This is a genomic window from Wenzhouxiangella sediminis, from assembly GCF_003410055.1.
In the GTDB taxonomy this organism is placed as follows: Bacteria; Pseudomonadota; Gammaproteobacteria; order Xanthomonadales; family Wenzhouxiangellaceae; genus Wenzhouxiangella; species Wenzhouxiangella sediminis.
Genome location: NZ_QUZK01000051.1, coordinates 57,672 through 112,996, shown reverse-complemented (window position 1 = coordinate 112,996; position 55,325 = coordinate 57,672). Strand labels below are relative to the sequence as shown.

General features: G+C 64.0%; 56 protein-coding genes, 2 tRNA genes and 1 other RNA gene (2 of these 59 cut by a window edge). 25 read left to right on the top strand and 34 right to left on the bottom strand.

Translation table 11 applies throughout. The features are described from left to right. Positions 1–1,904: the 3' portion of an ATP-dependent zinc metalloprotease FtsH gene (ftsH, locus tag DZC52_RS14290; protein ID WP_116651820.1), read on the top strand. Its footprint begins 10 nt before the window's first position; 1,904 of the gene's 1,914 nt are visible here — the last part of the coding sequence; its start codon lies beyond the left edge, outside the window; it ends in the stop codon at positions 1,902–1,904. Positions 1,905–2,035: 131 nt separating this feature from the next. Here the strand turns inward: ftsH and DZC52_RS15875 are convergent, their stop codons facing one another. Next, entirely contained in the window at positions 2,036–2,872 is an 837-nt protein-coding gene (locus DZC52_RS15875; protein WP_181918966.1) for a methylated-DNA--[protein]-cysteine S-methyltransferase, read from the bottom strand. A gap of 129 nt (positions 2,873–3,001) precedes the next feature. On the opposite strand from DZC52_RS15875, the gene folP reads away from it, so the two are divergent. From folP to DZC52_RS14270, 3 genes are read left to right on the top strand one after another with little or no spacing between them, the layout of a single operon-like run. Further along, positions 3,002–3,853 carry a dihydropteroate synthase gene (gene folP, locus DZC52_RS14280; protein WP_220338399.1) on the top strand — a complete coding sequence of 284 codons (852 nt, stop codon included), beginning with the start codon at positions 3,002–3,004 and terminating at the stop codon, positions 3,851–3,853. Positions 3,854–3,885: 32 nt separating this feature from the next. Beyond that, positions 3,886–5,232: a phosphoglucosamine mutase gene (gene glmM / locus DZC52_RS14275; protein WP_245960836.1), complete on the top strand. Its 1,347-nt coding sequence runs from the start codon at positions 3,886–3,888 to the stop codon at positions 5,230–5,232. After that, on the top strand, positions 5,229–6,179 hold the full coding sequence (locus DZC52_RS14270; protein ID WP_116651816.1) for an isopenicillin N synthase family dioxygenase: 951 nt from the start codon (positions 5,229–5,231) through the stop codon (positions 6,177–6,179). The genes glmM and DZC52_RS14270 overlap by 4 nt, the downstream gene beginning before the upstream one ends. 3 nt (positions 6,180–6,182) lie before the next feature. Here the strand turns inward: DZC52_RS14270 and DZC52_RS14265 are convergent, their stop codons facing one another. The 5 genes from DZC52_RS14265 to DZC52_RS14245 form a co-directional block, all read right to left on the bottom strand. After that, positions 6,183–7,661 carry a flavin-containing monooxygenase gene (locus tag DZC52_RS14265; protein ID WP_116651815.1) on the bottom strand — a complete coding sequence of 493 codons (1,479 nt, stop codon included), beginning with the start codon at positions 7,659–7,661 and terminating at the stop codon, positions 6,183–6,185. Between the two features lie 119 nt (positions 7,662–7,780). Continuing rightward, on the bottom strand, positions 7,781–8,365 hold the full coding sequence (locus DZC52_RS14260) for an IMPACT family protein (protein ID WP_116651814.1): 585 nt from the start codon (positions 8,363–8,365) through the stop codon (positions 7,781–7,783). Beyond that, a complete protein-coding gene (gene xseA, locus DZC52_RS14255) occupies positions 8,362–9,729 on the bottom strand; it encodes an exodeoxyribonuclease VII large subunit (protein WP_116651813.1) in 1,368 nt (455 codons plus the stop codon). Before xseA ends, DZC52_RS14260 begins: the two co-directional genes overlap by 4 nt. Then, the gene (locus DZC52_RS14250) at positions 9,675–10,757 is read right to left on the bottom strand and encodes a glycosyltransferase family 4 protein (protein WP_116651812.1); all 1,083 of its coding nucleotides are present in this window, start codon (positions 10,755–10,757) and stop codon (positions 9,675–9,677) included. Before DZC52_RS14250 ends, xseA begins: the two co-directional genes overlap by 55 nt. Further along, positions 10,754–11,584 carry a UDP-2,3-diacylglucosamine diphosphatase gene (locus DZC52_RS14245; RefSeq protein ID WP_116651811.1) on the bottom strand — a complete coding sequence of 277 codons (831 nt, stop codon included), beginning with the start codon at positions 11,582–11,584 and terminating at the stop codon, positions 10,754–10,756. The genes DZC52_RS14250 and DZC52_RS14245 overlap by 4 nt, the downstream gene beginning before the upstream one ends. 132 nt (positions 11,585–11,716) lie before the next feature. Between DZC52_RS14245 and DZC52_RS14240 the strand changes: the two genes are divergently transcribed. The 3 genes from DZC52_RS14240 (at position 11,717) to DZC52_RS14230 (ending at position 15,459) form a co-directional block, all read left to right on the top strand. Further along, positions 11,717–13,372: an amidohydrolase gene (locus tag DZC52_RS14240; RefSeq protein ID WP_116651810.1), complete on the top strand. Its 1,656-nt coding sequence runs from the start codon at positions 11,717–11,719 to the stop codon at positions 13,370–13,372. A 48-nt stretch (positions 13,373–13,420) separates the two neighbouring features. Beyond that, positions 13,421–14,971, top strand: a complete 1,551-nt coding sequence (locus DZC52_RS14235) for a bifunctional GNAT family N-acetyltransferase/carbon-nitrogen hydrolase family protein (protein ID WP_245960835.1) — start codon at positions 13,421–13,423, stop codon at positions 14,969–14,971. 68 nt (positions 14,972–15,039) lie between these two features. Continuing rightward, positions 15,040–15,459 carry a Z-ring associated ZapG family protein gene (locus DZC52_RS14230; protein WP_116651809.1) on the top strand — a complete coding sequence of 140 codons (420 nt, stop codon included), beginning with the start codon at positions 15,040–15,042 and terminating at the stop codon, positions 15,457–15,459. A 7-nt stretch (positions 15,460–15,466) separates the two neighbouring features. Here DZC52_RS14230 and DZC52_RS14225 read toward each other — a convergent pair whose 3' ends face one another. Then, complete coding sequence (locus tag DZC52_RS14225; RefSeq protein WP_220338398.1) at positions 15,467–16,003, bottom strand: acyloxyacyl hydrolase; 537 nt, start codon at positions 16,001–16,003, stop codon at positions 15,467–15,469. A 124-nt stretch (positions 16,004–16,127) separates the two neighbouring features. Between DZC52_RS14225 and DZC52_RS14220 the strand changes: the two genes are divergently transcribed. Further along, positions 16,128–17,123, top strand: coding sequence for a hypothetical protein (locus DZC52_RS14220; protein ID WP_147307720.1), 996 nt, complete (start codon positions 16,128–16,130; stop codon positions 17,121–17,123). A gap of 20 nt (positions 17,124–17,143) precedes the next feature. On the opposite strand, the gene DZC52_RS14215 is transcribed toward DZC52_RS14220, so the two are convergent. The 3 genes from DZC52_RS14215 to DZC52_RS14205 form a co-directional block, all read right to left on the bottom strand. Further along, positions 17,144–17,677 (bottom strand): arsenate reductase ArsC, encoded by a 534-nt coding sequence (locus DZC52_RS14215; RefSeq protein WP_220338397.1) that lies wholly within the window; start codon positions 17,675–17,677, stop codon positions 17,144–17,146. A 104-nt stretch (positions 17,678–17,781) separates the two neighbouring features. Then, on the bottom strand, positions 17,782–18,843 hold the full coding sequence (gene arsB / locus DZC52_RS14210; RefSeq protein ID WP_116651806.1) for an ACR3 family arsenite efflux transporter: 1,062 nt from the start codon (positions 18,841–18,843) through the stop codon (positions 17,782–17,784). Between the two features lie 24 nt (positions 18,844–18,867). Next, positions 18,868–19,164 (bottom strand): ArsR/SmtB family transcription factor, encoded by a 297-nt coding sequence (locus tag DZC52_RS14205; RefSeq protein WP_116651805.1) that lies wholly within the window; start codon positions 19,162–19,164, stop codon positions 18,868–18,870. Between the two features lie 109 nt (positions 19,165–19,273). Here DZC52_RS14205 and rlmKL point away from each other — a divergent pair, with 109 nt between their 5' ends. From rlmKL to DZC52_RS14175, 6 genes are all read left to right on the top strand, one after another. After that, a complete protein-coding gene (rlmKL, locus tag DZC52_RS14200; RefSeq protein WP_116651804.1) occupies positions 19,274–21,394 on the top strand; it encodes a bifunctional 23S rRNA (guanine(2069)-N(7))-methyltransferase RlmK/23S rRNA (guanine(2445)-N(2))-methyltransferase RlmL in 2,121 nt (706 codons plus the stop codon). A 102-nt stretch (positions 21,395–21,496) separates the two neighbouring features. Then, complete coding sequence (locus tag DZC52_RS14195) at positions 21,497–22,711, top strand: hypothetical protein (protein ID WP_147307719.1); 1,215 nt, start codon at positions 21,497–21,499, stop codon at positions 22,709–22,711. Between the two features lie 2 nt (positions 22,712–22,713). Continuing rightward, complete coding sequence (locus tag DZC52_RS14190; protein WP_116651802.1) at positions 22,714–24,144, top strand: hypothetical protein; 1,431 nt, start codon at positions 22,714–22,716, stop codon at positions 24,142–24,144. Beyond that, the gene (locus DZC52_RS14185; protein WP_116651801.1) at positions 24,141–25,517 is read left to right on the top strand and encodes an undecaprenyl-phosphate glucose phosphotransferase; all 1,377 of its coding nucleotides are present in this window, start codon (positions 24,141–24,143) and stop codon (positions 25,515–25,517) included. The genes DZC52_RS14190 and DZC52_RS14185 overlap by 4 nt, the downstream gene beginning before the upstream one ends. Beyond that, complete coding sequence (locus DZC52_RS14180; protein ID WP_116651800.1) at positions 25,507–26,427, top strand: sulfotransferase family protein; 921 nt, start codon at positions 25,507–25,509, stop codon at positions 26,425–26,427. Before DZC52_RS14185 ends, DZC52_RS14180 begins: the two co-directional genes overlap by 11 nt. A gap of 120 nt (positions 26,428–26,547) precedes the next feature. Then, entirely contained in the window at positions 26,548–27,303 is a 756-nt protein-coding gene (locus DZC52_RS14175) for a WecB/TagA/CpsF family glycosyltransferase (RefSeq protein ID WP_116651799.1), read from the top strand. A 105-nt stretch (positions 27,304–27,408) separates the two neighbouring features. On the opposite strand, the gene DZC52_RS14170 is transcribed toward DZC52_RS14175, so the two are convergent. From DZC52_RS14170 to smpB, 6 genes are all read right to left on the bottom strand, one after another. Further along, positions 27,409–28,452, bottom strand: coding sequence for a glycosyltransferase family 2 protein (locus DZC52_RS14170; protein ID WP_147307718.1), 1,044 nt, complete (start codon positions 28,450–28,452; stop codon positions 27,409–27,411). A 215-nt stretch (positions 28,453–28,667) separates the two neighbouring features. Continuing rightward, on the bottom strand, positions 28,668–29,483 hold the full coding sequence (locus DZC52_RS14165) for a sulfotransferase family protein (protein WP_181918965.1): 816 nt from the start codon (positions 29,481–29,483) through the stop codon (positions 28,668–28,670). Between the two features lie 61 nt (positions 29,484–29,544). Beyond that, entirely contained in the window at positions 29,545–30,954 is a 1,410-nt protein-coding gene (locus tag DZC52_RS14160) for a lipopolysaccharide biosynthesis protein (protein ID WP_116651796.1), read from the bottom strand. Between the two features lie 42 nt (positions 30,955–30,996). After that, positions 30,997–32,781 (bottom strand): cation:proton antiporter, encoded by a 1,785-nt coding sequence (locus DZC52_RS14155; RefSeq protein WP_116651795.1) that lies wholly within the window; start codon positions 32,779–32,781, stop codon positions 30,997–30,999. A gap of 97 nt (positions 32,782–32,878) precedes the next feature. Continuing rightward, positions 32,879–33,235, bottom strand: a transfer-messenger RNA (tmRNA) gene (ssrA, locus tag DZC52_RS14150). A gap of 52 nt (positions 33,236–33,287) precedes the next feature. Then, complete coding sequence (gene smpB / locus DZC52_RS14145) at positions 33,288–33,749, bottom strand: SsrA-binding protein SmpB (RefSeq protein ID WP_116651794.1); 462 nt, start codon at positions 33,747–33,749, stop codon at positions 33,288–33,290. 238 nt (positions 33,750–33,987) lie between these two features. Between smpB and DZC52_RS14140 the strand changes: the two genes are divergently transcribed. Further along, complete coding sequence (locus tag DZC52_RS14140) at positions 33,988–34,419, top strand: type II toxin-antitoxin system RatA family toxin (RefSeq protein WP_116651793.1); 432 nt, start codon at positions 33,988–33,990, stop codon at positions 34,417–34,419. Further along, positions 34,409–34,714: an RnfH family protein gene (locus DZC52_RS14135; protein WP_116651792.1), complete on the top strand. Its 306-nt coding sequence runs from the start codon at positions 34,409–34,411 to the stop codon at positions 34,712–34,714. The genes DZC52_RS14140 and DZC52_RS14135 overlap by 11 nt, the downstream gene beginning before the upstream one ends. A 33-nt stretch (positions 34,715–34,747) precedes the next feature. On the opposite strand, the gene DZC52_RS14130 is transcribed toward DZC52_RS14135, so the two are convergent. Next, positions 34,748–35,170 carry an outer membrane protein assembly factor BamE gene (locus DZC52_RS14130; RefSeq protein WP_116651791.1) on the bottom strand — a complete coding sequence of 141 codons (423 nt, stop codon included), beginning with the start codon at positions 35,168–35,170 and terminating at the stop codon, positions 34,748–34,750. A gap of 78 nt (positions 35,171–35,248) precedes the next feature. Between DZC52_RS14130 and fur the strand changes: the two genes are divergently transcribed. Then, entirely contained in the window at positions 35,249–35,674 is a 426-nt protein-coding gene (gene fur, locus DZC52_RS14125; protein ID WP_116651790.1) for a ferric iron uptake transcriptional regulator, read from the top strand. A 10-nt stretch (positions 35,675–35,684) separates the two neighbouring features. On the opposite strand, the gene recN is transcribed toward fur, so the two are convergent. Then, on the bottom strand, positions 35,685–37,346 hold the full coding sequence (gene recN, locus DZC52_RS14120) for a DNA repair protein RecN (RefSeq protein WP_116651789.1): 1,662 nt from the start codon (positions 37,344–37,346) through the stop codon (positions 35,685–35,687). 134 nt (positions 37,347–37,480) lie between these two features. Between recN and grpE the strand changes: the two genes are divergently transcribed. From grpE to DZC52_RS14080, 8 genes are all read left to right on the top strand, one after another. Continuing rightward, positions 37,481–38,029: a nucleotide exchange factor GrpE gene (gene grpE, locus DZC52_RS14115; RefSeq protein WP_116651788.1), complete on the top strand. Its 549-nt coding sequence runs from the start codon at positions 37,481–37,483 to the stop codon at positions 38,027–38,029. A gap of 123 nt (positions 38,030–38,152) precedes the next feature. After that, positions 38,153–40,087: a molecular chaperone DnaK gene (gene dnaK, locus DZC52_RS14110; protein WP_116651787.1), complete on the top strand. Its 1,935-nt coding sequence runs from the start codon at positions 38,153–38,155 to the stop codon at positions 40,085–40,087. A 150-nt stretch (positions 40,088–40,237) separates the two neighbouring features. Continuing rightward, positions 40,238–41,362 carry a molecular chaperone DnaJ gene (dnaJ, locus tag DZC52_RS14105; RefSeq protein WP_116651786.1) on the top strand — a complete coding sequence of 375 codons (1,125 nt, stop codon included), beginning with the start codon at positions 40,238–40,240 and terminating at the stop codon, positions 41,360–41,362. A 32-nt stretch (positions 41,363–41,394) separates the two neighbouring features. Continuing rightward, positions 41,395–42,132: a 4-hydroxy-tetrahydrodipicolinate reductase gene (dapB, locus tag DZC52_RS14100; protein WP_116651785.1), complete on the top strand. Its 738-nt coding sequence runs from the start codon at positions 41,395–41,397 to the stop codon at positions 42,130–42,132. A 59-nt stretch (positions 42,133–42,191) separates the two neighbouring features. Then, positions 42,192–42,267 (top strand) — tRNA-Ala (locus DZC52_RS14095). Between the two features lie 36 nt (positions 42,268–42,303). Next, positions 42,304–42,379, top strand: a tRNA-Glu gene (locus tag DZC52_RS14090). A 323-nt stretch (positions 42,380–42,702) separates the two neighbouring features. Next, on the top strand, positions 42,703–43,110 hold the full coding sequence (locus DZC52_RS14085) for a hypothetical protein (protein ID WP_116651784.1): 408 nt from the start codon (positions 42,703–42,705) through the stop codon (positions 43,108–43,110). A gap of 24 nt (positions 43,111–43,134) precedes the next feature. After that, on the top strand, positions 43,135–43,542 hold the full coding sequence (locus tag DZC52_RS14080) for a hypothetical protein (protein WP_116651783.1): 408 nt from the start codon (positions 43,135–43,137) through the stop codon (positions 43,540–43,542). Between the two features lie 28 nt (positions 43,543–43,570). On the opposite strand, the gene DZC52_RS14075 is transcribed toward DZC52_RS14080, so the two are convergent. The 16 genes from DZC52_RS14075 to DZC52_RS14000 form a co-directional block, all read right to left on the bottom strand. Next, positions 43,571–43,807 carry a hypothetical protein gene (locus tag DZC52_RS14075; protein WP_147307717.1) on the bottom strand — a complete coding sequence of 79 codons (237 nt, stop codon included), beginning with the start codon at positions 43,805–43,807 and terminating at the stop codon, positions 43,571–43,573. A gap of 105 nt (positions 43,808–43,912) precedes the next feature. Then, entirely contained in the window at positions 43,913–44,392 is a 480-nt protein-coding gene (locus tag DZC52_RS14070; protein WP_116651781.1) for a hypothetical protein, read from the bottom strand. A 635-nt stretch (positions 44,393–45,027) separates the two neighbouring features. Beyond that, on the bottom strand, positions 45,028–45,297 hold the full coding sequence (locus tag DZC52_RS14065) for a hypothetical protein (RefSeq protein ID WP_147307716.1): 270 nt from the start codon (positions 45,295–45,297) through the stop codon (positions 45,028–45,030). Positions 45,298–45,302: 5 nt separating this feature from the next. Next, positions 45,303–45,617: a P27 family phage terminase small subunit gene (locus DZC52_RS14060; RefSeq protein ID WP_116651779.1), complete on the bottom strand. Its 315-nt coding sequence runs from the start codon at positions 45,615–45,617 to the stop codon at positions 45,303–45,305. A gap of 264 nt (positions 45,618–45,881) precedes the next feature. Further along, a complete protein-coding gene (locus DZC52_RS14050) occupies positions 45,882–46,295 on the bottom strand; it encodes a hypothetical protein (protein ID WP_116651777.1) in 414 nt (137 codons plus the stop codon). A 14-nt stretch (positions 46,296–46,309) separates the two neighbouring features. Continuing rightward, complete coding sequence (locus tag DZC52_RS14045; RefSeq protein ID WP_116651776.1) at positions 46,310–47,761, bottom strand: phage major capsid protein; 1,452 nt, start codon at positions 47,759–47,761, stop codon at positions 46,310–46,312. A gap of 189 nt (positions 47,762–47,950) precedes the next feature. Continuing rightward, positions 47,951–48,205, bottom strand: coding sequence for a hypothetical protein (locus tag DZC52_RS14040; RefSeq protein ID WP_116651775.1), 255 nt, complete (start codon positions 48,203–48,205; stop codon positions 47,951–47,953). Continuing rightward, positions 48,202–48,471: a hypothetical protein gene (locus DZC52_RS14035; RefSeq protein ID WP_116651774.1), complete on the bottom strand. Its 270-nt coding sequence runs from the start codon at positions 48,469–48,471 to the stop codon at positions 48,202–48,204. The genes DZC52_RS14040 and DZC52_RS14035 overlap by 4 nt, the downstream gene beginning before the upstream one ends. A gap of 193 nt (positions 48,472–48,664) precedes the next feature. Continuing rightward, positions 48,665–49,861 carry an AAA family ATPase gene (locus DZC52_RS14030; RefSeq protein ID WP_116651773.1) on the bottom strand — a complete coding sequence of 399 codons (1,197 nt, stop codon included), beginning with the start codon at positions 49,859–49,861 and terminating at the stop codon, positions 48,665–48,667. After that, the gene (locus DZC52_RS15570; protein ID WP_181918964.1) at positions 49,858–50,034 is read right to left on the bottom strand and encodes a hypothetical protein; all 177 of its coding nucleotides are present in this window, start codon (positions 50,032–50,034) and stop codon (positions 49,858–49,860) included. Before DZC52_RS15570 ends, DZC52_RS14030 begins: the two co-directional genes overlap by 4 nt. A gap of 98 nt (positions 50,035–50,132) precedes the next feature. Then, the gene (locus DZC52_RS14025) at positions 50,133–50,345 is read right to left on the bottom strand and encodes a helix-turn-helix domain-containing protein (protein WP_116651772.1); all 213 of its coding nucleotides are present in this window, start codon (positions 50,343–50,345) and stop codon (positions 50,133–50,135) included. A 93-nt stretch (positions 50,346–50,438) separates the two neighbouring features. Then, on the bottom strand, positions 50,439–50,972 hold the full coding sequence (locus DZC52_RS14020; protein WP_116651771.1) for a hypothetical protein: 534 nt from the start codon (positions 50,970–50,972) through the stop codon (positions 50,439–50,441). Further along, a complete protein-coding gene (locus DZC52_RS14015) occupies positions 50,969–52,156 on the bottom strand; it encodes a tyrosine-type recombinase/integrase (protein WP_181918963.1) in 1,188 nt (395 codons plus the stop codon). Before DZC52_RS14015 ends, DZC52_RS14020 begins: the two co-directional genes overlap by 4 nt. A gap of 324 nt (positions 52,157–52,480) precedes the next feature. Continuing rightward, the gene (locus DZC52_RS14010) at positions 52,481–53,689 is read right to left on the bottom strand and encodes an ABC transporter permease (RefSeq protein ID WP_245960834.1); all 1,209 of its coding nucleotides are present in this window, start codon (positions 53,687–53,689) and stop codon (positions 52,481–52,483) included. Beyond that, positions 53,686–54,369, bottom strand: a complete 684-nt coding sequence (locus tag DZC52_RS14005; RefSeq protein ID WP_116651828.1) for an ABC transporter ATP-binding protein — start codon at positions 54,367–54,369, stop codon at positions 53,686–53,688. Before DZC52_RS14005 ends, DZC52_RS14010 begins: the two co-directional genes overlap by 4 nt. A 63-nt stretch (positions 54,370–54,432) precedes the next feature. Then, positions 54,433–55,325: the 3' portion of an efflux RND transporter periplasmic adaptor subunit gene (locus DZC52_RS14000; protein ID WP_116651769.1), read on the bottom strand. 352 nt of this gene lie beyond the right edge of the window; the window shows 893 of its 1,245 coding nt (coding positions 353–1,245); the start codon falls outside the window, past its right edge; its stop codon occupies positions 54,433–54,435.

Sequence of the window (55,325 nt, the reverse complement as noted above, 5' to 3'; positions counted from 1 at the left end):
TTGCCAAGAACCTGGTGATGTGGATCATCATCGCCGTCGTGTTGATGAGTGTGTTTCAGCACTACTCCCAGCCTGACGCGCAGCCGCAGGAAATGAACTACTCGCTGTTCCTTGAAAGAGTGCAGAACGGCGAGGTCGACAGCGTCGTCATCCAGGAAGGCGCGGGCGGCAAGACCATCACGGGCCGGACCAGCAGCGGCCAGGAATTTCGGGTCATGGCACCGCGCGACGACGGCCTGATCAAGGACTTGCTCGACAACGACGTCCAGATCGACGCGAAACCGCCCGAAGGCCGGTCCATCATCGTCGACATCCTGATCAGTCTCCTGCCGGTGCTGGTCCTGGTCGGCCTGTGGGTCTACTTCATGCGCCAGATGCAGGGCGGCGCGGGCGGCCGCGGCGGCGCGATGAGTTTCGGCAAGTCGCGCGCCAAGCTGCAAGGCGAGGACCAGGTCAAGGTGACCTTCGGCGACGTGGCCGGCTGCGAGGAAGCAAAGGACGAAGTGACCGAGCTGGTCGATTTCCTGCGCGATCCGGGCAAGTTCCAGCGCCTGGGCGGCCATATTCCCAAGGGTATCCTGATGGTCGGCCCGCCGGGTACAGGCAAGACCCTGCTCGCCCGCGCCATCGCGGGTGAGGCCAAAGTGCCGTTCTTCTCGATCTCCGGCTCCGACTTTGTCGAGATGTTCGTCGGCGTCGGCGCCTCGCGCGTGCGCGACATGTTCGAGACTGCCAAGAAGCACGCTCCCTGCATCATTTTCATCGACGAGCTGGATGCCGTCGGACGGCAGCGTGGCGCCGGTCTCGGCGGTGGTCACGACGAACGCGAGCAGACGCTCAACCAGCTCCTGGTCGAAATGGACGGTTTCGAAGGCAACGAAGGCATCATCATGATTGCCGCCACCAACCGTCCGGATGTGCTCGACAAGGCACTCCTGCGCCCGGGCCGCTTCGACCGGCAGGTCGTCGTGCCGTTGCCCGATCTCAAGGGCCGCGAGCAGATCATCAAGGTGCACATGCGCAAGGTGCCGCTGGGCGACAGTGTCGATGCGCGTGTCATCGCCCGCGGTACACCGGGCTTCTCGGGCGCCGACCTGGCCAACCTGGTCAACGAAGCGGCCCTGTTTGCCGCCCGCGAAGACTGCAAGTCGGTCGAACAGCGCCACTTCGAGCTGGCCAAGGACAAGATCATGATGGGCGCCGAGCGCAAGTCGATGGTGATGTCCGAGGACGACAAGCGCCTGACGGCCTATCACGAGGCGGGTCACGCCATCGTCGGCCGGATCGTGCCCGAGCACGACCCGGTCTACAAGGTGACCATCATTCCGCGCGGCCGGGCGCTGGGCGTGACGATGTTCCTTCCCGAGGAAGACAAGTACAGTCTGAACAAGACGCAGCTGGAATCGCAGTTGGCCAGTCTTTTCGGTGGGCGCGTGGCCGAAGAACTGATCTACGGCAAGCAGAAGGTCACGACCGGCGCCTCGAACGATATCGAGCGCGCCACCGACATCGCCCGGAGCATGGTGTCCAAGTGGGGGCTTTCCGACGAGTTGGGGCCGCTGTCCTACGATGAGAACGAAGACGAGGTCTTCCTCGGCCGATCAGTGACGCAGCACAAGAACGTGTCGGACGAGACGCACCGCAAGATCGACAAGGAAATCCGCCGGATTATCGACTCGGCCTACGACCGGGCGAAGCAGATCCTGACCGAATACGACAAGCAGCTTCACCTGATGGCCGACGCCCTGATGCGCTACGAAACCATCGATTCGAAGCAGATCGATCAGATCATGAACGGTGAAGAGCCCGATCCACCCGAAGGCTGGCACGACAGCGAGCCGCCGAGCGGCGGCGACGGCGACGACAAGGGCGAACAGCCGTCGGGACACCCAGCGCTCGGGTAACTACTGGTTTTTTGGTTCTTTGGTTCTTTGGTTTTTTGGTTGCTCGAGGGCATTAGGCTTTCGGCTTGAACAAGGCGGCTAAGGCGTCGCCCTCAAGCACCAAAACACCAAAACACAAAAAGACCAAAACACTAAGCGTCAGCTTGTTCGCCGTCCAGTAGCGCCCGCTTCCGCTCGATCCCCCACCGATAACCCCCGAGCCCGCCGTCCGCGGCGATGACGCGGTGGCAGGGCACGATCACCGCGGCCGGGTTGGCCCCGCAGGCCTGGGCCACGGCCCGGGCGCCGCCGGGCAGTCCGACCTGGCGGGCGAGTTCCCCGTAGGTCATGGTCCGGCCGGCCGGAATCTGCTGGAGCGCCGCCCAGACCTTGCGCTGGAATACGGTGCCGTGAAGATCCAGGGGCAGTGTCCCGGCCGGTTGCCGCCCCCGATCGATCAGGGAGACTACGGACTCCAGCGTTGCCGCGAAGTCGCGACCGGCCCGGAACCGCTCGGCGCGGGGGAAGCGCTTGGCCAGTTCGGTCGTCAGCGCTTCGTCGGAATTGCCCAGCAGAACCGCGCACAGCCCCTTGGCGGTCGAAGCCACCAGGATCCTCCCCAGCCGGCACTCGGCCGAGCCGAAGCGGATGGTTTCGCCGTCCGCGCCGCGCGCCAGCTTCGACGGCGCCATGCCCAGGCCGTCACGAGCGGCCTGGTGTGCGCGGCTCGACGATCCCAGTCCCGCCTCGAAGGCGGCCTCGGTCACGCTCGATCCGCCGCGCAGGAGCTCGCCGAAGCGCTCGATCCGGGCGTGGCGCAGAAAGCGGCCCGGGCTCATGCCGAGGCAGCGGCGGAAGACGCGCTGGAAATGGCCGGGGCTGCAGCCCGCCAGTGCGGCCAGGTCGGCCACGGAGACGTCGAAGTGCCGGTCGGCGGCGGCTCTCAGGGCGGTGGCCAGGTTCTGCGCTTGGCGGTCTGCGTCTGTCATGGACGGAAGCATATCGCCGCTGGCGCGATCGCGCATTCCGTTTCGTGACACTTTCGCGTTGCGGGAGCGGAAGACGGAGGCAACGCCGACGCGATAAAATGCCGGGCTGGATTTCAAGCTTCCGAGATGATGGCCGAATCGCTCGAACATCGCCTGCAAGAGGCGCACGCGACGGGAAGACCGCTGGTGATGGGCGTGGTGAACGTCACGCCCGACTCCTTTTCCGACGGCGGAGAATTCCTGGCGCCGGACCGGGCCGTTCGGCACGCGCTGGAGCTCGTTGCCTCCGGTGCCGATATTCTCGACGTCGGCGGCGAATCCACCCGCCCGGGCGCCGAACCGGTCGGAGAGTTGGAAGAACTGGAGCGCGTGCTGCCGGTGATCGAGGGCATCGTCGCGGCGACGGACGTCCCGGTCTCGATCGACACGGCCAAGCCCGGGGTGATGCGCCGTGCCGTGGCGGCGGGCGCTTCGATGATCAACGACGTCAATGGCCTGCGCGGCGAGGGGGCGATCGAAGCGGTGGCCGAGCTTGAAGTGCCGGTCTGCATCATGCACATGCTCGGCGAGCCGCGCACGATGCAGAAGAATCCCCGCTACGATTCCGTCGTCGACGACATTCGGGACTTCCTGCGCGAGCGCGTGCTGGCCTGCGAGGCCGCGGGTATCCCGGGGTCGCGAATCGTGCTCGATCCCGGATTCGGTTTCGGCAAGACGCTCGAGCACAATCTGGAGCTGCTGGCCCGCCTCGACGAGGTCGTCGCCCTTGGCAAGCCCGTGCTCGTGGGCATGTCGCGAAAGTCCATGCTCGGTAAGCTTGCCGGGCGCGAACGTCCGGCCGACCGCGTTGCGGCTTCGGTGGCCTCTCATCTGATCGCCGCGCAGAAGGGCGCCGCCGTGGTGCGCGTGCACGATGTCGCCGAAACGGTGGATGCGCTCAAGGTCCTGCAGGCCGTCGGAAGTGCGGTCAAAACCAGATAGAATCGAAGGGGGTTTGTGACCAGATGGCAGCAATGAAGTATTTCGGAACCGACGGCATCCGCGGGCGCGTCGGCGAGCCGCCCATCACGGCCGATTTCGTGCTCAAGCTGGGTTGGGCGGCCGGGAGCGTGCTGGTCGAGGCGTTCGGCGAGGATGCCACCGTCGTGATCGGCAAGGACACCCGGATTTCGGGCTACCTTTTCGAGTCGGCCCTGGAGGCGGGTTTCTCCGCCGCCGGCGTGGACATTCTCCTGCTTGGCCCGATGCCCACACCGGCCGTCGCGCACCTGACGCGAAGCATGCACGCAGCTGCCGGCATCGTGATCTCGGCCTCGCACAACCCGTTCGAGGACAACGGCATCAAGTTCTTCTCGCGCGAGGGACAGAAGCTCGGCGACGACCTCCAGTCCGCCATCGAGGCGCGGCTCGATGAGCCCTTCGACCAGGTCGGCCCGGAGCGTCTGGGTAAGGCCCGGCGCATCGACGATGCCGTCGGCCGCTACGTCGAGTACTGCAAGGGCACCGTCACCTGGGGAACGCGTTTCGACGATTTGAAGATCGTCGTCGACTGCGCCAACGGTGCGACTTATCGCATTGCGCCTGAAGTCTTCCGTGAACTGGGTGCGGAGGTGATCAGCATCTTCGACCGGCCCGACGGGCTCAACATCAACCGCGAGTGCGGCTCGACGCATCCGGGCAACCTGGCACGCATGGTCACGGCCGAGCGCGCGGACCTGGGCGTGGCCTTCGACGGCGACGGGGATCGCGTCGTCATGGTCGATCATCGCGGTGAGCTGGTCGACGGCGACCAGATTCTCTACGTCCTCGCTGACGCGCGTCACGCCGAGGGTGGCGTCCAGGGCGGCGTGGTCGGCACGGTGATGAGCAATTTCGGTCTCGAACAAGCCCTGGCCGAGCGCGGCATCGATTTCGTGCGCAGCGCCGTCGGTGACCGCCACGTCCACGAAGCGCTCGTCGAGCGCGGCTGGGTGCTCGGCGGGGAGGCTTCCGGGCATATCCTCTGCCTCGATCGCGCGACCACCGGCTGCGGCATCGTCAGCGCCCTTCAGGTGCTCGAGGTCGTCGCCCGCAGCGGTCGCCGGCTGGCCGACCTGACCGCCGGCATGACCAAGTGCCCGCAGGTGATGATCAACGTGCCCAGCGGCGGCAACGGCCGTGCGGTTCTCGACGGTAACGCGGACATCGACTCGGCGGTTCGCCGCGCTGAAGAGGCGCTCGGCGGCAAGGGCCGCGTCATCCTGCGCCCCTCCGGCACCGAGCCGGTGGTTCGGGTAACGGTCGAAGGCTTCGACTCGCAACAGGTTCAACGGCTGGCCGAGGAACTGGCCGGCTCCGTCCAACAGGTACTCGCTCCATGACCACACACGACACCGGCATTCCCGTTCTTTCCCTGGCCGACTTCGACGGCCGAAAAGGCGACTTCAGCGATCGGCTCGGCCGCGCCTGGCGCGAGTTCGGTTTCGTCGGCATCACCGATCACGGCATCGACCAGCAGGTGATCGACGATGCCTACGACGCGTTCCGCGAATTCTTTGCGCTGCCCGAAGAAACCAAGCTGCAATACCACCAGCCCGGCAAGGGCGGCGCCCGCGGCTACACCGGCTTCGGCGTCGAGCATGCCAAGGGGCGCGACGTGCCCGACCTCAAGGAGTTCTGGCACGTCGGACGCGAAATCTCCGACGAAGCCAATCCGCACCCCGACATCCTGATGCCCAACCTCTGGCCCGACGAGGTGTCGGGATTTCGCGAGCGAGCGCTCGGGATCTACGAAGCGCTCGAGAGCGTCGGCGACCGTGTGCTGTCGGCCGCGGCCTGCGATCTCGGCCTGGAGCCCGACTGGTTCGCCGACAAGACCAACTACGGCAATTCCATCCTGCGCCCGCTGCACTATCCGCCGATCGACAATGCGCCGGAAGGCGCAGTGCGCGCGGCCAGCCACGAAGACATCAACCTGATCACGCTGCTGGTCGGTTCACGCGAGCAGGGTCTGGAGATCCTCACCCGGGACGGCCGCTGGATCGCCGTGACGACCCTGCCGGGCACCATCGTGGTCAACGTCGGCGACATGCTGCAGCGCTTGACCAACCACGTCTATCCGTCGACCACGCACCGGGTGGTCAACCCGCCCGGCGAGGCGGCCAAGCGCTCGCGCTACTCGATTCCCTTTTTCCTGCACCCCAACCCGGATTTCGTCATCGAGACCTTGCCTGGCTGCGCCACGGAAGACAATCCGGATCGCTATGAGCCAATCGCCTCGCACGATTACCTGCTCGAGCGACTGCGCGAGATCGGTCTCCTGAAATAGGGGTCAATTGTCGCGGCCGCAGTAGGCTTCGGGGTCGAAGCGCCGAAGGCGGCGCCTGAAATCAAAGGTGAAGCCCGGCCAGATCGTGGTGTTGCGCCCGCTTGCCGGATGCAGGTACCAGCTGCTGCAGCCGCCCGCGTTCCAAACCGATCGCGACAGTCGCCGCTCGATCCAGTCGTTCCAGGCTTGCTCGGCCTCCTGTTTCACCTCGAGCGGCTCGCCGCCGGCTGCTTGCAGGCGGTCCAGGGCCGAGAGCAGATAGCGGATCTGCGATTCGATCATCAGCAGCACCGAGCTGTGGCCCAGGGCCGTGTTCGGGCCGAGCAGGATGAACAGGTTGGGGAAGCCGTGCACCGTGGTGCCCTTGTAGGCGGCCGGACCCGTGCGCCATTGCCGTGCCAGGTCGCGGCCGCCGCGGCCGGTGATCATGCCCTTGGGCACGGGCTCGGTGGCCCGGAAGCCGGTCGCCAGGATCAGGACGTCGACCGGGTGCGCCTTCCCGTCCGCATCGACCACGGCACTTTCCGTCACGCGTTCGACGGCCCGGTCGACCAGGGTGACGTTGTCGCGGTTGAAGGTGGGGTAGAAATCGTCGGAGAGAATGACGCGTTTGCAGCCGATATCGTAATCGGGCCTGAGCTTGTCTCGCAGCAGCGGATCGCGGACCTGGCGCCGGCGGTGGCGGTTGGCCAGCCAGCGATGACCCGCCGCCATCCAGTGCCAGCGCATCAGGGCCGGTACGCGCAGCTCGTTGCGCGCCCAGATCGCGAAGCGAGCCATTTTCAGCGCCAGGGGAAAGCGTCGGAATAATTTGCGCCTGACGGGTCCGATCGGTCGGTCCCGCCGCGGAATGATCCAGGCCGGTGTTCGCTGGAAGACGGTCAGGTGCCGTGCCTTGCGGGCGACTTCGGGCACCAGTTGCGCCGCCGACGCGCCCGTCCCGACCACGCCGATCCGCCGGTCCTCGAGATTCAAATCTCGAGGCCACTGCTGGGAATGCACCACGCGTCCTTCGAATTCATCGAGGCCGGGCAGGTCGGGCCAGGCGGGCCGCGACAGGCCGCCCAGGGCGCTGACCAGTACGTCGGCGGTGCATTGCAGGCCGCGGCCGTCGGTCAGTCGCCAGCGCTTCGCATCGTCGAGCCATTCGGCCCGCACGATTTCGGTGTCGGTCTGCAGATGCGGTTCGAGTCGATGCTCGAACACCAGGCCTTCGAGGTAGGCCTGAATTTCGGCCCGCGGCGCGAAATGCCGGGTCCAGTCCGGGTTGGGCGCGAACGACAGGGAATACAGCCGCGAGGGCACGTCGCAGGCGCAGCCGGGATAGCGATTGACCCACCAGGTGCCGCCCACGCCGTCGGACTTTTCGAAGATCCGGAAATCGCGCTCGCCGCGCTGTCGCAGGCGAATGGCCGCACCGAGGCCGGCGAAACCGGCGCCGATGATGGCAATGCGGTAGTGGTGGCTGCGCTGGGAGGGCATGGCAGGTTTAAGTGGTCCTGTCGGGCCAAGATGGCGTCAGCCGTTTTCCGCCTGATTTTTCACATGAGGAAAAGGCGGTAACTATTTGTTTAAAAACAATAGAAGACTTCATGTGAATTCTAGATGCGCGCCACGCGGCCCTGACCTTTGGCCGCGTCGCGGATATGTTCGGAGAAAGCCTGGCGGCTGGCGGCGGGGACGGTGACGATCAGGGTGACGCCGTCGGTGTCGTAGTCTTCGGAGAGTTTTTCGCCGCCGAATTCGGACAGGGCGTGGTGGGCGGCGCCGACGAACTCGAAGGGGAGGTTCAGGCGCAGCCGAACCTTGGGCACGATCGGGGTGCTCTCCGCGGTGCGAAGCGCCTCGTTGGCCGTGCCGCCGTAAGCTCTCGCGAGGCCGCCGGTGCCGAGCTTGGTGCCTCCGAAGAAGCGGGTGACGACCACGACGGTGCGGTCGTAGCCCTGGCTCTCGATGGCCTGCAGGATGGGTCGGCCGGCGGTGCCGCCCGGTTCGCCGTCGTCATCGAAGCGGTAGTTGTCGCCAATCAGCCAGGCCCAGCAGTTGTGGTTGGCGGTCGGGTCGCTGACCCGTTCGATGAAGGCTCTGGCCGCGTCCTCGTCGTCGACCGGAGCGGCGTGGGCGATGAAGCGGCTCTTCTTGATTTCGGCCTCGTGCGTGACGGGCCCGATCAGGCGATGACTCATTCGAGGCTGGCGTCCCGGGGCGCCGTCACAACCTCTGCGTCGAGTTCAAATTCATCCATCAATATATTGATTTTCTTGCCTTTGATAAATCGGTTTCTCTCGGTCATGGCCTGGCCTTCCGGGTCCCTGATCACCGCATAGCCACGCTCGAGTACGGCCAGCGGGCTGACGTTGTTGAGCGAGCGGGCGACGGCCGCCACCTGCTGCTCGCGTCGTTCGAGACTCTGGGTGGCGGCCCGGACGAGTCGGGTGCGCAATGTTGAGACCTGGAGATCGAGCTGTTCGAGTTGTCGTCTCGGGTGGCGGGCGAGCAGTCGGCTCTCGAGTCCCTGGAGCTGCCGCTGGCGGGTCTCCAGCCGCCGCTTCAGGGCAAGTTCATTTCGCCGCGACAGTTCTGTTTGACGGCGCGAGAGTTCGTCCAGTCTCCTTTCGGGGTGTTGCTGGCGCAGCCGGCCGTCGGCGTGGTCGAGCCGCTGCGTCTGGCGCTGTACCGTCTGCTCGATGGCCCGAGTCAGGCGTGATTCGCTGCGGCCGAGCTGGACGAGCAGTTCGGGGCCGTCCGGTGTCGCGGCCACGGCGGCGGCCGTCGGCGTCGGCGCGCGGTGGTCCGCGACAAAGTCCGCGATCGTGAAGTCGGTTTCGTGGCCCACGCCGCTGACCACGGGCGTAGCGCATTCGTGGATGGCGCGCGCCAGGCCTTCGTCGTTGAAAGCCCACAGGTCCTCCAGCGAACCGCCGCCCCGAGCGAGCAGGATCACCTGGCCGAATCCTTGCCGGTCGGCGGCGCGCAGCGCCCGGATCAGCTCGGCCGGAGCAGCCTCGCCCTGGACCTGGCTGGGGTAGATGCGCACCCGTGCCCTCGGCCAGCGCCGTTCGAGCGTCTGCAGGATGTCGCGCACGGCTGCGCCCGAGGGCGAGGTCACCACGCTGATGCGCTCGGGCCAGCGTGGCAGGGGGCGCTTGTGCGCTTCGTCGAACAGGCCTTCGGTTTCGAGCTTCTTCTTCAGCGCCTCGAAGGCCTGGGCCAGCGCCCCGGCGCCGGTCTCGAGCATGCCGTCGGCGATGAGCTGGTAGTCGCCCCGGGGTTCGTAAAGGCTGAGGCGCCCGCGCACGAGCACCTGCATGCCGTTTTCCGGCCGGAAGCCCATGCCCATGGCGTTGCCCTTGAACAGGGCGCAGCGGATCTGGGCGCGCTGGTCCTTGAGCGTGAAATAGAGGTGGCCGGAAGGCGGCCGGGCGAGGTTTGAAATTTCGCCCGACAGCCACAGCCGGGGAAAGCCGGCTTCGATGTGAAGCCGGACTTCGCGATTCAGTTCGGCAGGCCGATAGACGCGGGTTTCGGGTCCGGGGGCGGCGAGTGACATGGGGCCGGATTATACCGTCGCTCGGAAGCCGCTTCGTCGACCGGCTTGAGCAGGCCGAGGAAGCGGCGGGTCGAGGCGTCCCAGGAGAATCGCCCCGCGAACTCGGCACAGCTGTCGCCGTCGACCGACAGGGCCCGGAAAACCGCTTCGCGCAGGTCTTCGTCGAGCGCACCGTTGCCGCCGTCGGTGACCAGGTCGGCCGGTCCCGGCACCGGGAACGCCGCCACGGGGACACCGCAGGCCATCGACTCGAGGATGACCAGCCCGAGCGTGTCGGTCCGGCTGGGGAAGACGAACACGTCGGCCGAGCTCATCAGCCCTGCGAGCTCCTCGCCGTGGCGGTATCCCAGGAAGTGGACACCGGGGTAGCGTTCGCGCAGGGCGGCCAGGGCGGGACCGTCGCCGATGACGACCTTGGCGCCCGGCAGGTCGAGTTTCAGGAAGGCCTCGATGTTCTTCTCGACCGCCACGCGGCCCGCATAAAGGCTGATCGGTCGCGGCAGTCGCAAGCGGTCGCGTTCTCGGGGCCTGAACACCTGCGTATCGACGCCGCCGGGCCACACGTGCAGGTTCCGGAAGCCACGCTCGGTCAGCAGGGATTTCTGGGTGGGCGTGCGTACGAAGGTGCGGCTCGCGCGGGAGTGGAACCAGCGCATGTAGGCGTAACTCAGGCCGAGCGGCACAGGCGCACGCATGCGCAGGTATTCCGGGAAGCGCGTGTGATACGAAGTCGTGAAGGGCAGGCCGTGGCGGCGGCACCAGCGGCTGGCGGCCAGGCCGAGCGGGCCCTCGGTGGCGATGTGGATGGCGTCGAAGGGGCCGCCGGTCATGGCTTCGCGAATCAGCTTGCGCGGGCGCAGCGCCAGGCGGATTTCCGGATAGCCCGGGCAGGGCAGGGTCCGGCCGGCCGGCGAGAGCACCGTCACCCGATGGCCCAGCTCGGCCAGTGCATCGCGGGTGCGCTCGAGCGTGCGCACGACGCCGTTGACCTGGGGTGCCCAGGCGTCGGTGACGAGCAGGATGTTCATGCGGCTTTGACGGCGTCGGGCGTCGGAGAGGTCTGACGGCGCGGCGGCAGGCGCTTGACCACTTCCTGCACGTCGCTGGAGCGGATCAGTTCGATCGTGCCGTCGTGGTGCTCGATCAGGGCTGTGCAGCTTTCCACCCAGTCGCCGCAGTTGAGATAGATGACGTCCTCGCCCACGGCGATCTCCGGGCGATGGATGTGACCGCAGACCAGACCGTCGACTTCGTTCTTCTCGGCCGAGCGCCGGACGGCCTCCTCGAAGTTGGACATGAACTTGACGGCCTTTTTCACGCGCTGCTTGAGGTAGGCCGCCAGCGACCAGTGATCGCGGCCCATCTTCGTGCGCACCCAGTTGACCAGGCGGTTGAGCTTGAGCAGGCCGTCGTAGAGCCTGGAGCCGATCAGGCCCAGCAGCGGTGAACTGACAACGGCCGCGTCGAACTGATCGCCGTGCAGCACCAGCAGTCGCCGACCGTCGGCGGTTTCGTGAACGATTTCGTTGATGAGCTCTATATTGCCGATGGTCATGCCGTCGTAGTGGCGCATGGCCTCGTCGTGGTTGCCGGGCACGAAGACCACGCGGGTGTCGTGCTTGGCCTTGCCGAGCAGGGAGCGGATGACGTTGTTGTGACTCTGCGGCCAGTAGCGCTTCTTCTTGAGATACCAGAAATCGACGATGTCGCCGACCAGGTAGAGCGTCTCGCAACGCATCTCGCGAATGAAGTCGAGCAGGTAATCCGCGCTGCACCCCGGGAACCCCAGGTGCACGTCGGAAATCCAGATCGTGCGCACGTTGCGCTTGAACGGAAACGGGTTGCGCTGTGTCATGTCGCCACCTCGGCAAGGATGTGACTGCAGGCTAGGGTCGGCCCGTGGCAGCCCGGTGACAGGCGCTTGACGAAACCGTGACGGCGTTGGAGACTGGCCGGCGTTCCCCAGACTGTCCGGTACGATTCTGCCATGTCACGCCGCTTCCTGCTTCTGCCCCTCCTGCTGCTGTCTTCATCTGCGCTTGCCGGTCAACCCGGCGCCATCGTCAACGCGCGCATTCATACCCTCGACCCGGAGCAATCCCTCGCCGGCGCGATGGCCTGGAACGCCGAGGGAAGCATCGTCTACCTGGGCGATGCCGAAGGTCTCGCGGCCGAGCACCCGGAACTGGCGGCGGTCGATGCGGGCGGGCGCACGATCCTGCCGGGCCTGATCGACGCGCACGGTCACGTCATGGGGCTGGGTTTTGCCCGCCTCCAGGCCGACCTGACCGGCGCCGACAGCATCGACGAGGTGATCGGGCGACTGCGCGAGCACGCCCGGCAGCTGCCGGAAGGCGCCTGGCTGACGGGGCGTGGTTGGGACCAGACGCTGTGGCCCGGGCAGGCTTTTCCGACCGCGGCCGACCTGGACGCGGCCTTTCCGGAGCGTCCGGTTTGGCTGGTGCGCGTCGACGGACACGCCGGTTGGGCCAATTCTGCGGCGCTGGAGGCCGCCACGCGCGAACTCTCGGGCGATTGGCAGCCGCAGGGTGGCGACATCCGCCGCGACGAGGGCGGCGAGCCCGAGGGCGTGCTGATCGACACCGCCATGCGTTTCGTCGAGGAGACCGTTCCGGCGCCCAACCGGGCCGTGCGCGAACGGGCCTTCGACCTGGCCCTGGCCGAGATGAGCCGTTTCGGCGTCACCGGTGTCCACGACATGGGCGTGAGCCTGGAGAACTTCCGCATGTTCCGCGAGCGGGACCGGGCCGGTAGATTGCCGGTTCGCATCACGGCCTTCGCCGACGGCGACGAAGCGATGCTGGACTGGCTGTGCGAGAACGGCCGCCATTCGGGAGAAAGGCTGAAGGCGCGCTCGGTGAAATTCTATGCAGACGGAGCCCTGGGCAGCCGGGGCGCAGCGTTGCTCGCGGACTACAGCGACGATCCGGGCAACAGCGGCTTGCTGTTCCTCTCCGACGAGGACATGCAGGCGCAGGTCGACCGCGCCCTGGGTTGCGGCCTGCAGCTGGGCATCCACGCCATCGGCGATGCCGCCAACCGGCAGGTCATCGACGCCGTCGCGTCGGGGCAGGAAAGGCATGCCGGAAATCCGGGCCGTCATCGCATCGAGCACGTCCAGATCATCCACCCCGACGACATTCCGCGTCTGGCCGAGAACGACATCGTCGCCAGCATGCAGCCCATCCACGCCACATCGGACATGCGCTGGGCCGGCGAGCGCCTGGGAGAGGAGCGCCTCGAAGGCGCCTACGCCTGGGCGACGATGCTCGAGCACGGCATCCACCTGGCGTTGGGCTCGGACTTTCCGGTCGAGCCGGTCAACCCGTGGCTGGGTATCCACGCGGCCGTGACGCGCCAGCGCGACGGCCTGCCGCCCGGCGGCTGGCGTCCCCAGGAGGCCCTGCCCCTCGAGCAGGCCCTGCGCGGCTTCACCGTCGACGCGGCCCGTGCCGGTTTCGCCGAGAGGGAGGTCGGCAGCCTGGCCATCGGCAAGCAGGCCGACTTCATCGTGGTCGACGCCGACCCCTTCGAGGCCGAAGCCTCCGAGCTGGCCGACATCGAGGTGCTTCGAACCGTCGTTGGCGGGGAGACCGTTTTCGAGCTCTCCGATCTGCGTTAATCTGCGAGATCTGCGTTTTCATCCTTCCCACAAAGCGGGAGTGCACGAGTGAGCACGACTGACGCCAGTTCCGAGTCGCATCGCCTGATCCTTCGGCAGTCGCGCAAGGAAGATTACGACGACATCGCCGAGATCATGGAGCGCGTCTACCAGGGCCTCGACGGCGCCTGGGAGCGCGAGCAGTTCGAGTCCCAGGTCACGCGCTTTCCGGAAGGGCAGATCTGCATCGAGGACAACGGCAAGGTGGTGGCCGCGGCGATCTCGCTGATCGTCAAGTACAGCCGCTGGGGCCAGAGCCACCGCTACTGGGACATCGTCGGCAACGGCTATCTCACGACTCACGACCCCAAGGGCGACGTGCTCTACGGCGTGGATGTCTTCGTGCACCCCGACTACCGCGATTTGCGCCTGGGTCGCCGGCTCTACGACGCGCGCAAGGAACTCTGCGAGAACCTCAACCTGCGCGGCATCGTCGTGGGCGGCCGCATCCCGGGTTATCGGCACCATGCCGACGAGATGACGCCCCAGCAGTACGTGGCCAAGGTGCGTGCCAGAGAGCTCGTCGATCCCATCCTGACCTTCCAGCTGGCCAACGATTTCCAGGTGCGGCGCATCGTGCGCAACTACCTGCCCGACGACCGTGATTCCGCCGGCCATGCCGTTCTGCTCGAGTGGGTGAACATCTACTACGACGAGGGCGCACAGAAGATGATCGGCGGCCGGCCTTCGGACGTGCGCGTCGGCGCCGTGCAGTGGCAGATGCGGCGCACCGATTCGCTGGAAGACCTCTACAACCAGATCGAGTACTTCGTCGACGCGGTGTCCGGGTACCAGGCCGATGTCGTGCTGTTCCCGGAATTCTTCAACGGCCCGATGATGGCGCCCTGGAACGACCAGGGTCCTGCCGAGGCCGTGCGCCAGCTGGCCGGCTACACCGAGGCGATCCGCGACAAGATGCAGCAGTTCGCGGTCTCCTACAACATCAACATCATCGCCGGTTCCATGCCGGAATACGACGGCGAGCGCCTGCGCAACGTCTGTTACCTGCTCAGGCGCGACGGTACCTGGGACCGGCAGTACAAGGTCCACGTCACGCCCGATGAGGTCAGCTACTGGGGCCTGAAGGGCGGCGACAAGGTCAAGGTCTTCGACACCGACTGCGGCCGCATCGGCATCCTGATCTGCTATGACGTGGAATTTCCCGAGCTGCCGAGACTGCTGGCAGACGGCGGCATGAACATCCTGTTCGTGCCCTACTGGGTCGACACCAAGAACGCCTATCTGAGGGTTCGGCGCTGTGCCCAGGCCCGCGCAATCGAGAACGAGTGCTACGTCGTGATCACCGGCTCGGTCGGCAACCTGCCTCGGGTCGAGAACATGGACATGCAGTATTCGCAGGCGGCGGTGTTCACGCCCTCGGACTTCGCCTTTCCGCACGACGCGATCGCCCACGAGGCCACGCCCAACACCGAGACCATGCTGATCGCCGACCTCGATCTCGACAACCTGCGCGAAATCCGCTCGCACGGCTCGGTGCGCAATCTCGCCGATCGGCGCCACGACCTGTACGAACTGCGCTGGAAGGACGGCGAGAAATAACGGGCCGGTAACGGAGAGCTTGTTAAGATGCCGTCAGGCATCAAGGCAGGAGCAGCAACGTGGACAGCATGACCTGGGGCATCATCGGACTTCTCGTCGGCCTCGCCGTGGGCGCCGCCCTCGTGTGGCTGCTCGTGGCTCGCCGGACGCACGCGCCGTCGGTCAACCAGCTCAAGGCCGAGAACGAGCGTTTCCGCGAAGAGGTCAACGCGCACTTCGTCCAGACCGCGCAGCTGATCAACGAACTGACCGACAGCTACAAGAAGGTCTTCGACCACCTCAGCGACGGCGCTGAGCGACTGGTGGACAAGGAAGCGGTGCGCGAGCGCATGCCGCAGGTCGGCCACCGCGAAGTGCGCCTGCGGCATATCGGTGCGCCCAGGGATTATCGTCCCACCGGCTCGCGATCCCGGCCTGAAAAGCCGAAGCAGTCCTCGCCGGATCGCGCTTCGGCCGGGGATGAAGCCGACGACGACAGCTCGTCCTGATCGGGCTTCAGAATCTGCGGCTATAGACCAGAGACCAGCTGTTGATGCCCTCGTTGGGTTCCTTCAGGCTGGCGTTGGAATAGTGGATGATCCGCAGCCGGAGCGCATCGCGCTCGTTCATCTGCACCCCCACCGCAAAACGATCCTCGAAGTGCGCCCGCGAACCGAGCCGCTGGTCTCCGACCCGGTCGTCACTGAAATAGGCCGCGCCCACGCCCAGTTCGACGAACGGCTCCCAGCCCTCGGCATTGAAGCGGTAGACCAGAACGGGCGAGACCGAGATCGAATGCTCGTCGCTGCCGAATCGGCCGGCCTCCCACCAGGTGTAGGCCACGTTCCAGTAGCCGGACAGATGACCGGTCTCGGACTCGAACCAGCGCTTGTTCCAGTCGAAAGCCAGGCTGACGTTGGCCGTCGTCTCGCCGCCGCTGGTCACGCCCGGCGCCAGCATCAGCTCCGTGGCATCGGCGTCGGAGGCCGCCGTTGCGGTGAGGCAGAGACCGAGGGCCAGGGAAAGGGGGGTCTTGATGGTCGAAACGGGCACGACTGTACTCCTCTGAGACGACGGGTGGGCCAAAGACTACCGCAGATCGGTCCGCGCCGGGCGGATGGCCGGCCAGGAACGCATCTGATACGGTTCGTGCATTGGCGTGGCGGAGATGTCGACAATGCACAAGGGTATTTGGTTCGGTCTGTTGGCGCTGGTTTTGCTTGCCGGGACTGCCACCTGGTTCCTGCGCGGCGCGCCAGCGGATCCCGGCTCCACGACCGGGGCGCCCCGCGCGGTGTCGCCGTCGCGCGAATCCGATTTTCCCGAGCCCGGCAGACAAGCGGATGGCCGGGACGGGGTTGCCAGCCCGTCTCCCGATCCGATGCAAGGACAACGTGATGGGCCGGTTCCGTCCTCGAAGCAGCCCGGTAGCCGCCTGATCCTCATGCGCGATGTCGAGAACGCTGCCAATGCCGTAGAGCGGGCGCAGGCCCTTGAACGGCTGGCGGAGATGGAACCCGTGCTGGCGGCGAGGAAGTTGCTCGAGCTGAGCGCATTCTGCGACCCGGAGGCAATTCGCGCCCAGGAAGGTCTGGGCGGCTCACTGGATCTGATCGAACAGAGGCGCCAATGGTGTGCCGGGCTGGACCTCTCCAGGGAGGCCATGAAGTCACGAGTTGAAGAGCTGATGCGGGTCGATGGGGACCTCGAAGGGGAAGCCGCGCGGATCGAACGCATGGCGCGGGACCCGTATGTCGGCAGACGCTACGAACTGGAGGAAAGGCTCGCCAATGCAGCGCAAGAGGATCGCAGCGATTATTTCACCGGTTTGTTGCGACGTTCGCGTGGCTTTGACGACATCCACAGCCTCGTCGCATTGAACATGCAGTACGCCCGGGACCACGGCGGTCGGCCAATGTGGCGGCTGGGATTGGATATTCACGACAGCCTGTATCCCCAGGCCGAATTGTTGCACGCGCAAAGGGTTGCAATGGTTCTTTACGGTTGCAGGCGATTTGGCGGCTGCGGATCAGGCCAGTACGCAACGATGGTTTCCTGCACGCTCGGAGCGTTCGGGCAATGTGGGCCGGGCAGTTCGCTCGGGGAGCATTTGTACCTGACGACCCCGCCCGCCGACTATGGGCTTGCGCGCGATATCCTCGCCAGGCTCTAGGCTGCTGAGCAACGACCGCATTAGCCACTCTGGACCTCGACGAGGCGGTCGTGAATGCGGTCCCTGGCCTGTCGGAATCTCTCCAGCGCGTTTCCGCCGGATCGTTCCGCGTCCCACCCGATTGCCGGGTCCGGAATCGGCCAGTGCAGATGTCGGACGCCTGCGGGCAGAGCAGGGCAGACCTCCTCGGCGCACAGCGTGATTACGAGATCGAGTTCTGCCGGGTCGAATTCGTCGACTGATTTCGAGTGGTGGCCGGAAATGTCGATGCCGACCTCGGCCATGGCCTTCACGGCCCAGGGATTCACGGTTGTCGGCTGCGAACCGGCGCTCATTACTTCGGCACGATCGCCCAGCATCTTCCGGGCCAGGCCTTCAGCCATCTGACTGCGCGCCGAGTTTGCGACGCACAGGAACAGGATTCTTTGCTTTGCCATTAGCTTAAAAGCCTTGGTTGTCCACAGATGAACACAGATGAACACGGATAAAAACAAAAGAGTACAGCTCTTTTTCTTGCAAGGTGCCTGCAAGCGCCATGAATCACCTTTGCTCACCGAAGGCATGGCAACCGTTGATCTGCTCAGTATCTGTGTTTATCTGTGTTCATCTGTGGAAAAAAAGAATGTGGCCCGAAGCGGCACCAGTGATTGGCTATTGTCTAAGACCCAACGGCCTCCCCCCCAAACCACCGACGCTTCAACCACAGCGCAACGGTCACGAGGCTGATCAGTACGGGTACTTCCACCAGCGGTCCGATGACCGTGGCGAAGGCCACCGGCGAGGCCAGGCCAAAGGCGGCGATGGCCACCGCGATGGCCAGCTCGAAGTTGTTGCTTGCAGCGGTGAAGGCGATGGCCGTCGTGCGCGGGTAGTCGGCCTCGATCAACCGGCCCATCCAGAAGCTGACGATGAACATCACGACGAAGTAGATCACCAGGGGCGCGGCAATGCGCAGGGCGTCGAGCGGCAGGCCGAGTACGGCCGAGCCCTTGAGCGCGAACATCACCGCAATGGTGAACAGCAGGGCAAACAGAGTGATCGGCCCGGTGGTGGGCACGAAGACGTTTTCGTACCAGTACGAGCCGCGGCGCCGGATCAGGATGCGGCGGCTGAAGTAGCCGGCGGCAAAGGGAATGCCCAGGTAGACGAACACTGCCTGCGCGATTGTGCCGAAGCCGACGTCGATCACGCTGCCGGCCAGGCCGAACAGGGGTGGCAATACGGTCAGGAAGATCCAGGCGTAGAGGCTGAAGAACAGCAGCTGGAAGATCGAATTGAAGGCGACCAGCGCCGCCACGTACTGGTTGTTGCCGCCGGCGAGCTGGTTCCAGACGATGACCATGGCGATACAGCGCGCCAGGCCGATCAGGATCACGCCGGTCATGTACTCGGGATGGCCGCGCAGGAAGATCACTGCCAGGGCGAACATCAGCACCGGCCCGATCAGCCAGTTCTGCACCAGCGACAGGACCAGCACGCGCTTGTCGCGAAAGACCAGCGGCAGTTGTTCGTATTTCACCCGCGCCAGCGGCGGATACATCATCAGGATCAGCCCGGCGGCGATCAGCAGGTTGGTGTGGCCGATGGCGACCGCATCCAGCGCCGCGGGCAGCCCGGTGAATATCGTGCCGAGCAGGGTGCCCAGGGCCATCGCGGCAAAGATCCAGAGGGTCAGGTAGCGGTCGAGGAAGGATAGGCGCTTGCGCGGAGTATCGGTCATCGGGTCGGTTCCGGGGTTCGGGCTTCAGCAGCAGCTTTCGACTTGCGAAATCAGCTCCGACAGCAGTTTCAGTCGTTTCGAAGAGAGCGAGTAGCACACCCGCGGGCGTTCGATCTCGCCGACCACGATGCCGGCTTGTTTGAGTATGCGAAGGTGCTCGGAGACGGTCGACTGGGCCAGTCCGACATCCTCGACGATGTCGCCGCCGATGCAGCGCTGCCTGTCCAGCAGAAGGCGAACGATCCGCACGCGTGCCGGATGCCCGAGTGCACGGGCGGTTTCCGCAATGGCTTCGTCCTGAAAGCGGGATTCTTCGTCCATATCGGTTACATGGAATCGTATATCGTCGATGAACGATATTCTAGCATGTCATGTCGCTCGCCGCGATCCGCTAGACTCACGGGCCGTCGTCTCGCAAGTCCCGCTTTTTATGTCCGAACGACATTCACTTTTCGCCACCGCGCCCCGAGGACTCCCGGATCTGCTCGCGACCGAGCTGGAATCGCTCGGCCTGGCCGGCGTCCATGCGCAGCGCGGGGGAGTGGCCTTCGAGGGGGCACTTGCCGATGCCTATCGCGCCTGCCTTTGGTCGCGTATCGCCAATCGCGTCCTGCTGCCGATCGCCCGTTTCGAGGCCGATGATGACGAGGGGCTCTACCGGGGAGGGCTGTCGATCGACTGGTCGCAGCACATGGGGCCGGAAAGCACACTCGCTGTCGATTTTACCGGCATCAAGGCGGCGATCTCTCACAGCCGTTTTGCCGCCCAGCGGGTCAAGGACGCCGTCGTCGACCAGTTGCGCGAGTCCACCGGGGCCAGGCCGTCGGTGGACGTGCGCGAGCCCGATGTGCGCATCAACGTGCACATGCACCGGACCAGCGTGACCGTCGCCATCGACCTGTCGGGTGATAGTTTGCACAAGCGCGGCTACCGCGAGACGGGCGTCGCCGCCCCGCTGAAGGAAAACCTGGCTGCGGCGATGCTGTACCGTGCTGACTGGCCTGAAATTGCCGCCGGTGGCGGCGGCTTCGTCGACCCCATGTGCGGGTCGGGCACCCTGGCCATCGAAGCCGCCTGGATGGCGGCCGACTCCGCGCCCGGCCTCCTGCGAACGCGATTCGGTTTCCTGCGCTGGCGGGGGCACGACGATGAGTCCTGGAAGAACCTCGTCGACGAGGCCCTCGATCGCCAGGAGGCCGGTCTCGGGCGGCTGCCGCCTATTGCCGCCTTCGACAACGACCGTCGGGCTGTCCGCCTCGCACGGGCCAACGTTGAACTCGCCGGGCTGAGCGGCCGTATTCACGTCGAGCGGCGAGAGATTTCAGCGGCATCGGCACCGGCCGGCACGGACCGCGGCCTGGTCGCCACGAATCCGCCCTACGGCGAGCGTATCGGCGAGCAGCACGAGCTCCTGCCGCTCTACCTTCGCCTGGGTGAGACCCTGCGTACGCGCTTCCCGGGCTGGCGTGCCATCGTGCTCAACGGCGCAGGCTGCCAGATCGGGCTGAAGCCGGACAAGAGCTGGCAGTGCTTCAACGGGCCGCTGGAGTGCCGGCTCGAACGATTCGAGATCGCAACCGAAAGCGAAGGCAGCCGGGCCACACCGGCCGAGGATCTCGTCAATCGCCTGCACAAGAACGAGCGCCAGCTCAGGAAGTGGCTGAAGCGCGACAATGTGACCTGTTACCGGCTCTACGATGCCGATATCCCCGAGTACGCCCTGGCGGTGGACGTCTACGGCGCCGAGTCGGGACGCTGGCTGCACGTGCAGGAATACGAGCCGCCGGCCAGCGTCGACCCCGGCAAGGCGCAGGGTCGGCTGCGTGCGGCGTTGAGCGCCATTCCGGCGGCCACGGGCGTACCACCCGAGCGCATGGTTTTCAAGGTGCGGCGGCGCCAGCGCGGCGCCGAACAGTACAACCGGATGAGCGAGCAGTCGCGCACCCCGGTCGTGCGCGAAGGTCCCTGCCGGCTGGAGGTCAACCTGACCGATTACCTCGATACCGGCCTGTTCCTCGATCACCGGCCTGTGCGGCACTGGCTGGGCGAGCAGGCGCGAGGCAAGCGGCTGCTCAACCTGTTCTGCTACACCGGGGCGGCCACGGTACATGCGGCCGTGGGCGGCGCGGCTTCGACCACCAGCGTGGACCTGTCGAAGACCTACCTGGCCTGGCTGCGTCGCAACCTGGCGCTCAACGACCGCGACGAGCGGCGCCACAGCACCGTGCACGCCGACGCGCGTGAATGGCTGGCCAATTGCCAAGAGACATTCGACCTGATCTTTCTCGATCCTCCGAGCTTCTCGAACTCCAAGCGCATGGAAGGCAGCCTGGACGTGCAGCGCGACCACGTCGCCATGATCGACGACGCCATGTCATGCCTATCGGAGGAGGGCACCCTGGTGTTTTCCACCAACCTGCGGAGCTTCGACCTGGATTCGACGTTGGAAGAGCGATTTGCTGTGGAGGATCGGTCGCGTTGGTCGATCCCGAAGGACTTCGAGCGCAATCGCCGCATCCACCGGTGCTGGTTCATCCGCCATCCTGCCTGATCCGGCCGTCTAGAGCCGTTTCAGACCGGGTTAACTCTGCTAGACTCGGTGCGTCTTTCCATGTTGGCCGATGGTTTCCCGGGTCGGCCTGATCGTCCTCGAGTGATGCCGAGTTCAAGCAACAATCGCGCATGGCTGATCGCATTGGCGAGTGCAGGAGTCAGCCTCTGTCTCGGCGCGCTTTCTCTATGGCTGATTCTGCCCCTAATCGATGGTCGCCCTGCCGGCGCAGGCGGGTCGATGACAATGGAGGTTTCGAAATTCGAGGCGGTACCCGCTGCGGCGCTGCTACGCGACGTTCCGGCAGCGGATCGGCCCAGCGCCGCGCGGCTGTCCATGATGCTCTCCGCTGCCCCTTCGATCGAGGCGGCGCAATTCCCACTGCTCGAAGTCGATATCTCGATGACCGACTCCGAATCGCGGCTCTACTTGTTCTGGCGGCGCACAGATCGACCTGACACGCTCTTTTCACTGCTTCTAGATGGCGCCGGTGCCGGTACGAGTTGGCACGAACCCGCCTTGCATGCGGAGTGGCGAGGTACGATCGAGCAGCTGGCCATCGGCGGATTCGGGGCTGGCCGTGCTGTTGTTCCCGATCTCGGGGTAGTGAGATTGCACGGTGGTGGTCGTGGCGCCCGCGTCGCCCAACTCTGGTGGCACTGGGCCCGCTTCGAGCCTTGGCAAATGTCGACGATCAACCAGGTGCCGGGTGCCCGCTCCGGGGCACCCTTGAGTCCGACGAGCGCGGCTCTTACCTGGGCGCTGCTATCCATGTTGGTCCTGACACTTTGCTACGGGTATCTGAGAGGGCCGCGCAAACCCTGGCTGGTGGCCGCGCTGGCGATCATCTTCGTTCCCTGGGTCGGCCTTGACCGGCTTTGGCAGGCCCGCCTGGACTGGCAGCTGGAGCTGACCGAATCTCGATTCGGTGGGTTGACCCAGGTGGAGAAACACTCGCGGGAATTAGACCGAGACCTTCAACGCTTCGCCTTGAGTGTGGCCGAACGGGTTCCCGCCGAGCCCGAGCATCGGGTTTTCCTTCTGCACGACTCGAAGGGCCACAACTATTGGCGCCTGCGCCTGCAGTATCACCTGCTGCCACGCAATATCCACAATTTCGGTCGGGGGCTGCCCGTACCCCAACTTGAAGCGGGGGATTTCATCCTGGTGCTTCACGATATCGCTGGGCTGCGCTTCGATCGGAGCGAAGGCACGCTCTCTGATCAGCACGGATCGGTCCCGGTCGAACGGCTGTTGTTGCGGCCCGGCGGTGCGCTCTATCGCGTTCGTTCGGCCTCGGTGCTGGAGGAGGTCTGACCATGGCCTTGTTCGAGGGTATCGATTTGACCGGTCTGATCGTGGCGCTTCTTCTGCCCTGGTTGACCGGGGTGGCGCTAGTCACCGCCGCGCTGCCCGGCACCCGCTGGAGCGTCGTCGTCGGGCAGGGCTACCTGGTTGGGCTCCTGGTGGTGATCGCTGTACTTCTTTCACTCGATGGTCTGGGGACTCACCTGAGCTTTGAGGTCCCTGCGGTGATCCTAGGTCTGGTCGCGCTTCTGGCAGTGATCGCGTGGTGGCGGCAGGGCGGTCGGATACGCCCCGAATGGCCTAAGGGGCGGCAGTTCTGGCACTTGGTCTGGATTCTGCCCCTGTTGGCATTCCTGATCGAACGCGGTGGCGTACTCGCTCAGGAGCTCGTGCTGCGTCCGCTATTCGCCTGGGACGCCTGGATGAACTGGGTGCCGCGGGCGGTGGTCTGGTTTCACCACGAAGGCTTGACCCCCTTTGTATTGCCGAGCGAATGGCTGGAGCAATCTTCGGACTCGGTGGTCTACACCCTGGGCAACCGGCGCGCCTCGGAGTATCCCGTTGGCGTGCCCCTCCTTTTGCTTTGGCACATGCTCGGCGCCGGAACGGCCGATCACACGCTGTTGTATCTGCCGTGGCTGCTGCTTCCCGCAGCGATGGCCTTGGCGTTGTGGGGCCATCTGCGCGAAAGCGGCACGCCCGTGGCGATTGCGGCACTAGCCGTCTATGCCTTACTGAGCCTGCCATTGCTCGAAGTTCACGCCATGCTGGCCGGGTATGCTGATCTCTGGCTCGCCGCGGCCTTTGGGTTGGGCGCCATGGCTTTGTCCACGGCCGCACGGACGGGCTGTCCTCGCTACCTGCTGCTGGTGGGACAGGCGGCTTTGGCCTGTTTTGCCTTCAAGACGCCGGGGCTGTTTTTCGGCAGCTTGCTCGCGCTCGGCATCGTGCTCAATTGGCTGAATGTTTCCGCTCGCTGGGTTTCGGTAGCTGGCATGGTCCTGGCCGGAGGTGTGGTGGCGGCACTGCTTGCTGGATGGCTGCTTCCCGCGGGCTGGCCTCATGGCGGGCTGGTACTGCCGTTGTCCGGCGCGCTGCCTGATCTGGACCTGATGGCGCAGCCGCTGTTGCCGTACCTGCTTGAGAGCGTGCTGATCGACGCCAACTGGCATCTGCTTTGGCCGCTGTTTCTGCTGGTTCTCATCGCCGCGGTGGTTGTTGAGGGGCGCCGAGCATTCGAGGCGCCGGATATGCTGCTCCTGCTGGCGGGGCTCGCCTTTCTGATCGCGGTCTTTGGATTCACGCACTACTTCCGTCAGGCGGTCAATAGCGTGACTTTCAATCGTGCGCTGCTCTACTTGGTCCCGTTGATGGTCTATGTGAGTTTCCACGCACTGGGCAGCTGGATCGGTGGCGGATCACGCCGCGGAGACGGTTCATGAATCGAATTATCGGTCCGGCTGATTGGCTCACCCGCCTGGCACCGTTGTTCGACGGCCTGGCCGTCCTGCTGGCCGGCTACGCAGCCCATTGTCTTCGGTTTTCGCGGCTCCAGCTGCCGGCGGGTTACCAGCTGGCCTTGCTTCTGGGGCTGTTGTTGTCCCTCGTATTGCTGCCGGCGGCCAGGAGCTATCGGGGCGTGCGCTGGCACCGGCCCGTGCGCGGCGTGTTGTCGGCACTGCCCGGGCTGGTCGCGGTCTTCGGCTCCCTGATGGTGCTCGCGACCCTAACCAAGACCACAGCGGAGTTTTCCCGGATCTGGATGGTTACCTGGATAACCGGCACAGTGGTCCTCATGTCAGTCTGGCGCTGGCTGGTCCGCCGGCAGGCAGATCGAGCGGCGCCCCGAATCCTCTTGATCGGTACCGGTGCGCTGGCGTTAGATGCGGCGCGGCGCCTGCAGTCGGTCTACGGTGATCGCGCGCTGGTTGGGTTTGTTCGACTAGAGGATCTGCAGGCGGCGGCCTCGCTTCCCGCACCGGTGCTGGGTGAGATCGATGAGCTCGAAACGATCGTTCAGTCCGATGAGCTGGCTGTGACCGAGCTCTGGCTGGCCCCCGACACGGCTCCCAGCGAAGACGACGACCACCTGCTGCACCAGCTTCGGTTAAGCAGCCTACCGGTTCGCTACGTGCCTGACCTGCGCGTACTTCGCCTGCTGGGACACCGGGCCAGCGAAGTCGCCGGCATGACGGTAATCGAACTCAACGCTACGCCTCTGGATGGGCCTGATGCGCTGGTCAAGGCGGCCCTGGATCGGCTGATCGCAGGGGCTCTGCTGGTGGTTCTGTCGCCTTTCTTGCTGTTGATCGTGGCGGCCATCAAGCTCGATACCCGAGGACCGGTTGTCTTCGGCCAGCCTCGCCATGGCGGCGGCGGGCGAGTGATTCGGGTGCTCAAGTTCCGCAGCATGCGTCCGGGTAACCCCGATGACGCTCGACAAGCACGGCGCGACGACCCCCGCGTCACGCGGGTCGGGCGGTTGCTGCGTCGAACCAGCCTCGACGAACTGCCGCAGTTGTTCAACGTGCTGCGTGGCGAGATGTCATTGGTCGGGCCACGACCGCATCCGCTTGCACTCAATGAAGCCTACAGCGGCCGCCTGGCCGCCTACATGCAGCGCCACAGGGTCAAGCCGGGGATCACGGGCCTGGCCCAGATCAACGGTTACCGGGGCGAGACGGATACTCTGGAGAAAATGCAGAAAAGACTCGAGTACGACCTCTACTACATAGAGAACTGGTCGCTCTGGATGGACTTAAGGATTCTGGTTCGCACGGCGCTCTCGGGATGGACCGATCGCAATGCTTACTGAAGAACGACGGCCCAACCTGTTCCTCGTAGGCGCTCAGAAGAGTGGGACGACTACACTGGCCAGAATGCTGGACAATCATCCAGAAGTGTTCATGTCGTCCCCGAAGGAGCCGGGATACCTGGCATTCGGCGAAAGGGGCTATACCGGGATCGATGGTTACGGGCGCCTGGCGAATCCTGCCAGCTGGGTGATTGATTCGGAAGCCGAATACCTGGCCCTCTACCGTGCGGCTCCAAGAAGTGCTCGGTGGCTCGGAGATGCAAGTACTTGGTACCTTTCGGAGCCGGGATCCGTCGACAGGGTCAAAGCGTTCAATCCCGGTGCCCGGATCATGGTGATTCTGAGAAATCCCGCCGAGCGTGCCTATTCCGCCTGGTGTCATGCCCGTCGGGATAGCGAAGAGTCTTGTGCAAACTTCGCCGATGCCCTTGATTTGGAGCGACAACGAAACAATCCTTCTCATCTGCTTCGCTACCGCGAGATGGGTCAGTATGCGACTCAGGTGAGGCGGTATTTCGAGGCATTCGGGCGAGGTCGAGTCCTCGTCCTCTTTTACGAGGAGCTTCGAGACGAGCCCGAAGTACTCTGGTCTCGCTGCTGTGACTTTCTCGGTCTAGACAGTCGTCACCCGATTCCATCGAGCTATCGCCAGAACCTATCCGGGATGCCACGAAGCAGCGTCATACACCGACTCAAGCGGTCAGAGCGATTGCGTGCTGCGTTGAAGAAAGTGGTGCCCATCGAGCTTGCGCGCCGGGCGAACCGGGCTCTGGACGCTTTGAATTTACGGCGATTTCCACCCTTGCCAGTCGAACAGCGTGAAAGCCTCATGCGCGAATTTGAATCGGAGGTAACCGAATTGATGCGGCTGACAGGACGCGACTTGACTCACTGGCTACCTGATCGATGACAAGTTCACGTAGCAGTCATTCCTATTTGACTGTTAACGTCTGGGGCGGCAGTTTTCTATCGGTAAAACGGATGGATTGGGCTTGCGCCGACTGGAAACAAAGAGATCTGTCTCTCAGCCATGAACAATGAATACGATATTACCGGGTTTAAAATATCCAACCTGACTCTGGACGAGCTCCTAGCTTCAGTGCTCCATCTGGTACGGCGGGAGGGCCGTGTCGCGCCTGCAGTTGTTATGTCTGCCAATGTCCATAGTATCAATTCCGCTCATAAGTATCAGTGGCTATCCAGAATGAATGAGCGTGCAGAACTCGTCCGTAATGATTCTGCGGGCGTACAGTTGGCGGGCCGGATCCTGGGGGTCACTATCAAGCAGCGGATGACCTGGGCTGATTTTGGTTGGGATCTCGCTGAATTTTGTCAGGACAACGATATTTCAATGTACTTTCTTGGCGGCCGGGAAGGCGTTGCGAATCGGGCGCGATCAAGACTGGTGGAGCGCTTTCCTCGCCTGAGGGTTCTCGGAGCCCATCATGGGTTTTTCGACAAAACGGGAGGCGACAGCGACAGGGTGGTCAATGAGATAAACCAGCTCGGGCCCGATATTCTGGTGGTCGGGTTTGGTGTGCCCATTCAGGAGCGCTGGATTCTAGAAAACCAATCACGGCTGGCGACCAGGGTCATCATGACCGGTGGGAATTGCTTTAGTTTCCTAGCTGGCATTGAATCTCGAGCACCCCAGTGGATGCACCAAAATGGCCTCGAATGGTTGTACCGTTTAATGAAGGAGCCTTTTCGAATGTCACGAAGGTACATTCTCGGAAATCCACTCTTTTTAATTCGGGTGATCCGCCAAAGGATGGGGAATGGGTGAGGCTCGCCTTTGATCGATTAGTTGCATAGAGTGTTTCGACGTGTTCTGAAGGTAAATCCCTGCCCTGAACAGCCTGCTGGATGATCGTTGACTGACGGGATGTCCTCACCTCGCCATGGGTGGCGGCAAAAGCAAGAGAGCTATTCTTGGCAACGCAAGGAGGCGACTCAACCAGGAAGAGTGGCTTCTTAGAGCGGCGCGCTGGTAACGTATGGTTAACTTCACTCGACTCTTCATTCCCGAGGGCAAGGAGCGGTTTCTAGCCTCGTTGAGCACATCGCCCAGACCGGGCCTTTTCGATTCACCCAATGCCTGACAGACCATTCGAGTGATCTCTCGGCTGCGTTGTATACCCAGATAGGTTCGCGGCCACTTTGCAAGTCCGGCGTAGGCGTTGCTCCCATGCACTCTGTAAAAGAATGCTGGAGTTGCACAATGATATTTCTCCTTACCTAGCAATGAAGCGGCTCGCACGATAATTCCATCAGCTGACAAACGCTTCGCGGTATGGCTATCGTTGCGAAGACCCAGCAACCGTGCGGTCCTTCTTCCCAATGGCTTATGGTCCGTCAGACGTTCCCGTATTGACAAGATGTCAGCGGTGAGGTTGTTACGCAAGGCCAGTCCTGAAGTGGGCGTTCCGACAAACTCTCCGGTCGCCCATACGCTCCAGCGGGTAGAGCCTGTAGGTCCCTCAGGCAGCAAGGCTGCTTCCGGAGCTTGATGTGTCCGAGCGTTTTGCGGTGGGGGTTGATCCCCAAAGTCCGGATTCGAGAAGAAAAAATCGACTTCGGGATGCCGGTTCGCGATTGATCGCAACCGACTTAGGTAGCCGCTAAGCAAGTAATCATCGCTGTCAAGCAGCACATGCAGGTCTCCACTTGCCGAATCCAGGCCGTTGAGAACCGCGCGCAGTTGGAGTTGGTTCCTTTGGAAAATGACGCGAACCTGGGGGTGTTCGTCATAACGTTGTAAGATCTCTCTTGATTCGTCTGTCGATCCGTCGTCAACCACAACGATCTCATCGTAGTCTTCCAACTGTTTAAGGGCGGAGTCCAGAGCCATAGGAAGAAATGAGGCGTAGTTATAATTGTTGATCACCACTGAGATGGCGAGGTGTTTTAGGTCTGAGGTATCTGGAGCAGTCAAGTCGGCAATTTCCTGTATGGTCGGGACTATACTGAGGCGGTGCTATTGATGCGCTCTCGGTAATTAGACGCTGCAGCCGTCTGATCTGTGATGGGTCAACTCGCTGAAGCCACGAGTCTGATGACTGGCCGAGTCGAGCGCCTTTGAAAGAAGCCGGGGGTCATCATGGCTAATTCACGTCTCCGAAAGGGTAGCCGGCTCTCGAACATTCTTGTTCAGTATGGCCAACCCCAGTCCTCTCCAAGCAGCTTGAACAGTTCTCTGTTTCTGGGTCGAAAATACGTTTCCAGACGCTCGCGGCAGTCAATTGGCATGCTGCTTTTGTGGCCGCCCTGGTTGGCTTTCCTGGCTTCATAGGCATGTTTTGGCAATCCGAGGTGTTGGGTGATGCGGTCGGCCGCCTGTATCGGGTTTTTCTTCCAGTCCTCGAAGTTGAGGATCAGGAACTGCTCTCGGGGAAAGAACGAGAACCAGTGCTTGAGTTGATCGGCATAGTGCCCACGATTCACGTAACCGAACTTATGGAGCAGCGGAGCCATTTGGCGAAAATTTTCTTCGGTCAGTGATGCCCCTTGTTCCAGAAGCGCGAGCTCTCGATCAATCGCCTCAGAGAAAGTCGCGCGTTCGGGTGCCGGCAGGCGCCGCATGTGCTTGTAGTGAGACCAGGCGCGCTCGACGGGATCTCGCAAGGACACGATTAATTTGGCTTGTGGGACCAGCTCAGCAGCCCGACTGGCATAGGGGAAAAAGGACATGCCCGGCGTAGCTTCCCCGGTGACCGGGGAATACCCGAGCGTTCGTCGTCCCGCTGTCAGAGATCTTCGAGTGGGGAAGTGCGCTCGATACCATACTTCTCCCCTGGAATATTTGTGGGGCTGTTCGAAGAATTGCAACTCTTTGGCGACAGGGCTCCAGCATCCCGGGTGCTGGGTCAGCATCTGAAACAGCGTGGTGGTGCCCGACTTCATCGCGCCGATGATCAGAAAGTTGGGTAGTGCACCACCAGGGCGCACGAGACGCCTGACTTGCATTCTCTGGATCCGAACCTGCCGTCTGCCCCACTGCCAACACTCTTTTGCGCGTATTACGGCCTTATTCGCTTTCATCGTGTTTTTGCGATCGCTTTTCAGACGTTACGGATTTGCTCAGAATGGTCGGGTTTAGTCCGAGTCTTGAGCGCACGTGGAAGAGGCAGCCTGTGCTTATGACCATGGTGCTGATTATGCCAGTGAGGGCCGCACCCAGCGCGCCCAGCCAGGGAATCAGAAGGAACAGGGAGACAAGGTGGATAACCCCGGCGAGCGAGGTCGTTTTAAGGACGGCCGACTGGAGCCCGCTCATGATCAGGACTTGCTGTGCCGGCCCGAGCGTGGCGGCGAGTAGGTGGTTGGTCAGCAGGACTGCCAATATTGGAAAAGCCTCAAGGTAGCCAGGGCCGAAGAGTCCGAGAAGCATCGGCCCGGTGAGTAGCAGCCCGATAACAGCCACCAGCGAGGGCCATAGCGTCGCATGTCCAGCCTGACTCACGGTTCGTTGAAGCGCGTCCTGATCCCCCTCGGCGCTGGCGCTGGCCAGCCAGGGCTGAACCACCGATGCGATCACCGTTTGGGGCACCGAAGCTAGCTGAGCGAGGCGTTCGGCGACGAAATAGGCTGCCGCTGCTCGAGGATCGACGAGAACGCCCAGAGCAAGTACGCCACCATGCTTCATCGCCAGGTCTGAAAGACGCACCCCAAAGATCGGCAGGGCGTTGCCAAGCAGGCGCTCGGGAGAAAAAGTGTTGTCTGCCGTTGCTTCTGCAGCGGACCGGGTAACGGCCCGTCGCGGCTTCGCGGATGTGGCATATACGATTTGAACGAAAACGACCAAAGCCAGACTCATGCATAGAGCCAGCATGATCTCCGGCGCGGCGAGAGGCTCGCCGAGGGCGACGAGGACGGTGAACGCGAGTGCTGCGAAAGAAAGAGGGCGCAGCACCTGTAGCGGCAAGAAGGCGGTGACCAGGCGAGAACGGGCGCGCGCCAGAGCCTGGTAAAACAGGCTGAACGTCGCAAGCGGGGCGGACGCCACGGCAATCAACGTCGTTTCGCGCGGCAGCTTCTCGAATACTTCGGCGGGCATTGCGATGATCACGAGAGCGACGGTGCCGCTGACCAACAGAGTAGACAGAACCAGCCACCTGGCGCCGCTGCGAGCGACGGCCGCGACCGATGCCCCGTCCCCGCGACTGGTGTGCACAGCGACGAATCGACTCACGGCGACGGGGATGCCGAGCGTCATCAAGGTGCCAAGCAGGAACAGCAAGTTCTGGGACCAGGCGTATATCCCATACTGTTCGGGGTTGATGACGATCCTGGCGAGAAGCAACTGGAGCGCGAAGGCCGACAGCAGGCCGAGAGCCTTTATCGCACCGGCGATACTCCCGGCACGAAATACGCGGTTTTTCCTGACCTTGGCTAGAAGTTGTGGCAGCGGTTGGCGCTGCTTGCCCGGCTTGTCCATGCTTTGGCTCAGTCGCTCGAGGCTCTTGCCAGCCCGATTGTTTCAAGAGTTGCTTGCAAAATAGACCAGGAGCCAATCCTTGTCGGGATTGAATGAGTGGTCACGCGAATAAAGACTGAACTGGCCCTGTGGCGAAACGCTACCGATCAGGACCCAATCCTCGCCGGGTTGGCCGAGTTCTTCTGCAAGCCGATCCATGTCGAAAATGTCGCTTAATCGGATCGACTGGATGGACCAACCCTCCCGGAGGCGGTGGTTGAGCGAATAGGCGTCGATGGGCGGTTCGAAGGCGAAGTAGCCGCGCTGCTGCAGGGTCAGTCGCCGCTGCTCGTCGCTCGACTCGCGCGGTGGCGCCAGCTGGAAGGTGCGATGATGGCCGAACTCGCCGCCGAGCGCCTTGCAGACCAGGGCGTTGTAGTAATCGTTATCGGTGGCGCACAGGAGATAGCTCAGATGTTCGTCTTCGAGTTCGTGCTCCGCGTGTTCGGACAGGACCTCCCCATAGTAAGTGCGGATGCCGTCCATCCGCACGGGCTTGAGTCGGTACCAGGATCCGTCGGCGACCAGCACGTCGACTTCGAGCTCTTTCAATTCGTTGGCCAGCGCCCGGGTCCAGTCGTTTGCGCCCACGATCAGCAGGCCGTTCTCCTCCCTGGCCGCCAGATCGAGGCGCCTCGCCAGCGGGGCGAGCGTGAGGCCGTGGATGATCACCGTTGCGAGAATCACCAGAAACACCAGGGGCATGAGGATCTGCGCTTCCGGATAGCCGGCCTCGACCAGTGCCGGCCCGAAGATGCTCGCGGTGGCGGCGGCCACGATGCCGCGTGGAGCGATCCACGCCATCAGGACCTTGTCCTGCCAGCGCATCGGCGCCCCGATAGTGGCCGTCAGAATGGTCAGGGGACGCACCGCGACCAGGACGACTGCGACGAACAGCAGCGATGACGGGCTGATGGCCTGCAAGTGCGAGGCATCCAGCTGTGTGGGAATGACGATGAATAGCACCGAGAGCAGCACGACCGTCAGGTTTTCCTTGAAATGCCGCAGGGGTTCGCGTTCGGCCAGCTGCATGTTGCCGAGTACCAGCCCCATCACCGTGACCGTCAGCAGACCGGCTTCGTGCTGGACCTGGTTGCTGGCCCAGTAGGCGGCCAGCACCAGCACCATCAGCATGGGTGGCTTGAGGTGGGTCGGAACGGCGCCCCGTCGATAGAACCAGCCCGTCAGCCAGCCACCCAGCCCCCCGAGCAGGCCGGCGACTGCGATGGCCTTGCCCAGGCTCAGAAACACAGTGCCCCAGTCTTCTCCGGAGACCGTGAAATACTGGAAGGCCAGAACGGCCAGCAGCACGCCGGCCGGATCGTTGACGATGCCTTCCCACTTGAGGAGGGACGCGGATTCCTTGTTGAGGCGCGCCTGGCGCAGCAGGGGCAGGATGACGGTCGGCCCGGTCACGACCAGGATGGCGCCGAGCACGATCGCGACCGGCCAGGTCAGGCCGGCGACGAAGTGGCCTGCGAGCGCACCCAGCAACCAGGCCAGCAGGGGGCCGAGGGTCGTCAGGCGGGTGATGCCGTGCCCGACGCGGCGGAACTCGCCCAGCTTCAGATCCATGCCGCCTTCGAAAAGAATGATCGCCACGCCGAGGCCGATCAGCTCGGTCAGCTCCTCCGGCGGCATCGCGATGTCGATCAGGCCCGTGACCGGTCCGAGCAGCAGGCCGCTGGCAATGAGAATCACGATCGCGGGCAGCCGGATCTGCCAGGCCAGCCACTGGCTGGCCAGCCCGGCCGCGAGGATGATCATCAAGAGCGTGGCGAGATGCATCGCGCGAGTTTAGCAGCACGATCGGGGAGGGTCAGGGGGATATCCGGTGTCCGGGCACGAAAAAGCCGGCACGGTGGCCGGCTTCCTCTCGGGGATCTGGTGGAGGCGGCGGGAGTCGAACCCGCGTCCGCGAACCATCTGATCCTGGTTCTACATGCTTAGCCCGCTCGATTTTTTCTCGCCGTTACGCCGCCCGAGGGGCAGGGCATACGCAACGACCAGTCCCTGTTTGATTTAACGCCATGCCCAGAGACGCGACATGACGCGATCCTGCTAAATGATCTCCGGTCGGAAGCGCAGGCTCAACCGGCGGAGAGCAGGCTGGTTTTTAGGCAGCCAGTGCGTAGTTGTCGTCGTTGGCAACTAACTTTGGTTCAACTTGTTTTACGAGGTGAGTTGAGACCTCGGCATGCCCCAGGGTACGTCCAATCCGCGTCGAAGCCAGAACGCCCCCGAAGTCGTGAAGTAAGACTAGCAGGCATCGCGAAAGTTCCGCAACTACCCGCTCACTTGCTCTTGAGAATTCGAGCCTTCTGCCGCTGCCAGTCCTTCTCCTTCTGCGCCCGGCGCTTGTCGTGCTGCTTCTTGCCGGAGGCCACGGCGATCTCGACCTTGACCTTGCCCTGTTTCCAGTACATGGCGGTGGGCACGATGGTCTGGCCCTTGCGTTCGACCAGGCCGATGAGGCGGTCGATCTCGCGGCGGTGCAGCAGCAGGCGGCGCGTTCGCGTGGGGTCCGGGTTGACGTGGGTGGAGGCCGTGGGCAGCGGCGTGATCAGGCAGCCGAACAGGAAAGCCTCGCCGTTCTTGAGCAGCACGTAGCTGTCGCCGAACTGGATCTTGCCGGCGCGCAATGCCTTGACCTCCCAGCCTTCCAGCGCGATACCCGCCTCCAGCCGCTCTTCGAGGTGAAACTCGAACTTGGCGCGCTTGTTCAGGGCGATGGTCGATGAAGACTGCTTGGTCATGGTTCCTTGGCGATCTCTCGAAGCGGTGCGCCATGATAGCGCAGCATGTTGGGTTCAGGTTTCAGGTTTCAGGTTTCAGGTTTCAGGTTTCAGGTTTCAGGAAAACCACGGGTTTCAGACCAGGTTTGCGTGTCATGCCTCGCCGGACAGTCATGATGCCCCGGCGGTTACAATCTGCCGAGTCGCTTGGGGCAGCCGTCCTGAACCCTGAAACCTGAATCCTGAAACCTGTTTTTCAATGCCCGAAGTCCATCGCTCAGCCCTCGTCCCCTACACACCCGCCCAGATGTACGGGCTTGTCCGGGACGTGGACAGCTATCCGAAGTTCCTGGCCTGGGTGCGTTCGGCTGAAGTGCACCGGGAAGATGAGTCTCATCAGCTGGCGACCCTCGAGGTGCAGCTGGCCGGGCTGGTGCGCCGCTTTACGACCCGAAACACCCTGGTGCCTGACGAAAAGCTGATCATGGAGCTCGATCGCGGACCGTTCGACGACCTGAGCGGAAGCTGGAGTTTCTCGCCGGTCGCGGAGGGGTGCCGTGTCAGCCTGGACTTGCGCTTCCACGTCGGCGGCGGGCTGTTCCTGCGTCCATTCCAGCGAAATTTTTCGCGCATGGCCGACCGGATGGTCGACGATTTCACGCGCCGCGCCCACCAGGTCCATGGCGGCTGAGCGGATTGCCATCGAAGTAGCCGCCGCGCTGCCCGGGCGGCAGGTCGTGGTTCCGCTCGAAGTGCCGAGGGGAACGACGCTGGCCCAGGCGGTGGTGTTGGCCGATCTGCCGGCAAAGCTGCCCGGCCTGGAGGTCGACGAGAACCGTCTCGGGGTTTTCGGCACGCGTCGCCGCCCCGACGAGGCGGTGGCCGAGGGTGACCGGGTGGAGGTCTATCGGCCCCTGACGGCCGACCCGAAGGAGGTCAGGCGACAACTGGCCGAGCTGGCGCGCGCCCGGAAGGGCAAGGGCTGACTCGGAAAGCGCTGGGGCGGAATCCCCGGTCCGTCAGGTGCCCGGGCCGCCGCGTTCCTCCTGGCGGAGGGACTCGAGATCCTGGATCGGTGCTTCTTCCGGATCCTGCAGCTCGTCGAGCGCTTTGCCGGCCATGCTTTTCTCGTCGAGGTAGTTGCCCTCCATCGATGCCAGGGCGCCGTTCTCGAAATACAGCGTCAGCACCCGCTTCTCCGGTTTCCCGCCGCGCGGCGCGTAGGTGTTCATGTAGTCCCAGCGGTCCTGGTGGAACGGGCTGTTGATCGAGGGCGTTCCGAGGAGTACCTGGACCTGGCGTTTTGTCATTCCGGTTTCCAGTTCGGCGACGGCATCCTCGTCGAGGACGTTGCCCTGCTGGATATCCTGCTTGTAGACGAGGCCTCCGCAGGCCGTCAGGAGCAGGGCGGCCGGAAGGATCATCGACCGGGCGAAGTTCATGGCAGTGGAAGTTTTCGACATGAGCGCAATGATACAATACAAGTCTTGCAACGAGTGGCTACCCGAGCAGGTTGGAGCATGTCAGGACAAAGCAGCGAACTCAAGAAAGCTGGCCTGAAGGTCACCCACCCGCGTCGACAGATCCTGCGCTTGCTGGAAACGACCGACCAGAAGCACATGACGGCCGACGATATCTATCGCGCCCTGGTCGACCAGGGCGAGGAAATCGGTCTGGCGACGGTCTACCGCGTGCTGGCCCAGTTCGAAGCCGCCCATCTGGTTCGCAAGCATCTGTTCGACGACGGCACGGGGCGCTCCCAGCAGGCCTGCTACGAGCTCGACGAGGGGGATCACCACGACCACATGGTCTGCCTGGAGACCGGTGAGGTCCTCGAGTTCTTCGACGAGGCGATCGAGAAGCGCCAGGAAGAGATCGCCGCCGAGCACGGCTACGAAATCGTCGATCATTCGATGGTGCTCTACGTACGGCCGCGCAAGCAGTAACGCTTCGCGGCTACTCGTTTCCCTCCAGCATTTCCCGCGCATGCGCCAGGCTTCTCTCGGAGTCGGCGCTGCCCAGCATCCGGGCGATTTCGCGTTCCCGGGCTCCGCCGTCCAGGGTTTCCACTGACAGCGCGGTTGCCTTGCGTCCTTTTTTCTTGCTTACGCGCAGCTGGTGATCGGCCCGGGCGGCCACCTGCGCCAGGTGGGTGACGCACATTGCCTGGCCGGCGCCGGCCGCCTCGCGCAGGAAGCGGCCGACGGCGTGAGCCGTTTCGCCGCCCACGCCGGCGTCCACTTCGTCGAATATTCGCGTCCGGGGGCCCTCGCCGCCGTCGGCAGCAATCATCAGGGCCAGGGCAACGCGCGACAGTTCCCCGCCCGAGGCCACTTTGGACAGCGGCTGGAGCGCCTGCCCGGGGTTGGCATTGAACCCGATTCGCACGCGGTCCATGCCGTGCGGTGACGGTTCCGCGGCCTGGTCGGGGTCGACCTGGAAGGCCAGCTCGGCTGTGTCCATGCCGAGATCCGCGAGGCGTCCGGTAACGAGCCCGGACAGCTTCTTCGCGGCCGCTTCGCGAGCCCGGCTGAGCTCCTCCGCCGCTTCCCGCCAGCGTTGGGCTGCGATATCCAGTGACCTGGCGAGTTCGGCGCGCCGCTCGTCCTGGTTTTCCAGTGCCTCCAGCCGGGCGCCGAGCTTCTCGGTCAGGGCGGGGAGTTCGGCGGGCTGGACGCGGTGCTTTCTTGCCAGGTCCAGGGATTTCTCCAGTCTGCGGTTGACCGCGGCCAGCCGCTCGGGATCGCCCTCGTCCTCGCTGCCGAGACGCTCGAGGTTGGCCATCGCCTCGTCGACGTTGATGCGCGCTTCCTCGAGCATCCGGGCCGTCTCGTCGAGCTCCGGCTCGATTTCCCTTACGGGGTCGAGCGCCTGGATCGCCTGGTGCAGTAGGCTCCGGGCGCCGGGGCCGTTGTCGCTGTCGAGCGCGTTGCCGGCGGAAGCCATTGCGAGTCGGATGTCGTCGCTGCGCGCCAGGCGCTCCTGCTCCTGCTCGAGTGACTCGAACTCGCCCTCGATCAGTGCCAGGTCGGAGAGTTCGCGAGCCTGGAAGCGAAGTAGTTCCAGCTGGTCGGCGTCCCCGACCTCCGATTCGAGCTGGTCGAGGGCGGCGCGAGCGTCCCGCCAGCGTTCGTGGGCGGCCGCGACCGCGTCGAGCGTCTTGCCGCTGACCTGTCGGTCCAGCAGTCGGCGCTGCACGGCCGGCTTCTCGAGTTGCTGGTGTTCGTGTTGCCCGTGAATCTCGACGAGCAGGCCGCCGAGCTCGGCCAGTTGCCCCACCGTGGCCGAGCGCCCGTTGATCCAGGCGCGCGACCCGCTCGGGGACGTCAGTACGCGGCGCAGGATGAGTTCGTCGCCTTCCTCGAGGGCCTGGTCGACCAGCCATTGCCTGGCGGGCTCGGATTTCTCGAGCGAGAAGACGGCTTCGAGTTCGGCCTGCTCGTGCCCTTCGGCGATCAGTCCCGCCTCGGCGCGATCGCCGAGCAGCAGTCCAAGGGCGTCGACCAGGATCGACTTCCCCGCACCGGTTTCGCCGGTTATGGCGGTGAATCCGGGGTCGATGTCGATCTCGACTTCGCTGACGATGGCGAAATGGCGAATGGCGAGGTGGCGGAGCATGCGGGTTCCGGTCGGGCCAGAAGGGCAACAAGCTAGCACCAAGAGCGGCTTCTAACAACTCCGGTTGTATTGGCGCGGGAGGGCCCCCATTGTTGCGCGCAGGATCAATACGTTCACGACCAAGGCGAACCGATATGGGTGACAAGAACGAAGCAGCCAACGCCGAACAGAACGCGGCAGACGAGCAGGCCAGCCAGGCAGAAGCCGCCGACGCAAGCGAGGAAGAGGCCGTGCAGGATTCCGGCTCGGGCGAGCTCGAGCACGAAGTCGATAAGCTGCGCGAGGCCCTGATGCGCATGCGTGCGGACATGGACAACATGCAAAAGCGCGCCGAGCGTGAAATGGACAAGGCCCGTCGCTATCAGCACGAGGCCATCATGCGCGACCTGCTGCCGGTCATCGACGGACTCGAGCAGGGGCTGGAGAACGCCGCCGAGGGCGATTCGGCCCGCGAAGGGCTCGAGCTGACCCGGAAGCTCCTGCTCAAGGCGCTCGAGGATCACGGCCTGGAGGTGCTGAATCCGGAAGGCGAGCGATTCGATCCGCAGTGGCACGAGGCGATGAGCATGCAGCCCAGCGAGGATGCCGAACCCGATACGGTCATCATGGTGCTGCAGAAGGGTTATCGCCTCGACGATCGCCTGCTGCGGGCGGCACGAGTCATCGTCGCCAGCGAGCCCTGAGCGACCTGCGGCCGGGGCGGGGCGATTGAAATGAGCCCTGTCGGGCCCCACTAAACGGCTAGAACGCTTTCTCAGCGAAGTCTCAACCAGTTTCAATACGAAATCGAACAGGATCACAAGACCATGAGCAAGATTATCGGCATCGACCTGGGAACCACCAATTCCTGCGTCGCCGTCATGGAAGGCGGCAAGACACGCGTCATCGAGAACGCCGAGGGCGATCGCACGACGCCGTCGGTCGTCGCCTTCACGAAGGACGACGAGGTACTGGTCGGCCAGCCGGCCAAGCGCCAGGCCGTCACCAATCCCGACCGCACCCTTTACGCGGTCAAGCGCCTGATCGGCCGCAAGTTCAACGAGAAGGTCGTCCAGAAGGACATCAAACTGGTGCCCTACAAGATCATCGAGGCGGACAACGGGGACGCCTGGGTGCAGGTGGGCGACAACAAGATGGCGCCGCCGGAGATTTCCGCGCGCGTGCTCATGAAGATGAAGAAGACCGCCGAGGATTACCTGGGCGAGGAAGTCACTCAGGCGGTCATCACCGTGCCGGCTTACTTCAACGATTCCCAGCGCCAGGCGACCAAGGACGCCGGCAAGATTGCCGGTCTCGAGGTCAAGCGCATCATCAACGAGCCGACCGCCGCTTCCCTGGCCTACGGGCTGGACAAGGAAGGCGGTGACCGCAAGGTCGCCGTCTACGACCTCGGCGGCGGCACCTTCGACATCTCGATCATCGAGATTGCCGACGTCGACGGCGAAAAGCAGTTCGAAGTGCTGGCCACCAACGGCGACACCTTCCTGGGTGGTGAGGACTTCGACCTGCGCCTGATCGACTACCTCGCCGGCGAGTTCAAGAAGGAGCAGGGCATCGACCTGCACAACGACCCGCTGGCGCTGCAGCGCCTGCGCGAAGGTGCCGAACGCGCCAAGATCGAGTTGTCTTCGGCCCAGCAGACCGAGATCAATCTGCCGTACATCACGGCCGACCAGTCCGGTCCGAAGCACCTCAACATCAAGGTCACGCGCTCGAAGCTCGAGTCGCTGGTCGAAGAGCTGGTCAAGCGTTCCATCGAGCCCTGCCGCACGGCGCTCAACGACGCCGGCCTGAAAGTCGGCGACATCGACGAGGTCATCCTGGTCGGCGGCCAGACCCGTATGCCGGCCGTCCAGAAAGCCGTGTCCGACTTCTTCGGCAAGGATCCGCGCAAGGACGTCAACCCGGACGAAGCCGTGGCCGTGGGCGCTGCCATCCAGGGCGGCGTACTGGCCGGCGACGTCAAGGACGTGCTGCTGCTCGACGTCACCCCGCTGTCGCTGGGCATCGAGACCCTGGGCGGGGTGTTCACCAAGCTGATCGAGAAGAACACCACGATCCCGACGCGTGCCTCGCAGGTCTTCTCGACCGCCGAGGACAATCAGTCGGCGGTGACCGTGCATGTCCTGCAGGGCGAGCGCGAGCAGGCTTCCGCCAACAAGTCCCTGGCGCGCTTCGATCTGACCGGCATTCCGGCCGCGCCTCGGGGCGTCCCGCAGATCGAGGTCACCTTCGACATCGACGCCAACGGTATCCTGCACGTGTCGGCCAAGGACCAGGCCACCGGACAGGAGCAGCGCGTCGAGGTCAAGGCCGGCTCCGGTCTCTCGGACGAAGAGATCGAGAAGATGGTCCAGGACGCCGAGGCGCACCGCGAGGAAGACAAGAAGTTCCACGAGCTGGTTTCCGCGCGCAACAACGCCGACCAGGTGGCACACGCCACGCGCAGCAGCCTCGAGGAACACGGCGACCAGCTCGACGAGTCGGTCAAGAAGCAGATCGAGGATGCGCTGGCCAAGGTCGACGAGGCGGTCAAGGGCGATGACAAGGAAGCCATCGATTCGGCCGTCAACGAGCTGCAGCAAGCTGGTGCAGAGCTTTACAAGGCCGCGGCCGAAAAGGCCCAGGCCCAGGAGGGCGGCGCCGAATCGGCCGGTGAGCAGGGCGGCGAGTCTTCCTCGAGCGACGAGGAAGTGGTCGACGCCGAGTTCACCGAAGTCGACGACGACGAGAAGAAGTGACTGGTTAGTTGGTTGATTGGTTTTTTGGTTTTTTGGTTGCTCGAGACGCCGTTGTCATTCGAAAGTCGAAGCGGCAAAGGTGCTCTCGGGCAGCCATCGAAGAACCAAACGAACAAACCAACAAACTAGCGAACCAACAAACGGGCTTTTATGTCTGCTGATTATTACGACACTCTCGGCGTCTCGCGCGACGCCTCGACCGACGAAATCCGCAAGGCGTACCGGCGCATGGCGCGCAAGTATCATCCGGACCGCAATCCGGACGATCCCGATGCCGAGGACAAGTTCAAGGAAGTGCGCGAGGCGCACGACGTGCTCAAGGACGAGCAGAAGCGTGCGGCCTACGATCGTTTCGGCCACGCGGGCGTCAACGGCGGCATGGGCGGCGGTGGCGGCCCCCAGGGCGGCTTTGGCGACATCAACGATATTTTCGGCGACATCTTCGGGGATATCTTCGGCGGCGGACGTCGGCGGCAGAGCCAGTCGCGCCGCGGCCAGGATCTTCGCTACACGCTCGAACTCGACCTGGAAGAAGCCGTCACCGGCGTGGAAAAGGAAGTCAGCCTGCCCACGCTGGGCGAGTGCGAAACCTGCAGCGGCACCGGCTCCAAGGGCGGCCAGCTTCACGTGTGCTCGACCTGCGGCGGTCAGGGTCAGGTTCGCATGCAGCAGGGCTTCTTTTCCGTGCAGCAGACCTGTCCGGCCTGCCGCGGCAGCGGCCGGACGATCAAGGACCCCTGCAATGACTGTAGCGGTACTGGCCAGGTCCGCGAGACCAAGACCCTGCAGATCCGCATTCCGGCCGGTGTCGACACCGGCGATCGTATTCGCCTCAGCGGCGAGGGCGGCGCCGGCGCCCAGGGCGGCGGTGCCGGCGATCTCTACGTTGACATCCAGGTACGCCCGCACCCGCTGTTCCAGCGCGACGGAGACGACCTGTTCTGCGACGTGCCCATCACGATCACGACCGCGGCGCTGGGCGGCCAGCTCAAGGTGCCCACGCTCGACGGCTCGGTGATGCTCAAGATTCCGGCCGAAACGCAGTCCGGCAAGGTCTTCCGCGTTCGCGGCAAGGGCGTGCAGTCGGTCCGCTCACGTTCGGCCGGGGACCTGCTTTGCCGGGTCGAGGTCGAAACGCCGGTCAACCTCAGCCGTGAGCAGAAAGACCTGCTCAAGCAGCTGCAGGATAGCCTGGACGACCAGCCCGACCAGAGTCCCCAGTCATCCGGCTGGACGGACAAGGTGAAGAGCTTCTTCGATCGAATGGGCTTCTGATCGGAGCCCACGATGGGTTAATCTTGCGGGTCATGAGCCTGCAGATTCTCGTCAGCGGCGCCACCGGCGCGGTGGGCCGCACCATCCTCGAAGCCATCGAATCCGATGAGCACCTGGCCGTGGCCGGGGAGGCAACCCGCCGTCAGTTCTTCGAACCCGACGTCGATGCGGACGTCATCATCGATTTCTCGCATCCGGAACTGCTCGAACGGGTTGTCCACTTCGCATCACGCAGGCGCATTCCGCTGGTCACCGGCACGACCGCCCTGGGTGAGCGCCTCCAGGCGCAGATCTACGAGGCCGCCGAGCGTGTCGCCGTGTGCCAGGCGGCGAATTTCAGCATCGGTGTCAACCTGCTGGTGCGCCTGGCCTATCAGGCGACCCGCGCGCTGGGCGAGGACTTCGACATCGAGATTCTCGAGGCGCACCATCGCCGCAAACTGGATGCCCCCTCGGGCACGGCGCTATGGCTCGGCGACGCCGTCGCAAGGGCCCGGGGCCAGAAGTTGACCGAATGCGCTGTCTACGACCGAAGTCAGCACAGGTCGGCCCGAACGCGCGGGGAAATCGGCTTCCAGGCCATTCGGGGCGGAGACGTCGCCGGCGAGCACACCGTGTATTTCCTGGCCGACGGCGAGCGCCTGGAACTGTCTCACCGGGCCAGCGATCGCCGGGTTTTCGCCCGCGGCGCGCTGCTGGCGGCGCGACGGATCATCGACGAATCGGCCGGCTTGATCGACTTTTCCGACCTGGTCCTGAAGTCGGCCTGAAATCTCCGAAAAAGGTTTGACAGCCCTGAAATCCTCGACTAGAATGCTCGGCTTGTTGTGGGGCCATAGCTCAGCTGGGAGAGCGCTACAATGGCATTGTAGAGGTCGGCGGTTCGATCCCGCCTGGCTCCACCAATAAGGTTTCTGAAAGCTTCGTTTTCGACGTTTTCAGTCCCCATCGTCTAGAGGCCTAGGACACCGCCCTTTCACGGCGGCGACCGGGGTTCGAATCCCCGTGGGGACGCCATACAAAACAAGGGTTTAGCAATATGGGCCCTTGAACGTGTCAAACTTCTGTCAAACGTACGCCTCGCCGTTTGATAGGGTTTGACACAAGAAACTAGGCCTCGGGCTTCGGCTCGGGGCCTTTTTCTTTTCCGACACCAGCCCGCGCCGTTTTCCTACAAGCCGCCGCGCTGATCTCTGACCGGCTATGATGCCCACAGCGGGTCCCCATCCCGCGAGTCGCCCGGCCGTCCCCCTACTGCCAACGCCAAGCAAGCCCCAGGCCGGGCGGCGATTCCCTTTGATATTTGACCACCGCCAACGCGCCCGGCTATTCTCGCCGGCATGGGATGGCTGGCAGCACTTCTACTTACCGGGCAGGTCTACTGGTGCGACGTCGACGGGGAACGGCGGATGCAGAATTGGCCGTGTGACGAAGACCAGCCTCGGACCACCGCCGAAGCGCCGGCCGAGCCCCAGCCAGCTCGTGCCACCGCCCCGCGTGAGCGGCCCGCCCTGGTCAATCTCTCCATCCGCTCGCATTGTCGCGAGATTCGCGAGTCTACGGGCAGCTACCAGGTCGAACAGGCATGCGTCGAGGGGGAGCAGGAAGCCCGCTCCGAGTTACGCTCGATGAGCATCCCGCCTGAGATTCTGGCCCATTGCAACGAGATCGGGCAGCGGACGGGGAGCTATCAGGTTTTGCAGGCCTGTGTGGGCGGGGAGATTGAAGCCAAGCGGGCGCTCCCCTGATTCTTCTGCCTGGGCGCGAGAGTTATGTCGGAAACCATCATCTCTGCTGTTTTCAAGTTCATCGGCCGCCTGGGCAGAGCATCTTGGTGGCGCGAGCGCTTGGAGTTGGGCGACATCGTTGGGGTTTTTCCTCACAGCCGGATATCCGTAAAGTTGAAACTTCGAAACAAGGCGGACGTTGCAGCCGCGATTCACGGGGCTGTCGTCGACTTCGAGGGCGATGAAAAACGGCAGGCGCGCGCCTGGGTGCTTTCCAAGGATCAGTCGAAGGACTGGCTGCCGATCGGACGAAGCGAACTGATCGTCGACTGGGAGCCGTCTTCAGGCGATGGCGCTGTGAGCGGAATCAGAGTCACAATCGAAGGTGTCGAGTTGGCAGTCTCAGGCGAAGGGATAGAAAAGATTCGGGCCGAAATTGCCGCTCGAAAATAACGGCTCAAAGTAGCCTGTCACCCGAGCCCTACTGAGTGGATCCGTCGAACGGCATCACCAGCCACCAGCCCGGCACGTCCAGAGCCGTGGCGAGCACGTCCAGGTCGTCAGTGCCGAACCGCGAATCATCGAGCGCGCCGGACAGCAGCGCCTCGATGCGCTCGGGCGTCAGGCCGGAAACCTGGGACAGGTATCGGCCACGGTGGTCGGCCGGGATACCGAGAACGGACAGACGCTCATGGGCTCGGGCTTGAATCAGGGTCATGGTGTCCATGCCCTGAGTATGCGCCGGGTGGTCAGCAATAGGGTGCTGAAACGAGAAAGCCCGGCGCGGGGCCCGGCTCTCGTCATCACATTGATCCTTCGAGCTCTACGCGGCGTCTCTGTCGCGCGCCAACTCGAATGCTTCCTTGGAGCCGCTCTCCAGCACGTCCAGCGCGGCCCGCAGCGTGTGCTCAAGGTCGACCAGATCGTGATCCTCGCTGACAGCCATCAGGACCGTCCTGAGCAACCCCTGGGCACGATATAGGTCGTTGCCAGCGATCACGTAGCTGTGTTCCGGCACGGCAAAGGGGCCGCAGCGTTCCAGGCCGGCCGTTCGCTCCAGCGTTGGGTCGCTGGCCTCGGCAGCGGGCGCCTGGTCCCCGGTCAAAACGGTTGCCAGGTCGTCGCCGGCCTGGTGCAACATGCTCGACAGCGCCCATGCCATCCGGTGAAACGATGGGCCGCTGATCCGGTCGGCTTTCTCGAGGTCGAGCTGCATCAAGGTGTCTGCTAGGCCGGTAGCTTGGGCAATGGCGTCTTCGAGGCGAAGGCGGGCGTCAGATACCCGGTTCTGGTGGTGGTTCATGGTTCGATCTCCTGTAGTTCATCCATGGATGGCCAAGGGTGGCCGGGAACTGGATACCGCTACAGGAACGGCCCGCTTATTCCCGCCGAAGCGGTCTTGTATTCGCGGATTCCCGACCATCGAATCGTCGGGCACAAGAAACCGCGCTGTCGGGCGCGGCGATCCGCCTGTAATGAGGTATCCAGCCTCACGGCCAGCATAGCGCCGGCCGATCACCGCGCGCAAGCGGTCAGGGCTTCGATGGTAGCGGGGGCAGTCCCTCCCAGTCCGTGGTGTCACCGCCTGAGTACCAGCAGACCCACGGAACGCCTTCCTCATCGACCGCCAGCAGGCCGAAGTCTGATTGGCCCTCACCTGACGGTGGTATGGCGGCGATCTGAACGATTCTGCGCTGCTTCTCCTGATCTGTCACTGCTCTACTTCCGTTGCGTGCCTGCCCAGGACTCTACTCGGCCGATGCGGTCATAACTACGGGAAAGTAGGCACACGGGCCGCGTATACGCGTATAGCAGAACCACAGCGGCAGAATCGGGGGTCGGGCAAGGGTCAGCAGGGGAACGGCGGCCACGGCGGCAGGTGAACGGCCACGCGCTGCCAGAGCGACCGGCACCAGGCGGCGAACAGGGGCCAGGGCGTCACGCGGCCTTCAGCTTGATCCCTTCGCGGCGGGCTCGGGCCAGCTCAGCGTCGAGCGCCGGCCTGGCCTTGGCGATCAGGGCGCGGGCATCGAGCGAGTCGGGCTCGGGCAGGCCTGGGATCGGTTCCTGGTGGTACATGAAGCCCATCAGGTCGCCGTAGGCTTCGGAGCCGTACTCGGGCACCTCATGGGCTTGCAAGTATCGCTCTACCCAGGACGGTTCACGGCGGCGGCGCTGGCGGGTCTTTCTGGTGGGCTTGCGGTTCATGTCGATCACTCCAGGGGGTCGAGATTGAGGGCGCGATAGCAGGCGAGCATCTGGCGCCGGCACTCCGACTCGGTCTTGAGAAGCGGATGGGGGCGCGGCTGGCCTCTGTAGCCTTTCACGGTCAGGCCGTCCGCCTTCAGCGCCTTCTGGCACTCCCGCAGTCGATCGAGGGTTTCGCAGAGCTGCCGGAGCATGGCCAGGCCGCCCGCATCGTCAATCTCGTAGTCTGCGAGGATCTCCGACCACAGTTTGCGGGCCTCGCTCGACAGCTCAGACGGCGGCCGGGCCGATTTGAAGGGGACGACCTTGGATTCAGTCATGCGGGGCCTCGTGGGGGATTTCGGGCGGCGTGGGATTCCGAAAAAAGTCGATGATGTTGCGTGCGAGGGAGGGGCGACGTATATCCGGCGTCTGCCTGCAAAAGTTTTTCGATTCGCTCGCCCTCTCGGGCAAGTCAGTGCCCCGCCAGCGTGGGCGGGGCACTGGTGCCGGCACGCACACGGCCGGCTGGTGCGGGGGCTGTGTCACAGCGACTGACGAGGACGCTTTCGCCGCAGCCTGATCCCGCGTTCGGCGAATCACTGTCAGGCAGCCTCGGGACTCACCAGGACCGCGCTGGTCGTCTCGCTGTCTTCGACCGGGTTATCCGTGGCGAGCCGTCGAAGGGCGATCATGCCGTTCGTCTCCGCGTCCTGGTCGGCCCGGTTGACCACTGCCCGGATGTAGCGGGCCATGGGTCGGTGAACCTCCAGGGCGAGGATGCCGGCATCGTCGGTGCTGACCGATCCGGCCAGGGCCGTCCAGTCGCTGGCGTTGTCGGACTGCTCCACGTTCAGGGTCACGGTGCCGCCGGCGGTGACCGCCTCGAGCACGATCACGAAAGTGACGGAGCTGAAGCCGGTCATGTCGACGTGCCCGGTGTTGGTGCTGCCCTGGCCGGCCGCCTGGGGCGCCAGCACGCTGCTGAACGCCGTGTTGGGGGTGAGGTTGTAGCTCATGGGTCTGTTCCTCCTTATGCCGAGCCGTCGAAGCCGGTGAGCTTCACGATGCCCTTGGGGCGAGTGAGTGCGAAGTCGCCTCGCCACCTTGCGGTGATGAGGTACATGTCGCGCTTGGCCAGCGTGTAGGGGTTGACCATGATCGACAGTTGCGACCGGATACCGAGGATCCCTTCGACGAACCGACCGAAAACGCCGCTGGTCGCCGGCAGGTTGGTCGACACCATGGGGGTGAGGTCCGACATGGAAGCAGGCGGCACGATGTAGCGTGAGTCGCTGTCCTTGGCGCCGCGAATCTGCTTTGCCATCGCAGGCGGCAGGACCAGGCGGGGGTCGGTGCCGAGATTGGCCACGTCGAGCAGGTACTGGCTTTCGAGCAGGTCGTCCCAGTTCAGGGACTTGGGCGCGGTGGCCGCGTGTTCCTGAACGTGGGCCGCGTGAAGGATGCCGGTAAAGCTCCCCTTCTTGCCGTCGCCGTTGTAGATGCTCGAGTCGATGCTGGCCGCGATGCTCTCGCCGAGCAGCCGGTCGAGTTCTGCCTGGAGCCCGACCGCATCCTCGAGCAGCTCGGAGCTGATCGGGATCTGAACGGCCAGCTTCTTGGCGACCAGCCGGACCATGCCGAAGGGCGGGGCCGATTCGCTGATCTCCTGGCCTTCGCCGGTGAAGGCGAACTCGGGATCGTCATCGACGCGGACCATGCGGACTTCCGGCGATTCCATCGGCATGGTGCGCACGCCTGCCTGAATGGCGGTCGACCGAGCGCGGGCGTGGTCGATCATCGTGCCGGCCAGGCTGGGATTCACGAAGTACCCGCCGTCCGGGTCGGAGCCGGTCAGCAGCGAAGCATTGAAGCCGCCGGCCTGTACCGCCTGCTCCATTCCGCTGTGATCGCCGGTCACCATGCCCTGGATAGTTCGCGCCAGGGAGTTGCTCGGCAGCCGGGCCGGATGCTGGCCAGTCTTGCGGGCGACTGCGTCGGCGAAGGAATCGCGCGCGCCGAGCAAGGTGATGGCGTTGCCGTGGGCGTCGGTCCATTCGCTGGCCTGGGGGCGGCGGGCGCTCCGGTCGCGACCGTAGGGCAGGCCCGTCGCGTCGCAGTAGGCGGCGGCCGCGTGAGCTTGTTCCTCGGTGGGGTAGACGCTGGTCGGGTCGGACTCGAGCCGATCGATTCGGTGCGTCTGGTACTCGACCGCATCGGCCAGGGCGTCGAACGCCTTCTGTTCGTCGGCGTGAAGGTCGCGGCCGTCCTTCTCGGACTGGTCGAGCATCCGGCGCATGGTCGCGGCGCAATCCTTCCGAAGATCCTTCAGGGTGCCGATTTCCTCGGCGACACTGCCCCGGCCTTCGGATTCGTGCGCCATGGGTAGCGCGCCGCCGGCCAGGTGCGCGGCGTGGTATTGGAGCATCGTCTTTCGGAACGCGCCGGTTCCGCAACGCTCGCGAATATCGAGTTCGGTTTTCATCTCATGTCCTCTCAGTTTCGCGGCCGGCAGATACGCAAAAGGCGCAGACCGCCGGACCGCTGGGTTAGCGATTCGGTAGATTCTGCGCCTTCACTACGATCCGGCCAGGAACTGAGGCCGCCAGGGTCGACGCCGCTTCACGGCTGTCGAGTGACGACAGGGTAACTGTACGCACATACAGTTTCACCGTCAAGCCTCCAGGTCTGTCTGCGTCATCTGCATGACCAGCTCGGGGCCGGCCTGCCACTCGGTGCCGTCCGCCTCGATCGCGACCAGGCGGGCGCGTAGGTCGGAAATGCCGAGCCCGATGCGAACGTCGACGCGGCCGCCGGTTCGGATGGTCTTGTCGAGGGCGTCTCGGTACTCGGGCTTCATCTGGCGTCGGGCTTCGGCCGCGAAGGCGCCGGCGCTGTGCATGAGTTGGTTCCACTGGTTCGCCTTCATGATCTGCCCTCGATCTCTGCCCGACTGCGAACTTTCGCGACCGCGCGCCAACCAGCGCGTAGACGGTGGCCAGAAGGTGACTCGAGGATGAGCAGCGGATCGGCGAGGCCGACCACTCTCAGCGGGCAGTCGACGCTCGGCAACCGGACGTGATCGCCGATGCGGAAGCCGGCCAGGGTGTCGGGTTGCCAGTCCGGCGATGCCGGTGCCTTCTGGTCAGAGTTGATCAGCGTGGAATATCGTTCGATCTGCTCCTTGCCGTTCACTTCTCTACCTCCTGCTGACCATCTGCCAGAGCTGGAACTGGTGCAGACGTACCTGCTGACCGCTCCGAAAAAGTGCGCCACTTTCTCTCCCCCATACCCCCTCCCCGAACTGGCGCACGGGGGTGCGCAGTCCAGGGTTGGTCCAGGGATACTTGCGCACAACTGGCGCAAACTGTCGCAACTGGTGCGGCGCTCATGAGCCCACCTCCATCTGGATGAATCGCAAGCCGTCGTCGGTCACGGTGAACCGCTCTCTGGCCTTTCGGTTGTCGTCGCGGAATGTCTCTCGCGTCAGCCGGCCCGCGTTCTCTGCCTGGTCGATCAGGCGCCAGAATGTGCGGCGGTCGATCTTGGGGAACTCCGAAAGAGGGCTCAGGCGAGTCCAGGCGTTGCCAGCTGTGGCGCTGGTGCTGATGAAGTCCCCGCGCTCGCTTCGGCGTTGGATCATGTCGAGGATCGCGGCGGTATGTGGTAGGTCGGATTCATCGTCCTGGTGGGCGCGTTGTTCGACGTGCCCCGCCATCAGCACGCCGCCTTCGAAGTGCATCAACACGTCATCGGCCAGCGGGCCGAAGTTGGCTTTCTGGTGCTCGAGCGTCAGGTTTCGCCCGTCGCCATGGAGAAACATGCGCGACCGCACCGAGTTGTGCCAGGCGGTCGAGCCGCTGTAGCCCTCAGAGTTGCCGCCATGCTTGGCTGTCGCTTTGTCTACATGGCTCAGCAGCAGCACAGCGCCATCTATGCCCCGTGCTAACTGTGCAAGCGCCCGGATGAATCCGCGAACTCTGGCCCGCTCGTTCTCGTTCGCCTCGAAAACGTCGCTGGCGTTGTCGATGATGATGAGCCGCGCGCCGGTCGCTTCGGCGTGCTCTGCCAGGGCTTGAAAGACTGGCGTGGTCATGCCGCGCCTGGTGCTGCCGAAGGTGTCGTGCTCATGGCGCTCGATGAACAGCGCGGGGTCGATATTAGTGGCGTCGATGATGTGCAGGAACTCGGCCAGCACGGCGGGTGATATGCCCTCGCGCTCGATGATGTTCTTGAGCCGATAACGGCTGATCTCGGCGCCATCTTCGGCACTGAAGATCAACGTCGGCACTTGCTCGACGGGAAGCCCGAAGAAAGGCCGGCCCGTTGCAGTGCTGACAGCCATGTGATCTGCGAGTGTTGTCTTACCCGCCCCGCCGTGACCGGCCAGGCTCGACGCAACGCCGGTCGGAAGCAGCTTGTCGATTATGTGCGGCGGGTCGGGGATCTCCGCCATGTCCAGGTCAGCAAGCTCGACCAGCTCCAGCTCTACGGCGCCAGGTTTTCGGGCTTCGCTTTCGATGCCTGCATCCTGCTCCCAGCCTGAACCACGCAGCGCGCGATCGGCTTCGCTGTCGAGTGTCATTGAAGCACCTCCCCCTCGCGTAGTGCGGCCAGCACGCGGATGGTGTGCTGGTGGGCTTCGTGAACTCGGTCGTAGTCGCTCCAGGCCAGGCCGTGGCCGGCGGCCACTCGATGCGCTGCCATGACGATGATGGACAGCTCGCGCTCAAGGGCTCGGGCGGCTGCGTTGCGCAAGGCGGGGGTGATAGAATTAGCCTTGGATCGCCTGCCCGTGATCTCTGGCCCGTGTCGCTGTTCCCGCAGCGCCGGGCCTTCTCCTTTTGGCCGGGTCATTACGCGGCCTCACCATCGGAAAGGCCGGCAACCCATTCTCGGATTGCCTCCGGGGTGACGTATCGGCGGCGGCCGATCTTGACCGTCTTCAGGCGACCGGAGTTGATCTCACGGTAGAGCGTTGCGCGGCTGGTGCGCGTGCTGCTGATCGCTTCCTCGATGGTCAGCAGGAACGCGCTGTTATCTGACTGCTGCTGTTCGATTGCGTGCATTGTTTCCTCGCGTTTCGGTTTATCGCGGGGAACAATCTACGCCTCTAAATAATTGGAATCTATGCCGTTTTGGGGTCAATAAGTGGGGGTGCTTTATGAACCCAGCCGTTCGATGGCTTGTGCCAGTCCGGGGTGATCCTCTCCATGCTCGGCACGGTAATGCTCGGCCATTTGCTGATAGGTCAGCATCACCGAATCGCGCGCCTCGGGGTGGGCCTTCTTGGCGCGCGTGATCTTCGACTCGCTCGCGTTGGTAGCCGACGCCGCCTGCCTGATCGCTTCGTTGGTCCCGGCACCGTTCGCCCTGGCCATCCAGAAAGCCTCCGCAAGTTGTCGCGGGCCATACCTTCCGCGCAACACGTCGCCTACAGTCGACGGGGCCCCATCGGGGCGACCGCTCGACTTCACCATTCCCAGCTTTCGGGTGAAGGCCTCGCGCCGCTTCGCGATAGGTTCCCGATCTCGGATACTGGCGCGGATCAGTTCGGCGGCATTGATGAGCAAATCCGCGTCGGTTTGGTCGGGCAGCTTGCCGGATTCCAGGGCATCGGCGATCCGCAACAGCGCGCGCTCGCCTTCGGTCGCGTCCTGGATGGCGAATTCGGCAAGATAATCCTCGAGCTTCATCGGCCGCTCCGGATCGGTTCGACGTTGCCGACCTGGATGCCGAACTCGGGGATATGACGGGCCTGCTCTTTGCGCCAGTCGGGCGTCAGGTGGCCGTAATGCTTTTCGACCATCCTGGTGTCGGCATGACCGAGATTCTGCGCTACCGCCATCTGCGACATACCGTTCATCAGCGACAGGCTGGCGTAGGTATGACGCAGCACGTTGAAGCTCGCAGCTGGCTTGATCTTCGCGGCCTTGTTCGCGGCCTTGAGCGGACGCGCAATGTCATCCTCTCGCCAGGATCGACCATCGTCACGCAGAAACATCGGCTCTTGACGGTCACGGCCAGCGGTATGTGCTTCGAAGAATCGCAGGCCTTCGTCGGATAGGTAGCAGAGAAACGGCGGCTTGCCCTTGTAGCGTGATTTCCGATTGCCGATGGTGACGGCTTGTGACTCGGGCACAAAGTCTCCGACGCGCATATGCACCAGATCGCCACGCCTTGCCCCGGTCAGCAGCCCACCATTAACCAGGGCGCGAAGATCCGGCGGGCAGGCGTTCAGCAGGCGGGTGATTTCGTCGAGCGAAAGGAACCGGGGCCGATTCTGACTCACCAGCTTGTAGGGCTTCACATCGCGCCAGGCGCCGGGTGCTACGTGATCTTCTTCGACCGCGAAGTTCAGCGCGGCCTTGAGGTCGTTTAGGTAGCGGTTGGCCGTGTCTTTCCTCCGTCGCTGAACTTGGGGGTCGCTCATGTCGACCTGGGCAAACTTCCCACCGCGAAGCCGGGGCGGACTGTTGGCGATGCTTTCCATCCATGCGCGAATATCGCGCTTCGTCAGCTTGCCGACCTCGAGCTCTCCGATGGCGGCGGCTATGTCTCCGCAGCGCCGGCGCGCTTCGGCGCTGTCCCTGCCTTCGCGTCCGAGCTTGTCACGCAGGTAATCGTCGAGCGCATCGGCCACCGTGTAGGGTCCGAATCGCCGGCCGGTAGCATCGGCCCTGATCTCTGTTTCTCGCTCTCTGGCGCGATCCTGAGCCTGCTGGAAGTCGAGCACGTCGACGCCATCAGGTTGGCGTTCGCCGTCATCGGCATCGGCCAGGGTTTCGACCACATAGTTCTTGTCGCCCGCGTAGGCGCGCATCACCCAGCGGCCGGCGGTCTTCGATTTCCGGTATCCGAGATACAGGCCAGCGTGCACCAGGCGGTAGTAGGGCGCGCCCCTCGACTTGAGTTTCGAGCGCGCGTTCGGGGTAGTGATCTGGGGCTCTTTTCGGGTCGCCATCGCGGTTGCCTCCGTGGGCCGTGTCAAACTTTTGTCAAACTGTCACCGGGGAACGGTTGGATACAGTCTAGAACACGGAAGAATAGAAAGCAAAGGAAACAGCTACTTAGGGGAATATTGGCGAACGTCAAAATACGGTCATCATTCCCTTTCACGGCGGCGACCGGGGTTCGAATCCCCGTGGGGACGCCAACACGAGAAAGGCCCGCCTTCGAGCGGGCCTTTTTCTTTTCCAGGGCATCATTCGTGCCGCAAGGCGTCGATCGGATTGAGGTGTGCTGCTTTGCGCGCCGGGAAGTATCCGAACACGACGCCGATCGTCATCGAGAAAGTGAAGCCGAGCACGATCACGCCGGGCGAGGCGACGAAGGGCATGTTGAATTGCTCGGTCATCAGCCAGGTGCCGGCCATTCCGATCAGGACGCCGATGACGCCACCCAGCGTGGCCAGCACCACCGACTCGACCAGGAATTGCTGGAGAACGTCGCGGGAGCGGGCCCCGATCGCCAGGCGGATGCCGATCTCACGCGTTCTCTCGGTGACCGACACCAGCATGATGTTCATGATGCCGATACCGCCGACCAGCAGGCTCACGGCGGCAATCCCGCCCAGAAGCAGCGTCATGGTCGCGGTGGTTTCAGACAGCGCGTCCATGATGTCCTGCGTGTCGCGGACGTAGAAGTCATCCTCCTCGTCCGGGGCGATCCTCCGGCGCTGGCGCAACAGGGATTCGACCTCGCTTCTCACGCGTGAACTCGTGCCGTCCTGCAGCGCGGAGATGTAGACGGTGTTGACGTCCAGGTTGCCCGCCAGGCGTCGCTGTACGGCCTTGATCGGCATGACGATGACGTCGTCGCGATCCTGCCCCATCGACAAGCCGCGCTGCTCGAGAACGCCGATCACGCGGCAGGCGGTCCGGCCGACGCGCAGGTTGGACCCCAGAGGCTCGGTGTTGAGGTACATTTCCTCGACGACCGTATCGCCGACGACGCAAACGGCGGCTCCGGAACTCAGCTCGGCTTCCTCGAATTCGCGCCCGCGCTCGACCGGGTGGTTGCGTACCGTGAAGTACTCATTGGTGCTCCCCTCCACGCGAATGCTCTGGTTGGCATTGCCGAAGACCACCGTTTCGTTGCGAGAGACCGCGGGTGCGACGAGGATGCCGGGTACTTCGCGGCGAATGGCGGCCACGTCTTCCATTTCGAAGGGCTCGGCCGACACGCGAAGCGCGCTCGGACCGTGCTGGGACACGCCCGGCATCACAAACAGCAGGTTCGAGCCGATGTTGGCGAACTGCTGCTCCACCGATTTCGTGGCTGATTGACCCAGGTGGACCATGGCGATGACGCTGGCCACGCCGATGATGATGCCCAGGGTCGTCAGAAATGAACGAAGCTTGTTGCGGGCAATGGCCTGGCCCGCCATGGCCAGTGTGTCTGCGGTGTTCAAGTCAGCACCTCCGCTGGCGGGCCGTCGCGCTGGATTCTGCCGTCGACGAAGAAGAGCACCCTTTCGGCATACATGGCAATATCGGGTTCGTGCGTGACCATGACGATGGTCAGGTCACGTTCGTTCCGGAGTTCGACCAGGCGGTGCATGATTTCGTCGGCCGTGCGCGTGTCGAGATTGCCGGTCGGCTCGTCGGCCAGCAGGAAGGGTGGTTCGGTGACCAGCGCACGGGCGATGGCCACGCGTTGTTGCTGGCCGCCGGAGAGCTGGTTGGGCCTGGCGTCGGCACGGTCTTCCAGCCCCACGAGCCTCAAGGCGTCGAGCGCCAGGCGCTTTCGGCGCTTGCGTGAGACGTTCTCGTAGATCAGGGGCAGTTCGACGTTCGCCAGGGCGCTGGTTCGCGGCAGCAGGTTGAAGCTCTGGAACACGAAGCCCATAAACTTGCGTCTGAGCAAGGCCAGTTCGTCGCGATCGAGCGAGGCGACATCCACGCCTCGAAACAGGTACTCGCCGGCACTGGGGACATCGAGGCAGCCGAGAATGTTCATGCAGGTCGACTTGCCCGAACCGCTCGGGCCCATGACGGCCACGAACTCGCCGGCGGTGATGTCGAGATCGATGCCGTCGAGTGCACGAACTTCGGCTGCACCCTGGCCGTAGAGCTTGTAGATGCCGCGCATCTGCAGCACGGTGGGGGAAGGCGTCCTGCTGGGGGCGTTCCGGATGGACACGGGCGGCGCGAATCAGCTGTCCGAGCGGACCAGGCCGACGATGACCCGGTCGCCGGCCAATACAGCCTCGCCGAGCACTTCCGTATACAGGCCGTCGGTATGCCCGGTTCGCACCGGGACTCTTTCGGGTTGGCCGTTTCGCAAGAGCCAGACCGCACTCCCGGTCGCGCCTGACCCGCTGCGCATCATCCCGGGTGGCCCCGAAAGCATGCCGCCGCCGACCTGTTCTGCCGGCGGCTGGAAACGAAGCGCGGCGTTGGGAATCCGGACGATGTCCTCGCGTGTTCCCGTCGTGATCGTAGCCGTGGCGGTCATGCCCGGCAGGAGGCTCTCGTCGCTGTTGTCGACATCCAGCACCGTGGTGTAGGTGACCACGTTGCTTTCGATGTTCGGGTACAGGAAGACCCGCAGCACGTGAGCCTCGAACTCGCGGCCCGGCCAGGCGTCGACGGTGAAGCTTGCCGGTTGGCCTGCCTCGATCAGGCCCACGTCCGCCTCGTCGACCGAGACGTGCAGCTCCATTTCGCGCAGGTCCTCGGCCAGGACGAAGAGTTCGGGCGCCTGGAAACTGGCCGCCACCGTGTTGCCGGGTTCGACATCGCGCTTGAGCACGACGCCGTTGATCGGGGAGGTAATGACGGCCTTGTCCAGGCGGGTACGGGCGGCTGAAACCGAGGCCTCGGCCTCGCGCACCGAAGCCTGTGTCGAGTCGATTCGGGCAGCCGCTCGCTTGACCGCGGCACTGGCCGCGTCGAGTTCTGCGCGCGAGGCGACATTGCGTTCGACCAGGTTGGTCAGTCGTCGTTCATTTGCCCGGGATTCCTCCAGCGTGGCCTCGGCCTCCACCACCGAGGCCCTTGCCAGCGCCAGCCGCGCTTGCGCCTGCGCCAGGCTCACCTCGAGCT

What these genes read in the sequence shown, in the direction of transcription:
- DZC52_RS14245 (WP_116651811.1), bottom strand. Translation starts at nt 11,584, where the DNA reads ATGACACAGCGCAACCCGTTTCCGTTCAAGCGCAACGTGCGCACGATC.
- arsB (WP_116651806.1), bottom strand. Translation starts at nt 18,843, where the DNA reads ATGACCGATACTCCGCGCAAGCGCCTATCCTTCCTCGACCGCTACCTG.
- DZC52_RS14040 (WP_116651775.1), bottom strand. Translation starts at nt 48,205, where the DNA reads ATGAAGGCGAACCAGTGGAACCAACTCATGCACAGCGCCGGCGCCTTC.
- DZC52_RS14050 (WP_116651777.1), bottom strand. Translation starts at nt 46,295, where the DNA reads ATGAGCTACAACCTCACCCCCAACACGGCGTTCAGCAGCGTGCTGGCG.
- xseA (WP_116651813.1), bottom strand. Translation starts at nt 9,729, where the DNA reads ATGTCACTCGCCGCCCCCGGACCCGAAACCCGCGTCTATCGGCCTGCC.
- DZC52_RS14005 (WP_116651828.1), bottom strand. Translation starts at nt 54,369, where the DNA reads ATGCGCGGCATCTACAAGCTCTACGGCCAGGGTGCAGCCGAAGTTCGT.
- DZC52_RS14190 (WP_116651802.1), top strand. Translation starts at nt 22,714, where the DNA reads ATGGCCTTGTTCGAGGGTATCGATTTGACCGGTCTGATCGTGGCGCTT.
- DZC52_RS14020 (WP_116651771.1), bottom strand. Translation starts at nt 50,972, where the DNA reads ATGAAGCTCGAGGATTATCTTGCCGAATTCGCCATCCAGGACGCGACC.
- DZC52_RS14185 (WP_116651801.1), top strand. Translation starts at nt 24,141, where the DNA reads ATGAATCGAATTATCGGTCCGGCTGATTGGCTCACCCGCCTGGCACCG.
- DZC52_RS14025 (WP_116651772.1), bottom strand. Translation starts at nt 50,345, where the DNA reads ATGCACGCAATCGAACAGCAGCAGTCAGATAACAGCGCGTTCCTGCTG.
- DZC52_RS14075 (WP_147307717.1), bottom strand. Translation starts at nt 43,807, where the DNA reads ATGACCCTGATTCAAGCCCGAGCCCATGAGCGTCTGTCCGTTCTCGGT.
- folP (WP_220338399.1), top strand. Translation starts at nt 3,002, where the DNA reads ATGGCCGAATCGCTCGAACATCGCCTGCAAGAGGCGCACGCGACGGGA.
- DZC52_RS14045 (WP_116651776.1), bottom strand. Translation starts at nt 47,761, where the DNA reads ATGAAAACCGAACTCGATATTCGCGAGCGTTGCGGAACCGGCGCGTTC.
- DZC52_RS14140 (WP_116651793.1), top strand. Translation starts at nt 33,988, where the DNA reads ATGCCCGAAGTCCATCGCTCAGCCCTCGTCCCCTACACACCCGCCCAG.
- glmM (WP_245960836.1), top strand. Translation starts at nt 3,886, where the DNA reads ATGAAGTATTTCGGAACCGACGGCATCCGCGGGCGCGTCGGCGAGCCG.
- grpE (WP_116651788.1), top strand. Translation starts at nt 37,481, where the DNA reads ATGGGTGACAAGAACGAAGCAGCCAACGCCGAACAGAACGCGGCAGAC.
- DZC52_RS14240 (WP_116651810.1), top strand. Translation starts at nt 11,717, where the DNA reads ATGTCACGCCGCTTCCTGCTTCTGCCCCTCCTGCTGCTGTCTTCATCT.
- DZC52_RS14060 (WP_116651779.1), bottom strand. Translation starts at nt 45,617, where the DNA reads ATGACTGAATCCAAGGTCGTCCCCTTCAAATCGGCCCGGCCGCCGTCT.
- DZC52_RS14030 (WP_116651773.1), bottom strand. Translation starts at nt 49,861, where the DNA reads ATGACACTCGACAGCGAAGCCGATCGCGCGCTGCGTGGTTCAGGCTGG.
- DZC52_RS14260 (WP_116651814.1), bottom strand. Translation starts at nt 8,365, where the DNA reads ATGAGTCATCGCCTGATCGGGCCCGTCACGCACGAGGCCGAAATCAAG.
- smpB (WP_116651794.1), bottom strand. Translation starts at nt 33,749, where the DNA reads ATGACCAAGCAGTCTTCATCGACCATCGCCCTGAACAAGCGCGCCAAG.
- DZC52_RS14270 (WP_116651816.1), top strand. Translation starts at nt 5,229, where the DNA reads ATGACCACACACGACACCGGCATTCCCGTTCTTTCCCTGGCCGACTTC.
- fur (WP_116651790.1), top strand. Translation starts at nt 35,249, where the DNA reads ATGTCAGGACAAAGCAGCGAACTCAAGAAAGCTGGCCTGAAGGTCACC.
- DZC52_RS14160 (WP_116651796.1), bottom strand. Translation starts at nt 30,954, where the DNA reads ATGGACAAGCCGGGCAAGCAGCGCCAACCGCTGCCACAACTTCTAGCC.
- DZC52_RS14165 (WP_181918965.1), bottom strand. Translation starts at nt 29,483, where the DNA reads ATGCAAGTCAGGCGTCTCGTGCGCCCTGGTGGTGCACTACCCAACTTT.
- DZC52_RS15875 (WP_181918966.1), bottom strand. Translation starts at nt 2,872, where the DNA reads ATGACAGACGCAGACCGCCAAGCGCAGAACCTGGCCACCGCCCTGAGA.
- dapB (WP_116651785.1), top strand. Translation starts at nt 41,395, where the DNA reads ATGAGCCTGCAGATTCTCGTCAGCGGCGCCACCGGCGCGGTGGGCCGC.
- recN (WP_116651789.1), bottom strand. Translation starts at nt 37,346, where the DNA reads ATGCTCCGCCACCTCGCCATTCGCCATTTCGCCATCGTCAGCGAAGTC.
- dnaJ (WP_116651786.1), top strand. Translation starts at nt 40,238, where the DNA reads ATGTCTGCTGATTATTACGACACTCTCGGCGTCTCGCGCGACGCCTCG.
- DZC52_RS14085 (WP_116651784.1), top strand. Translation starts at nt 42,703, where the DNA reads ATGGGATGGCTGGCAGCACTTCTACTTACCGGGCAGGTCTACTGGTGC.
- DZC52_RS14250 (WP_116651812.1), bottom strand. Translation starts at nt 10,757, where the DNA reads ATGAACATCCTGCTCGTCACCGACGCCTGGGCACCCCAGGTCAACGGC.
- DZC52_RS14070 (WP_116651781.1), bottom strand. Translation starts at nt 44,392, where the DNA reads ATGAACCACCACCAGAACCGGGTATCTGACGCCCGCCTTCGCCTCGAA.
- DZC52_RS14135 (WP_116651792.1), top strand. Translation starts at nt 34,409, where the DNA reads ATGGCGGCTGAGCGGATTGCCATCGAAGTAGCCGCCGCGCTGCCCGGG.
- DZC52_RS14205 (WP_116651805.1), bottom strand. Translation starts at nt 19,164, where the DNA reads ATGGACGAAGAATCCCGCTTTCAGGACGAAGCCATTGCGGAAACCGCC.
- dnaK (WP_116651787.1), top strand. Translation starts at nt 38,153, where the DNA reads ATGAGCAAGATTATCGGCATCGACCTGGGAACCACCAATTCCTGCGTC.
- DZC52_RS14130 (WP_116651791.1), bottom strand. Translation starts at nt 35,170, where the DNA reads ATGAACTTCGCCCGGTCGATGATCCTTCCGGCCGCCCTGCTCCTGACG.
- rlmKL (WP_116651804.1), top strand. Translation starts at nt 19,274, where the DNA reads ATGTCCGAACGACATTCACTTTTCGCCACCGCGCCCCGAGGACTCCCG.
- DZC52_RS14180 (WP_116651800.1), top strand. Translation starts at nt 25,507, where the DNA reads ATGCTTACTGAAGAACGACGGCCCAACCTGTTCCTCGTAGGCGCTCAG.
- DZC52_RS14175 (WP_116651799.1), top strand. Translation starts at nt 26,548, where the DNA reads ATGAACAATGAATACGATATTACCGGGTTTAAAATATCCAACCTGACT.
- DZC52_RS14265 (WP_116651815.1), bottom strand. Translation starts at nt 7,661, where the DNA reads ATGCCCTCCCAGCGCAGCCACCACTACCGCATTGCCATCATCGGCGCC.
- DZC52_RS14065 (WP_147307716.1), bottom strand. Translation starts at nt 45,297, where the DNA reads ATGAACCGCAAGCCCACCAGAAAGACCCGCCAGCGCCGCCGCCGTGAA.
- DZC52_RS14220 (WP_147307720.1), top strand. Translation starts at nt 16,128, where the DNA reads ATGCACAAGGGTATTTGGTTCGGTCTGTTGGCGCTGGTTTTGCTTGCC.
- DZC52_RS14080 (WP_116651783.1), top strand. Translation starts at nt 43,135, where the DNA reads ATGTCGGAAACCATCATCTCTGCTGTTTTCAAGTTCATCGGCCGCCTG.
- DZC52_RS14230 (WP_116651809.1), top strand. Translation starts at nt 15,040, where the DNA reads ATGACCTGGGGCATCATCGGACTTCTCGTCGGCCTCGCCGTGGGCGCC.
- DZC52_RS14155 (WP_116651795.1), bottom strand. Translation starts at nt 32,781, where the DNA reads ATGCATCTCGCCACGCTCTTGATGATCATCCTCGCGGCCGGGCTGGCC.